Origin of the sequence: Mycobacterium sp. NPDC050441, assembly GCF_040655355.1 — a bacterium.
Taxonomy (GTDB): Bacteria; Actinomycetota; Actinomycetes; order Mycobacteriales; family Mycobacteriaceae; genus Mycobacterium.
This window is the reverse complement of sequence record NZ_JBFAJS010000007.1, coordinates 227748-283636: the sequence shown is the minus strand read 5'-3', so window position 1 is coordinate 283636 and position 55889 is coordinate 227748. Positions and strand designations below refer to the sequence as shown.

The following is a 55889-nucleotide window of genomic DNA, read 5'->3' as shown; positions in this document are numbered from 1 at the left end:
ACCGCGAAAGCCGTTGCCGGCCATGGGGCCAACGCGATCGGCAGCACACACACCAGTGCCACCAGACCCGCGCGGCCGGTGAGAACCATCAGCGCGGCACCGGGACGGCGGCCAGGATGCCGTCCAGCACTCCGTCGGGGGTGGCACCTTCGAGTTCGGCCTCCGGCCGCAGCGCCACCCGGTGGCGCAGCGTGGACCGGGCCATCGCCTTGACGTCGTCGGGGGTGACGTAGTTACGGCCGGACAGCCAGGCCCAGGACCGTGCCGTGGCCAGCAGGGCAGTCGCACCGCGCGGTGACACACCGAGCTGCAGCGACGGGGAATGCCGGGTGGCCCCAACGATGTCGACGATGTAGCCCAGCACCTCGTCGCCGGCCAGCACCTGGCGCACCGCCTCGCGCCCGGCTGCCAGCTCGGCGGCCCCGGCCACCGGTCGCACGGCCGACAGGTCACGCGGATCGAAGCCCTGCGCGTGCCGGCTCAGGATCGCGATCTCCTGATCCCGCGGCGGCAACGGCACCGTGAGCTTGAGCAGGAAGCGGTCCAGCTGGGCCTCGGGAAGCTGATACGTGCCCTCGTATTCGATCGGGTTCTGGGTGGCGGCCACGATGAACGGGTCGGGCAGCGGCCGGGGCAAGCCGTCGACGCTGACCTGGCGCTCCTCCATGGCTTCCAGAAGTGCCGCCTGGGTTTTCGGCGGTGTCCGGTTGATCTCGTCGGCCAGCAGCAGGTTGGTGAACACCGGGCCGGCGCGGAACTCGAACTCGGCGGTGCGTGCGTCGTACACCAGGGAGCCGGTGACGTCGCCGGGCATCAGATCCGGCGTGAACTGCACGCGTTTGAACTCCAGCTGAAGGGCCGCCGCGAGGGTGCGCACCAGCAGGGTCTTGGCCACCCCGGGTACACCCTCCAGCAGCACGTGCCCGCGGCACAGCAGCGCGACCACCAGGCCGCTGATCACCGCATCCTGACCGACCACCACCTTGGCGATCTCATTACGCAGGGCCAGTAAGGCTTCACGGGCGGAATCGGAACCGGCATGGTCTGGGTGGGGCTGAGTCACGACTGCGCGACCTGCCTTTCGATGTCGTCGAGTTGGTGTGCGAGGTGGACGAGTTCGGCGTCGGTGGCAGGCGGTGGGCCGAACAGGATGTGGCCGGCCGTGTTCGAGGCGGTGCCGCAGCGGGCGGCGACGGCGGCGGCGACGGCCTGCGGTGGCGCCGCGGAGGTCAAGCCGAGCCTCGGCAGCAGGCGGCCCAGCGCCGCGGTGCGTAATGCGCCGGCGGCCCGGTCACGCGCACGACGGGAGCGGTACAACCGTCCACGCCCCTCGACGGTCTCCGAGGCGCGGACCACCACTGGTAGGGATTCGGCGACCAGCGGGCCGAGGCGGCGTGCCTGCGCCACCGCGAGCAGTGCCACCACCAGGCACAGCTGCAGAACGATCCACCGGACCTGGGGCGGCATCAGATCCGACAGCGTGCCGCCTCCGGTGGACTCGGCCTCGAAATGCTGTGGCGCATACCAGATCACCCGCGGTGCGGCCCCGGCAAGATTCATCGCCAGTGCCGCGTTGCCTTCCTTGAGCAGGCGGGCGTTGGTCATGAAGGAGCCGGTGCCGACGACCGTGACGGTGCGCGACCCGTCGTGATAGCGGACCAGCGCGCCGTCATAACACGACGTCAGCGGCGTGCTTTCGGTCACGGTGTAGGTATCGGTGGTGCCCAGCTGAATGATTCCGGCCCGGTTCGCCTCGGGCAGTTCACAATCCGGGTCGCCGCCGCCGAACTCTGTCGGCCTGTCGAGCCGGATCTGCGGGGCCAGCTTCTCGCGGACGAGTCCGGACGGCGCGATCAGCAGCAGGTCGCCGGGCGTATCGGTGAGCTGGTCGACCGTCTTGTCGCTGGACAGAAACATCGTCTGCGCCACCACCAGCAGGGTGCCGGGCCGGGCGGCCTGCCGCACCTCGTCGACATTGGCCGCGGTGATCACCTCGACACCGTGATCTCGCAACAGACTGACCAACGCGTGCGTGCCGTCCGGCGACGTCGACTCGGGATCCATCGCGCCTCCGGGGCGCGGTGCGGTCAGATACACCGTCACGACGGCCACCGCGACGATGACGGCGAACGCCAGCAGCACCCAGCGTGCCGTGCGGAAACGGTGTTTCATCGCACCCCAGCCTGGTCGAGGGCCGCGATCTCCCGGTAGGCCGATTCGGTACCCGGCTGCTCGCCGTAGGTGACGTCGTTGAATGTCGTTGCCGCGCTGAACAGTCCGGCCGACAGGCCCGGCAGCGCCGCCGCGGCGTCGCGGGCGAGTTCGGTGGCAGTACGGCCCGGTACCGCGTCGAGAACCCCGGCTTCCTCAAAGTGGCGGGCCAGTGCGCGGACCCGGTGGCGAATCGCGGACGACCAATCGCCTTGTGCAGCGTATTGTTCGGCGATCGAGCGGTGCTGCGCGGCGCTGAGCTCCTCGCAGCCGAACAGGGCACGGTCCGCACCGCGCGCAGTACGCATGGTGCGCCGCGCGATCCGCACCGCCACCACGACGGCCACCACGAGCAGGATGGCCAGCACCGAGATGGTGAACCAACCCCCGGGGACCGTGGATCCTGCGGCGGTGATCCGGTACAGCAGATCCTTGAGCCAGTCACCGATCTGATCGGTCGGTGAAGCCCGTGGGTAGATCGGTTTGGTCAGCTCGTTCTGCGCGGCGTCGTGCGCGGCGTCACGGTCGATGTCGATGCTGGTCACCTCAGACGTACCGCGGCAGCCATAGTTGGTCGGCAGTTTCCACCGGTGCACCCGCACCCGTCTGCAACATCAGGTCGAACGCCTCGGCCCGGAACCGCCGGTCGGCGTAGAGCAGAACGACCACGCCAGCGCTGAACGGTGCGGTGACGATCTGCCCGATCGCGGCGCCGACGGCGCTGAGGATCAGCGCCGGCACCGTGGGGCCCTCGGCGACCATCGACATGATCTCCCCGGCCACGTTGAACGGCGCACCCACACCCCAGGCGATCACCGAGGCCACGATCGTGGCCAGCACCCAGATGCCGAACACGCGCCAGAAGCCCTTGTTCACCAACGTGAATGACCGCTTGACCGCATCGACGATGCCGCGGTGTTCCAGCACGATCACCGCGGGGGCGAACAGTAGAACCGTCGACGCGTAGAGCACACCGACCAGCGCGAGCAGCACCAGCGGTGCCCCGACAGCGAACGCCGCCAGCCCGCCGCCGAGCGCGCCTGCGCCGACAACCACGGCCGCGACGCCCCCGGCGACCACGACCATGGCCAGGGCCTGCAACGCCGTCAACCCGATCAGCGCCGGTAACCGGCCGCGCACCCGCCGCCAGGCCTCACCGACGGTGATGCTCCCGCCGAACACCGAGCGCCCGATCACCACTGTGAGCATGCCGCTGAGCAGAAGCGAGGCAAGCGTCGTGACGACGATGCCGACGAACGCACCGGTGGCGAACACCGCGAGCGTCCCGGCCGACGGCGACTCACCCTGCAGCGTCGAGTCGAATTCGCCGAGTGCCGACAGCGGCCCGACTTGCAGTGCGAGCGTGATGATCTGCGACGCGAGAACGACCACGGTGGCCAGACCCAGCGTCGCTTTCGGGTTGATGCGGATGTAGGCGACCGCGCCGTTGAAGATGTCGGTCAGGCTCAGCGGGCGAAGCGGGATGACACTCCCCATATCTGGCCGACCGCTCGTCATCCTTTCACCGTAGTTCCCGTCAGCAACTACGGTGGACCGCATGCCGACCGAGATCATCGTGCGTGGGTCTTTTTCCGCTTTTCAGCCACCCGAACGCGCGACGGTCCACGCGACGCTCGGCTATGAGGGGCCGGCGATCGAACCGGCGTACGAGCGGGTGGTCCGTGATCTGGACACGGTGAAATCCACGATCACCCCGCTGCACCGGCCCGACGCGGGCCCGGTCACGTGGTGGTCCACCGGCCAGGTCCGCACCTGGGCCAACCGGCCCTGGAACAACGAGGGCAAGCAGTTGCCGCTCGTGCACCATGCCAGTGTCGACATCAAGGTCAAGTTCAGCGATTTCACCGCGCTGTCGCGATGGGTCGGCGGCCATGTCACCGATACCAGCGGCTTCTCGTTGTCGCGGATCGAATGGGCGCTGACCGCCGAGCATCGCGATGAGCTCGCCGCCCAGGTACACACCCGCGCCGTGCAGGACGCCGTCACCCGGGCCCAGCGCTACTCCGATGCACTGGCCCTCGGTCCGGTGCGGCCGGTGGCGATCGGCGACGCCGGCATGGTGTGCCGGCCACCCGAGGATTCGTCGTCCCCGCGGATGATGCGCGCCATGGCGACCCGCAGCGGCGGTGGAGCGCCCGAAATCGAGTTCGCACCCGCCGATATCGAGGTCTCGGTGTCGGTCGACGCGAAATTCGTGGCGGGCGAGAACTGATCGCAGCTAGGTTGGCGCTATGGCCGACCTCAAGGACAAGCTGCGCGCGGATCTGACCGGCGCGATGAAGTCGCAGGACAAACTGCGCACCGCCACCCTGCGCATGGTGCTGGCCGCGATCCAGAGCGAAGAGGTCTCGGGTAAACAGGCCCGGGAACTGTCCGACGCCGAGGTGATCGCGGTCCTGGCCCGTGAATCCAAGAAGCGGGGCGAGGCGGCCGAGATCTACACCCAGAACGGCCGGGGCGAATTGGCGGCAAACGAGCACGCCGAGGCCAGGGTCATCGACGAGTACCTGCCCACCCCGCTGACCGATGCCGAGTTGGCCGACGTCGCCGACACCGCCATCGCACAGGTCGCCGAGCAGATCGGGGAACGGCCCGGCATGCGTCAGATGGGTCAGGTGATGAAAGCCGCCACGGCCATCGCCGCGGGCAAGGCCGACGGTGCACGGTTGTCTGCGGCGGTCAAGGCGCGGCTGTAGTCGTGCTACTCAGCCGAGCGTCCGGCCCGGCTGCTGCGGTACGCGGCGCGACGCATGTCGGCCAGCCAACCGGGCACCAGGCGGACGCCGTCGGCCTGATGCAGGGTGGGATCGAAGGAGACATCGCGGCTGTGCGGCAGCTTCTCGCGCAGTGACAGCCGGGCTACCGGTTCGAACTCGCCGGAGACGGGGGATTGTTCGATGTCGAACTGGAATCCACCGCGTTCCAATTGACTGTTCACACTTCTCAGGGCGAGACCGGCGCCGTCGAACCCAGTGTCGAGGCGGGCCCGCAGCCACCACAGCGTCCCCTCGAACCGCATCGGCATCACGCTCGAGAACGTGATCCCTGCCCAGGAATTGGCCGGCCACAACACAAATCGATTGCCGGCCAGTGTGGAGGCCAGCAGCACATCCCACGGTGGGCCGGACAATCGCGGCGGCATCCGCCAGGCCATGCCGGCGATGTCCGGGACGGAATCCGGTGTCCCGATTCCTTTCGACAACCTCCCCACCACATCGCACGAGTAGAGCGGCAGACCCCTGCCGGTGGGCGCGGTCCGCTCGAGGCTGCCGCGTGCCAGCACGCCGTTGGGATGGAACAGACGCCGGTGCCGTACCGCGGCACCGAGCTCGACCGGCCAGGACGCGACATCGGAGATCTTCATGCCACCGACTGCCCGCTGGGCGGTGGTGACAAACGCGCCGGGCTAGATCGGGATTCGCCAGAGCGCTTCCTGGCTGACGCTGGCGATCAGCGTGCCTGCGGCGTCATAGAGCGAGCCGCGGGCGAGCCCGCGGGAATCGTTGTGATTCGCCGACTGCAACTCATAGCGGTGCCAGATGCGGGGCACAAACGGTCGATGGAACCAGATCGAGTGGTCCAGGCTGGCGGCGAAGCCCAGATCGGCGCGGAGCGGGACGGTCGGCGGAAGCGCCGATGGGACCGGCCCGAGGTCGGACATGAACGTCAGGGTGCAGGCCCGGATCAGCGGATCGTCCTCGATCTCGACCTGGCTGCGGATCCAGAACGGCGAGATCGCGAACTCCGAGTGGTCATCGGGCATGGTGCGCAGGTCGAACTTGTCGCCGAAATCCATGACGTCGTGTTTGGGCGCGGCCGCATCGAACTCCAGGGCGGGCGGGGCGTCGGGGGACCACTCCAGGCCGGGCTCCGGTTGATGGAACGAGGCCATCATCTCCAGGATCACCTTGCCGTCCTGGCTGGCGGTGACGTGCCGGGTGGCGAACGCCCGGCCGTCGCGGGTGCGGTCGACGTGGAACTCGACATCGGCGTCGTAGCGGCCACCGCGGACGAAGTAGGTGTGCAGCGACTGCGGGAGCTTGCCGTCATCCACGGTGGCCCCGGCCACCCCCAGCGATTGGGCGGCGATCAGGCCGCCGAACAGCCGCTCGGTCGCCCCTCTGCGCGGTTCCCTGATGCAGAAGTCATCACCGTGACGATCGAACTGCAGTAGTTCGGCGATCCAGCTCAGCGCGGCCATCGGCCGACGCTATCAACTGCTTGGTTGGGACCGCGCTCACACCTGCTTGGCGAAGTAGCGCTGGCCGTCCGACGCCAGTCGCCCGAACGCCGCCTTGACCACCGGCGCCAGCCCCTTGAACGGGATCGCGAACAACGGCTTCGGTTCGATCGCGACGATCCAGGTGAACTGCGTCTGCCCGTCGCCGACGGGTTCGACCAGGTAGTCCTCGGCGAACCGGCGCAGCGACGGAATGTTGGCGTGGTCGACCGTGAACGAATACCGGCGCCCCTCCTCCCAACGGAAGAACGTCTCGTGCACCCGGACCACGCCGGGTGCCAGAGTCACCTCACGGGACGAGCCGATCCCGAGCGGCCGCGGCGTCAACCAGTTCACGTTCGTGACCGACGGTCCCCAGGCGGCCAGGGACTCATCGGATACCAGCGACTCCCACACCTTTTCCGGCGGTGCCGCGAAGCGCTTGTTATAGGTGAAGATGTGCGGCGCCGTGGTGAAGAAATCGGCGTCGGCGGATTCCAGCGTGAACCGGGGCATGGTCCCAGCATGCCGCAGAACGGCACTCCGGGATACTTGGATCCAAGCGCACGGCGGAGGGGAGATTTATGACGGCGGCGCTCGCCGACCGCTACGAGCTACGCGGCGTGCTCGGCCGCGGCGGCATGGCCGAGGTACGCGACGGCTGGGATACCAGGCTGTCGCGTCCGGTCGCGATCAAACTGCTCTATCCGGCCCTGGCCGCCGACGAGTTCACGCGTCGGCGATTCGAGGACGAAGCGCGGGCCGCTGCCGCACTCAACCACCCCAACATCGTCGCGGTCCACGACAGCGGTGAAGACCACGGGACGCCGTACATCGTGATGGAACGGCTGCCCGGGCCCACCCTGGCCGAGGAGATTGCGGCCGGACCACTTTCGGCCGACCGGGTGCGCTGGGTACTGGCCGATCTCCTCGGCGCGCTGACGGCCGCCCACGGTGCAGGCATCCTGCACCGCGACATCAAGCCCGGCAACGTCCTCATCACCGCGTCCGGCACCGCCAAGCTCGCCGACTTCGGTATCGCCAAGACCGCCGGAACCGCCCACACCCATGCCGGAACGGTGTTCGGCACACCGGATTACCTGAGCCCGCAACGGATTACCGGGCAACCGGCATCGGCTTCGGACGATATCTATTCCGTCGGCGTGCTCGGCTACGAGGCGCTGACCGGGCGGCGGCCCTTCGCGCGGGACCACCCGATCGCCACCATGCGCGCGGTCGTCGACGAAGCCCCGATGCCGATCGCCATGCTGCGCCCCGATGTGGATCCTGCTCTGGTTCAGGTGCTGGAGCGCGCGATGGCACGGGACCCGGCCTACCGCTTCGCCGACGCCGCGGCGATGCGGGCCGCACTGCACGCCGCGCCGCCGGCCCCTCCCGCGACCCTGATGCTGCCGGCTCCGCTGCCGCCCCGTCGCTCGCGGGTCCGGTTGATGCTGGCGGCCGCGGGTGTCGCCGCCGCCGTCATCCTCGGGGCCATCCTGCTGATCGCCGACCCGCCGCCGCAGCGCGCGCCGGCCGTGACGCCGGTGACCACCACTGTCGAGCCGACCTTCCCTGCCACGACGAGCATCCCGACGTTCACACCCACGCTGCCCGCCGACCAAGGGGATTGGGGCGACTGGAACGGGAACGGCCAAGACCGTGGGAATGGGAAGGGTCACGGCAAGAAGGGCCATCAACATGAGTGACAGCGCCTGACCCGCACAAAAAGCAAGGCCCAGACCGGATTTCTCTGGTCTGGGCCTTGCTTGCACTGTCGGGGTGGCGGGATTCGAACCCACGACCTCTTCGTCCCGAACGAAGCACGCTACCAAGCTGCGCCACACCCCGCGTGAAGCTCCGACAGCCTATCGCACCGGGTACCTCGAAAGCCAAACGGCCACCTCTGCGCCGGCTTCCACCTGAGGGTCGTGCGCCGTCGCGGATTACAGCCCTGGCGTAGAAACCGGCGTCGGGAAGCAATGAGGGTGTCGGTGGTGTTCTACACACTGACGACATCCGAATCGACTGGAGAAATCATGACCGTCCTGGGCGCCACCATCTACCTGGGGTTCTTCGCCCTGGCAGCGTTTTGGCTGTTCCTGACGGCCGAGACGGATCAGGACCAGCTGCCCGAGCGCTCGAACTCCGAGAGCACCTCCGCGGACTCCGAGGTGTCCAGCCCCTGGGCGCTGAGCCAGTCCGCATCGAAGTAGGTATCCGCGTAGCGGTCACCGCTGTCGGCCAGCAGGGTCACCACCGACCCGCTGCGGCCGTGCGCGATCATCTCGGCCAGCAGGCCGAACGCACCCCACAGATTGGTACCGGTCGACGGCCCGACCCGACGGCCCAGGACCAGGCTGGCGTGATGCGCCGCGGCCACCGACCCGCAGTCGGGGACGGCAATCATCCGGTCGACCACGCCGGCCAGGAACGACGGCTCCACGCGCGGCCTGCCGATGCCCTCGATGCGTGAGGATGCGCCCGTGACGACGTCATCGCGGCCCTGCGCGTAGCCGGGGAAGAACGCCGAATTCTCCGGGTCGACGACACACAACTGCGTGGCATGCCTGCGGTAGCGGATGTAGCGACCGATCGTCGCACTGGTACCGCCGGTGCCCGCGCCCACCACGATCCACTCCGGAATCGGATGCGGTTCCAGGCCCATCTGCTGGTAGATCGACTCGGCGATGTTGTTGTTGCCGCGCCAGTCGGTGGCCCGTTCGGCGTTGGTGAACTGGTCCAGATAGTGCCCGCCGGTCTCCTCGGCCAACCGTTGGGCCTCTGCGTACACCTGCGAGGACTGGGCGACGAAATGGCAACTGCCGCCTTGGGCTTCGATCAACGCGATCTTGGAGCCGCTGGTCGAGGCCGGCACCACCGCGATGAACGGCAGCCCCAGCAGCGCCGCGAAGTAGGCCTCGGACACCGCCGTCGACCCCGAGGACGCCTCGATGATCGTGGTGTTCTCGCCGATCCAGCCGTTGCACAACCCGTACAGGAAAAGGGAACGGGCCAGCCGGTGCTTGAGGCTGCCGGTGATGTGGGTGGACTCGTCCTTGAGATACAACGCGACGTCGATCTCGTCGTGCCAGGCAGCCGGCAGCGGGTAGCGCAGCAGATGGGTGTCGGCGCTGCGCTTGGAATCGGCCTCGATCAGCCGCACCGCATTGTCGACCCACCGGCGTGGCCGTGGACGCGACGCGGTGCAGCCCGGTCGGCTCACCGGGCCGAGACGGCCGGGCTGGATTTCCCGGCCCTGATCCCGACGTTGCCGCCACCGGTCGGCGCTGCGACGAGCGTCAACAGGGTGGCCTCGGGACGGCAGCAGAACCGCACCGGCGCGAACGGCGATGTGCCGATGCCCGCCGACACGTGCAGCTGCATGTGCGATCCCCACTTCGAGGCGCCCTTGGCCCGCGACCGGTCCAGCTCGCAGTTGGTCACGATGGCCCCGTAGAACGGCAGGCACAGCTGCCCGCCGTGGGTGTGCCCGGCCAGCACCAGCTGATAGCCGTCGGCTGCGAAGCGGTCCAACACCCGAGGTTCGGGAGAGTGCGTGAGCCCCAACGTCAGGTTCGCCGCGCCGTTGGCCCGGCCGGCGATGGTGTCGTAGCGGTCGCGCTTGAGGTGCGGATCGTCGACGCCGGCCACCGCGATGTGCTGCCCGGCCACCTCGACGTCGCGCCGGATGTGGGTCATGTCGAGCCAGCCGCGCTCGGTGAACGCCGCGCGCAGGTCCTGCCACGGCAGCGGCTCACCATGCGTCCGGTGCTGCGGGTTGGTGACGTAGTTCAGCGGGTTCTTCAGGCGCGGCGCGAAATAGTCATTGCTGCCGAACACGAACAGGCCGGGCGCCGAAAGCAGATCGCTCAGTGACTGCACCACGGCGGGCACGGCCTTCGGATGGGCCAGGTTGTCGCCGGTGTTGACGACCAGATCGGGCTCAAGGCGCGCCAGATCACGCAGCCAGGCCTGCTTGCGGCGCTGATTGGGACGCATGTGCAGATCGGACAGATGCAGCACCCGCAGGGGCGATGAGCCAGGGGCCAGTACCGGCATGGTCGCTTCCCGCAGCACGAACGCATTGCGCTCGATCAGGGACGCGTAGCCGATCCCGGCAACCAGCGAACCGGCGGCGATGGCAGCTGCCTTCTTAACTGACATGCCGGCAAGCCTACTGCGAACCGGTCCTCACGGGGGCGGTGGAGGCCCGAGCACCGGAACGGTGATCGGAGGCAGCCCCGGGATCTCGACCACCGTCTGGCCGATCTCAGGCGGCGGACCGCCCGGCAGCGGGAACGGGAACTCGGGCGGCGGCGGGGCCGGTGGGATGCCGTTGCTGATCTGGATCGTGATGATCGAGCCCGGAATCGTCTGCCCGCTGGGCGCCGTGCCGACCACGGTCCCGTAGCGCGAGCTGCTGTTGACCGAGGCGGCGCCGTCGGCCACCTGGAATCCGGACTCCTTGAGCCGCTGACGCGCGGCCGTCTCATCCAGTCCGGTCACCGTCGGCACCACCGAGCCGGGGCCGCCGTCGACGTAGCGCGGATCCGTCGGTGGCATGACCACCGGGCCGAAGCTGTTCGCGATCGGTTTCAGCGCGGTGAACCAGGTGCGGGCCGGCTCGTTACCGCCGAACAGATTGCCGTCCCCGCACTGGCGCAGCGGGAACGAGCACAGCTCGCCGGGAGTGGTGGAATCGTCGTAAATGTAATTGGCCGCCGCGTACTGGTTGGTGAAGCCCAGGAAGCCCGACGAGCGGTGTGCCTCGGTGGTGCCGGTCTTGCCCGACATCGGTAGATCCCAGCCCACCGAACCGGCCGAACCGGAGGCCGTACCGCCGGCCTGGTCGTCCTTGCTCATCGCATTGGCCAGCGTGTTGGCCAGACCCTCGGGAACCGCCTGATCGCAGGTCTCGGTGGTCACCGACACCTCCTGACCGCGGCGATCGAGCACCTGGGCGATCGGATTGGGCGGGCACCAAGTCCCGCCTGAGGCCAAGGTGGCGGCCACATTCGACAACTCGAGTGCGTTGACCTCGATGGGGCCCAGCGTGAACGAGCCGATGTTCTGGCGCTTGACGAAGTCGGCCAGGCTCTCGTTGCTCTCCGGGTCGTAATCGCGGGCGGTGCCGGGCAACGCGTAGGACCGCAGCCCCAGCTTCACCGCCATGTCGACCGACCGTTGCACGCCGATCTGCGAGATCAGCTTGGCGAACGCGGTATTCGGCGAGGTGGCCAGGGCATCGGTGACACTCATCGAACCCCGGTAGCCGCCGGCGTTCTTCACACACCAGGTTTCCTTCGGGCAACCCGGGGTGTCGCTGCTGCCCAGCCCCTTGGCCTGGAAGAACCCGGGCACCGCCAGTTGGGTGTTGATGCCCATCCCCATATCCATGGCCGCGGCCGTCGTGAAGATCTTGAAGATCGACCCGGCGCCGTCGCCGACGAGCGAGAAGGGCTGCGGCTGCATGGTCTCGCCGGCGTCGGTGTTCAGACCGTAGGTGCGGTTGCTGCCCATCGCCAGGACCGGATGGGATTCTTTGCCCGGCTTGATCACGCTCATCACGCTGGCGATGCCCGGCGCGTCCGGGCGGGCGATGCTGTCGATCGACGACTTCACCGAGCCCTGCACATCGGGATCCAGCGTGGTCTTGATCAGGTAACCGCCCTTGGCCACCTGCTCCTTGGACAGCCCGGCACGGGCCAGGTACTCCAGCGCGTAATCGCAGAAGAACGCCCGGTCACCGGCCGCGATGCAGCCACGGGGCAACTCGTTGGGCTGCGGCAGGATGCCCAGCGGCTGCTGCTTGGCGGCCCGCAGTGCCTCGGCCTCCTGCGGGATGTTGTCGATCATGGTGTCCAGCACCAGGTTCCGGCGGGCCAGGGCGCCGTCGGGATTGCTGTAGGGGTTGAGCGCGCTGGTGGACTGCACCATGCCGGCCAGCAGGGCGGACTGCTGCCAGTTCAGCTCCGAGGCGTTGACCCCGAAATAGGTCTGTGCGGCGTCCTGGACGCCGAACGCGCCGTTGCCGAACGAGACCAGGTTGAGATAGCGGGTCAGGATCTCGGGCTTGGTGAAGGTCTTGTCCAACGTGAGGGCCATCCGGATCTCACGTAGTTTGCGCGCCGGTGTGGTCTCGATGGCGGCGCGGCGCTCGGCCTCGGTCTGCGCGATCACCAGCAGCTGGTAGTTCTTCACATACTGCTGCTCGATCGTCGAACCACCGCGGGTGTCGCTGTCGCCCCGCATGTATCCGGTCAGGCCGGTCAGCGTGCCCTGCCAGTCCACGCCGTTGTGTTCGGCGAAGCGCTTGTCCTCGATGGAGACCAGGGCGAGCTTCATCGTGTTGGCGATCTGGTCGCTCGGCACCTCGAAGCGGCGCTGCGAATACAGCCACGCAATGGTGTTGCCCTTGGCGTCGACCATGGTCGAGACCTGCGGAACTTCACCGTCGACCAGAGCGGCCGAGCCATTGGCGACCACGTCGGACGCCCGGTTGGACATCAGGCCGAATCCACCCACCAAAGGGAACATGAACGTGGCCACCAGGACGCTCGCCAGCAGGCAGCACCAGGCAAGCTTGATGATGGTGACCGCTTGGGGTGGCTGCGCGGGCGGTCGTGTCGGCTGCTCCGGCATGGGTACAGAGTAGCTATCTTGCTGAGGCGGGTTTCCTGCGAGCGGGGCCTACCGCCATATCGCACTTGCCTGCAGAAATACCGCAAAGCGCCCAAATGCCGGTCAGACGGCACGGCCGTCCCAAAAAAGTGGTTCGCAAACTGTTGCGTTAATACCCTCTGACCACCTAGCTTGGACACACAGTGCGATCCAGGTAACACAGGCTGGCGCAATGTGGCGTAGATCGCAACGGCGTTCTACACCGGAAGGTTCAACGCCCGCCATCTGGGGAGATGGCTGGAACGAAGGGATCGCTGGTGTCAGGTACACGAACTGTCGCAGACAATATGAACGCTTCCTCCCCCGCCGCCAACCTGATCCACCGAGGCGAGGGCGAAGCCCGGATCGCCTGGGTTTCGCAGGCGAGGTGCCGCCAGGCCGATCCGGACGAGCTGTTCGTCCGCGGTGCAGCGCAACGCAAAGCCGCAGTGATCTGCAGGCACTGCCCGGTGATCCTCGAATGCGGAGCCGACGCGCTGGACAACCGCGTGGAGTTCGGAGTCTGGGGCGGAATGACCGAACGTCAGCGTCGCGCCCTGCTCAAGCAGCATCCCGAAGTCAATTCCTGGGCCGAGTTCTTCGCCGCCCAGCGCAAGCACCACCGCAGCGCGGTCTAACCGCCGAGCCGGCAACCCCGCAGCTGAGCCCGCCTGATTATCAGGCGGGCTCGCTACATGTCAGATGTCAGGCGGGCTCGGCGACGCCGGTGATCTGATCGGCGATCGCGCGCAGCGCATCGAGATCGGACACGTCGAACGGCAGTGACGGCACCCCGACGATCGCCACATGCGGATTGGCCCCGGTGAACCGGGACAGCAGTCGCACCTCACGCTTGGCGGTGTGTGCCCGATCGGCGTGAATACGCAGCACTGCCGCGGTCAGCGATTCCGGATCCTCGGCCACCAACTCGTCGGCGGCTTCCTCGGCCTTGTCGGCGTGAAGTTCGCACAGCGTGGGATGGGTGCGGTTGAGGATCAGACCGGCCAGCGGCATGTGCTCGTTCGAGAGCCGGTCGACGAAGAACGACGCCTCGCGCAGCGCGTCGGGCTCGGCCGCCGACACCACGACGAACTGGGTGCCGCGCCGCTTGAGCAATTCGTAGGTACGGTCCGCCTTCTCGCGGAACCCACCGAAGGTGGCATCCAGTGATTGCACGAAACCTGCTGCATCGGAAAGCATTTGCGAGCCCAGCACGGTTGACAGGGCCTTCATTGCCAGCCCGACGGCGCCGGTGACCAAGCGGCCGATCCCGCGTCCGGGCGCCAGCAGCATCCGCCACAGCCGGCTGTCCATGAAGCTGCCCAACCGCTTTGGCGCATCGAGGAAGTCCAGGGCGTTGCGTGACGGCGGCGTGTCCACCACCACCAGATCCCACTTGTCCTCGGCCAGCAGCTGGCCGAGCTTCTCCATTGCCATGTACTCCTGCGTGCCGGCCAGCGAGGTCGCCACCGTTTGGTAGAACTGGTTCTCCAGGATGGCGTCGGCCCGGTCTTCCCCGGAGTACTGCGTCACCATCTCGTCGAACGTGCGGCGCATGTCCAGCATCATCGCGTGCAGCTCGCCGGTGACCTCCGGGGCCAGCGGCACCCGCTGCGGGGTATTGCCCAGATCCTTGATGCCGAGCGCCTGGGCCAGTCGCTTGGCCGGGTCGATCGTCAGCACCACGACGGTGCGGCCGTATTCGGCCGCCCGCAGCGCCATCGCGGCAGCGGTGGTGGTCTTGCCGACTCCGCCTGCGCCGCAACAGACTACGACGCGGTTGGCGGTGTCGGACAGGATCGCGTGCATGTCAAGGGCGGGCGGTTTGGCGCTCACTATCGGACCCCCTGCTGTTCGAGTGCTTCGGCGAGTTCATACAGGCTGCCCAGGTCGACACCGTCGGCCAGCGCGGGCAACTCCAGGCGGGGTACGTCGATGGCATCGAGCAGCTCGGCGCTCTCGGCGCGCGCCGAGATCCGCGTGGCGTGCTGGATGGACTCGGTGAGCAGACCGGCGAAATCGTTGTCCGACAACGTGATTCCAGACTTCTTCAGGCCCGCGTGGACGGCGTCGGCATCAATGTCGCCCTCGGCCGCCTTGGCCAGATCCTCGGCGGGCAGGTAGGCCGGGATGTTGCGGTTGACGATGACGCTGCCGATCGGCAGCCCCATCTCGGTGAGCTCGTCGATCGCCTCCAGCGTCTCCTGGATCGGCAGCGCTTCCAGCAGCGTCACCAGGTGGATCGCGGTCTGCTCGGAATGCAGCAGCTTGACCACACCATCGGCCTGGGAGTGCACGGGCCCGCCCTTGGCCAGGTCGGAGACCGCCTTGGTGACGTCCAGGAACCGCGAGATACGGCCGGTGGGAGGGGAATCCACCACGACGGCGTCATAGACGCCACGCTTGCCCTTGGCGTCCTTCGCGGTGCGCGTCACGATTTCTTTGATCTTGCCGGTGAGCAGCACGTCACGCAGGCCGGGCGCGATCGTGGTCGCGAATTCGATCGCGCCGATGCGGCGCATCGCCCGGCCGGCCAGGCCCAAGTTGTAGAACATGTCGAGGTACTCCAGGAACGCGGCCTCGATGTCGATCGCGAGCGCGTTGACCTGTCCACCGCCATCGGCCGTGGCCACCTTGACTTCCTCGTACGGCAGCGGCGGCACGTCGAACAACTGCGCGATGCCCTGACGTTCCTCGACCTCGACCAGCAGCACCTTGCGGCCGCCGGCCGCCAGGGCCAGGGCCAATGCCGCCGCGACGGTGGATTTGCCGGTTCCGCCCTTGCCGGATACGAAATGCAGACGGGCCTTCGTCAGCCTTGACGGCCAGCCGACGTGTTTGGCGCCGCTCTCTGTGGTTGCCACCAGTGCATGCTAACCAAGCCTGAGTGTCCGACCGATAAGCTCGGGTCATGAGCGAACCAACCCGCTGGGAGTACGCCACGGTCCCGTTGTTGACCCACGCCACCAAACAGATTCTCGATCAGTGGGGGCACGACGGCTGGGAGCTGGTCTCAGTGCTGCCGGGCCCGACCGGCGAGCAGCACGTCGCCTACTTGAAGCGGCCGAAATGACGGTCACCGCGAGGCTGGCCGAACTGGGCATCGAACTGCCCGACGTGGTCGCGCCGCTGGCCGCCTATGTGCCCGCGGTGCGGACCGGCAACCTGGTCTACACCGCCGGCCAACTGCCGATCCAGGCCGGTGAGCTGCTGGCGACCGGCAAGGTCGGTGCGGAGATCAGCCCCGAGCAGGGCAACGAGCTGGCCCGGGTCTGTGGCCTCAACGCGTTGGCCGCCGTGCATGCACTGGTGGGCATCGACTCCGTCGTCCGAATCGTCAAGGTGACCGGGTTCGTCGCCTCCGCACCCGGATTCAGCGGACAGCCCGGCGTCGTCAACGGCGCCTCCGAGCTGTTCGGCGAGATCTTCGGCGAGGCGGGCGCGCACGCGCGTTCGGCCGTCGGCGTGTCGGAACTGCCGCGCAACGCGCCGGTCGAAGTCGAGATCATCGTCGAAACAGCGTGACGGCGGCCGCGCACCCGGCCTACGGGCTGCTGCGGCCGGTCACTGCATCGGCCTCCGTACTGCTCTGCGACAACCCGGGGCTGATGACCCTGGAGGGCACCAACACCTGGGTCCTCCGTGGCCCGGGAAGCGACGAGATCGTCATCGTCGACCCCGGTCCCGACGATGCGGCGCACATCGCCCGTATCGCCGAACTGGGCACCGTCGCGTTGGTATTGATCAGTCACAAGCACGAGGACCACACCGGCGGCATCGACAAGCTCGTGGACCTGACGGGCGCCACCGTCCGCTCGGTCGGCAGTGGCTTCCTGCGGGGCCTCGGCGGTCCGCTGACCGACGGCGAGGTGATCGACGCCGCCGGCCTGCGGATCAAGGTGATGGCCACGCCCGGCCACACCGTCGATTCACTCAGCTTCGTGCTCGACGACGACAACGGGCAAGGGGCGGTGCTGACCGCCGACACCGTGCTGGGCCGCGGCACCACCGTCATCGACACCGAGGACGGCAGCCTGCGTGACTATCTGGAATCCCTGCAGCGACTGCAGGGCCTGGGTGCCCGGACGGTGCTTCCCGGGCACGGGCCCGATCTGCCGAACCTCCACGAAGTGACCACGATGTACCTGGCGCACCGCCAGGAGCGGTTGGACCAGATCCGCGCAGCACTACGGGAACTGGGCGACGACGCCTCGGCCCGTCAGGTCGTCGAGCACGTCTACACCGATGTCGACCAGAAACTCTGGGACGCCGCCGAGAAGTCGGTGCAGGCCCAGTTGGACTACCTGAGGGACTGACCCCCGAAACGCCGAAACTGCATTCCAGCAGGAGAAGTCCGGGTACGGACCTGCCGGAATGCAGTTTCGCGGAAAACTAGCGGGCGCTACCGTGCGCGGCGCGCCAACCTTTCGCTGTCGCTGATCAGCACGCTCTTGCCCTCCAGCCGGATCCAGCCGCGGTGGGCGAAATCGGCCAGTGCCTTGTTGACGGTCTCGCGGGACGCGCCGACGAGCTGGGCGATCTCTTCCTGCGTGAGGTCGTGCGTGACGCGCAGCGCCCCGCCCTCCTGGGTCCCGAACCGCTGGGCCAGCTGCAGCAGCTGCTTGGCCACCCGGCCGGGGACGTCCGTGAAGATCAGGTCCGCCAGGTTGTTGTTGGTGCGGCGCAGACGACGCGCGAGCACCCGCAGCAGCTGCTCGGCGATCTCAGGACGGTCGGCGATCCACGCACGCAGCGCGTCGCGGTCCATCGACACCGCGCGCACCTCGGTGATGGTGGTGGCGCTCGACGTGCGAGGCCCCGGGTCGAAGATCGACAGTTCACCGAACATGTCCGACGGACCCATGATGGTCAGCAGGTTCTCGCGGCCGTCCGGTGAACGGCGGCCGATTTTCACCTTGCCGGAAATGATGATGTACAGGCGGTCGCCGGGCTCGCCTTCGGCGAAGACGGTATGCCCGCGCGGGAAGTCGACGGGCTGCAACTGCTTCGTCAGCGCCGAAACGGCGGTCGGTTCGACGCCCTGGAAGATTCCGGCCCTGGCCAGGATCTCGTCCACGTTGCCCCTTAAGCTATTGGGTGTGTTGTTCTCTTACTGATATTTCCTGCTCAGTCTAGAGGTGCGCGGTTTCGCGACTAGCCCACGCTACACACGATTGACAGGTCGAGACGCAGGAAACCCGGTATTTATGGCCTGCGGTTCGTAGTAGCGCGTCGGCAAACGCTCACTCTCGAGGTCGAGGAGCACCGGCTTGACCCGCGGCACGGCCGCCACCGGGCCGGGCTTTCGGTCCAAACCCGATTCCAGCCGCTCGAGCCCGAACGCCGCCAGCATGAGCAACCCCGGGATGAGCGCTACCAGCAACCACGACACAAGGCAGTAGTTAACACGGCGTAGGTCTCAGCGGGGTCACGAATCATCACCGGTCCGCGCAGGAGAATGTCCGGCGAGGTCAGTACGCTGTTTGACGTGACTGAGGCTGCTGCCCCAACAGGGAAAACGCGCCGGTCCAAGAAGTGGGACACCGAAACCCACCTGGGCCTGGTTCGACGGGCTCGACGGATGAATCGTGAACTCGCCCGGGCGTTTCCACATGTCTATTGCGAGCTGGACTTCACCAATCCACTGGAGCTGGCGGTGGCGACCATCTTGTCGGCGCAGAGCACCGACAAGCGGGTGAACCTGACGACGCCGGCGCTGTTCCTCAAATACCGCACGGCACTGGACTATGCGCAGGCCGATCGCACCGAGATGGAGGAGCTGATCCGGCCGACCGGGTTCTACCGGAACAAGACCAACTCGCTGATCCGGCTGGGCCAGGAGCTGGTGGCCCGGTTCGACGGCGAGGTGCCCGACAACATCGAGGACCTGGTGACCCTGCCCGGGGTGGGGCGCAAGACCGCCAACGTCATCCTGGGCAACGCCTTCGACATCCCCGGGATCACCGTCGACACCCACTTCGGGCGGCTGGTGCGACGCTGGCACTGGACCACTGAGGAAGACCCGGTCAAGGTCGAGTTCGCAATCGGTGAGCTCATCGAACGCAAGGAATGGACCCTGCTCAGCCACCGGGTGATCTTCCACGGCCGCCGCGTCTGCCACGCCAGGAAACCGGCGTGCGGGGTGTGCGTGCTGGCCAAGGACTGCCCGTCGTTCGGGCTGGGGCCCACCGATCCGCCGACGGCTGCCGCGCTCGTCAAAGGTCCCGAGACCGAGCATCTGCTGGCGCTGGCCGGGCTGTGAACGCGGCGATGAGCAGACTGTGAGCCGTTCGGCCCGCTGGACCGTGGTGGTGCTGGTGATCCTGGTGGCGCTGGGCGCCGCGTTCTGGATGGAATTGCGCGACGAGCCCGCACCGCAGGCCGGGCCGGGGCAGTCCACGTCCCGTGACCACCGAGATGCCGATACGCCCGAGGCCCTGGCCGGCCCGCGGGCCCGTGCGGACCTGCCGCCGTGCCCCGGACCGGGCAACGGCCAGGGGCCGGAAGCGCTGCGCGGCATCACCCTCGAGTGCGCCGGTGACGGGAAGCCGGTGGATGTGGCCCGCGTGCTGGCCGGCCGGACCGTGGTGCTCAACCTCTGGGCGTACTGGTGCGGGCCATGTGCCGACGAGCTTCCGGCGATGGCCGAATACCAGCGCCGCGTCGGCGACGACGTGCTGGTCGTGACCGTGCACCAGGACGAGAACGAGACCGCGGCGTTGGTCCGGCTGGCCGAACTCGGAGTGCGTCTGCCGACGCTGCAGGACGGCAGACGACTGATCGCGGCTGCGCTCAGGGTGCCCAACGTCATGCCTGCGACGGTGGTGCTGCGCTCGGACGGTAGCGTGGCCGGGACCCTGCCCCGCTCCTTCGTCAGCGCCGACGAGATCGCGGCGGCGGTCGACGAGAAGATCCGCTCTAGCCGATAGGAGCACCCGGGGTGAGATCGACGCGCGACGGGCTGTTCCCGGATGCCGCCCCGGACTGGCTCAAACCGCTGGTGGACAACCTCGACCAGGTGCCCGATGCCTATCGCCGACGGGTACCGGCGGAGGTGCTGGCCGGGATCCTCGAAGCCAACAATCAGGCTGCGCAGGTGGGCGCACGCCGAGACGCCGCCGTGCTGGTGTTGTTCTCCGGCCCGGCCGACGGCAAGCCCCCACTCCTTCCCGAAGACGCCGACCTGCTGGTGACGGTCCGTGCCTCGACGCTGCGTCACCACGCCGGTCAGGCCGCGTTCCCGGGCGGCGCCACCGATCCCGGTGACCAGGGACCGATCGGCACGGCTTTCCGCGAGGCGTGGGAGGAAACCGGCATCGACACGAGCCGGCTCCACCCGCTGGCCACGCTGGAGAAGATGTTCATCCCGCCGTCCGGGTTCCACGTCGTCCCCGTGCTGGCCTATTCGCCCGACCCGGGGCCCGTGGCCGTCGTCAACGAATCCGAGACCGCCATCGTGGCGCGGGTTCCGGTGCGCGCCTTCACCAATCCGGAAAACCGGCTCATGGTGTACCGGGATGCCAACGCGAGCCGGTTCGCCGGGCCCGCGTTCCTGCTCAACGAGATGCTGGTGTGGGGTTTCACCGGCCAGGTCATCTCGGCAATCCTCGACGTCGCCGGCTGGGCCAAGCCGTGGAACACCGATGACATCCGCGGACTCGACGAGGCAATGGCCCTCGTCAGGCATGACAACGGTTACGGTGAAGCCCAATGTTGAAGTGGATATAGATGACACCTTCGGTCTGGCTCGATTTCGCCATCCTCGGCATCGGGTTCGTCGCAGCCATCTCCGGCTGGCGTTCCGGCGCGCTCGGCTCCCTGCTGTCCTTCATCGGCGTGGTGCTCGGTGCGGTGGCAGGCGTGCTGTTGGCGCCGCACGTGATTCCGCACGTCAGCGGGGACCGCACCAAGCTGTTCGCCACGTTGTTCCTGATCCTCGCGCTCGTGGTGATCGGTGAGATCGCCGGTGTGGTGCTGGGCCGTGCCGTGCGCGGCACGATCCGAAACCCCATGTTCCGGGTGTTGGACTCGGCGGTCGGGGTGAGCCTGATGCTGGTCGCCGTCCTTGTTGCCTCCTGGCTGCTGGGTAGCCTGCTGACGTCCTCGGACCAGCCGAATCTGGCTGCGGCCGTGAAGAATTCGCGAGTGCTCACCGAGGTCGACAAGTTCGCGCCGGACTGGCTGCGCTCGGTGCCGAACCGGTTGTCGGCGCTGTTGGACACCTCCGGGCTGCCCGATGTGCTCGAACCGTTCGGCCGGACCCCGATCGTCAACGTCGACGCCCCGGACGCCTCGCTGGCCACCGACCCTGTGGTGACGACCTCGCGGGCCAGCGTGGTCAAGATCCGCGGTGTCGCGCCGAGTTGCCAGAAAGTGCTTGAGGGCAGCGGGTTCGTGGTCGCCCCCAACCGGGTGATGTCCAACGCCCACGTGGTCGCCGGCGCCGACAGCGTCACCATCGAGGCCGACGGCAAGACCTACGACGCGGGCGTGGTGTCGTACGACCCCAACGCCGACATCTCCATCCTCGACGTCCCGGACCTCCCGATCACTCCGCTGCAGTTCGCCGAACAACCGGCCCCCAAGGGCACGGACGCCGTGGTGATGGGCTACCCGGGCGGCGGCGACTTCCTGGCCACCCCGGCCCGCGTGCGCGAGATCATCGAGCTCAACGGGCCCGACATCTACCGCTCCACCACCGTCACCCGTGAGGTCTACACGGTCAGGGGCACGGTGCGGCAAGGCAATTCGGGCGGGCCGATGATCAACCGGGCAGGCAAGGTGCTGGGCGTGGTGTTCGGTGCGGCAGTCGACGACGCCGACACCGGGTTCGTGCTGACCGCCAAGGAAGTCGAGCGCCAGATGGCCAAGATCGGCAACACCCAGCGCGTCGCGACCGGAACCTGCATCAACTCCTGATCAGGTGGCGTGCAGCTGGGCCAGGAACCGGCTCAGCTGCTCGTTGACCGCCTCCGGCTGTTCTTCGTGGCCGAAATGCCCTGCACCCGTGATCGATACGTACCGTCCATGTGGCGCATAGTGCTGGGTCCGGTGCACGGGGTCGGCCAGCACATATGGGTCGGTGTCACCGCGCATGTGCAGCACCGGCACGTTGATCGGACGTTTCATCGAGCGCATGAACCGCCGACCCTCACCGCGCAGTTGGCTGCGCACCGCCCACCGTTGGTACTCCAGTGCGCAGTGCGCGGCGCCCGGGATCTGGATGGCCTGACGCATATGTTCCATGGTGAGGGAGAAGTCTTGGCTGGTCTGCCATTTGGTTCCGGCCCGGCTGCGGACCAGGCGCTCCAGCTCCGCGGCGCCGTGACGGGTCAGCGTGTGCTCGGGCCAGGCCGGCAGCTGATAGCTCAGCATCGACGGCAACAGGGCACGGCCCTGGTCGCGGCGCGTCAGTGTGGACGCCCGCAGCGCCACCGGGTGCGGTGAGCTGACGAGTGCGATCGCATTGACCGCACGCGGATGCAGCACCGCGGTCGCCCAGCACACCAGGCCACCGTCGGCGTGCCCGACCAGCGTCGCGGTCTTGTGTCCCAGCGCGCGCACCAACCCGGCGGTGTCCCCGGCCAGGGTCCAGCCGTCGTAGCCGCGGGGCGGTTTGTCGCTGTCGCCGTAGCCGCGCAGGTCGACTGCCACCACACGTGCGTCGGTCAGTCCGGTGAGTTGGTGACGCCACGACCACCAGAACGAGCCGAACCCGTGCAGGAGGATGACCAGCGGGCGATCCGCCGGAGGCTTCGAGCTCTCGCCCGCGTTCACATGGTCGGGCTGCGAGCTCTCGCCCTCCACCACATGGAACCGAATACCGTTGGCGTGCACCTGCAGATGCCGCCATGGCCCCTCGATCCTGGCGATCGACGGGGCGGGTGGAGGCATTACCAGCCTGACGGGTCGGTGGCCGACTTGGTCTGGATAGCGGGCAGCGCGGCCTTGTCGTGGCCGGGCGTCAGTGCCTCGCGCGTCTCCTTGACCGATTCGATGGTCTGCTGCGGACCCTTGATCCGTCGCACCTTCAGGAAGCCGAACACCGCGAGCGCACCGGTGGTCAGCACCATCAGGCCGAACACGATCAGGAAGGCCACCCAGCGCCAGAGCCAGGTGTCGAGCAGCTCGGCCAGGAAGAAGAAGAAAAAGAAGGTCGAGTAGAACAGGACCACCAGCGCGGCGATGAAGAACACGCTGCCGGTGAGGCCCTTCTTCACATCCCGGGTGATCTCGGCCTTGGCCAGCTCCACCTCGGCGCGCAGCAGGGTGGAGACCTGCGCGGTGGCGTCCTTGACCAGGTCGCCGATCGAGGGGTCCGGCTTGGGGGCATGCGGGTCGACGAGCGGAATCGAGGTCACCGTCGTCGGAACGCCGTCCCTGCGGTCGCCTGTGCTCATGGCGTTCATGTTGCCATGCGGCGAAGCCGTTAACGATCCCGGCCGACATCCGGGTCTTAGTAGACTGACCCCATTCTTGAGTTGCGCGGGTCGGGCGCGTCGATCGGAGGACACTTGACGAGCAGGCACCGCTGGCAGTTGCACATTGGTGCGCCGATCATCGCCATCGTTGCGATGTTGACGCCGGCCCCGGCACATGCAGATCCGCCGGTGGTGCTGGGTGGCGGCTCGGGGATCGTGGTGAACGGCGACGCGTTCTGCACGCTCACCACGATCGGGCACGACAACGCCGGCCGGCTCATCGGTTTCACGTCGGCACACTGCGGCGGGCCGGGTGCCACAGTGTCGGCTGAGGGCGCCAACAGTGCCGGAGTGGTGGGCACGATGGTGGCCGGCAACGATGGGCTGGACTACGCCGTCATCCAGTTCGATCCGGCCAAGGTGACTCCGACCAACAACGTCAACGGTTTCCAGATCGACGGCCTCGGGCCGGATCCGGCGTTCGGTGACGTGGCCTGCAAGCTCGGCCGCACCACGGGCTATTCGTGCGGCGTCACCTGGGGGCCGGGCAAGGATCCGGGCACCATCGTGAACCAGGTGTGCGGGCAGCCCGGCGACTCGGGCGCGCCGGTGACCGTCAACAACCGGCTGGTCGGCATGATCCACGGCGCCTACTCCGAAGACCTACCGACCTGCGTGGTGCAGTTCGTGCCCCTGCACACGCCGGCGGTGACGATGTCGTTCAACACGCAGCTGGCCGACATCACCGCCAAGAACCGACCGGGAACGGGTTTCGTCCCGATCGGTTAGGCGGCCTCCTACCTACTTGCTTGCCCGGATCGCCTCGAACACGCTCGGGTCGACCAGGGTTGAGGTGTCACCGAGTTCGCGGCCCTCGGCCACGTCGCGCAACAACCGGCGCATGATCTTGCCGCTGCGGGTCTTGGGCAGCTCGGGCACGACGTGGATCTCGCGAGGCTTGGCGATCGGGGAGATCTCGGTGGCCACCTGCGCGCGCAGTTCCTCGATCATGGTGTCGGCCCCACCGTGCGCAGACGCCTTGAGGATGACGAAGGCGCAGATCGCCTGACCGGTCGTGTCGTCGGATGCGCCGACCACGGCGGCCTCGGCCACCCCGGAGTGTCCGACCAGCGCCGACTCCACCTCGGCGGTCGAGATGCGGTGCCCGGAGATGTTCATGACGTCGTCGATGCGGCCCAAAACCCAGATGTTGCCGTCGGAGTCGTAGCGGGCGCCGTCACCGGCGAAGTACCAGCCCTGCTCGGCGAAGCGCGACCAGTAGGTCTCGGTGAACCGCTGCGGGTCGCCCCAGATGCCGCGCAGCATCGCCGGCCACGGCTGGTCGAGCACCAGGTAGCCGGTGACGTGCTCGGCTTCGTCGGCGCCGGGCACCAGCTCATTGCCGGAGTCGTCGACGATCTTGGCCGAGATGCCGGGCAGCGGGGTCATCGCCGAGCCGGGCTTGGCCGCGGTGACACCGGGCAGCGGGGAGATCATGATCGCCCCGGTCTCGGTCTGCCACCAGGTGTCGACGATCGGAGTTGCGTTGGCGCCGATGACTTCCCGGTACCAGCGCCAGGCCTCGGGGTTGATCGGCTCGCCCACCGAACCCAGCAGCCGCAGGCTGGACAGGTTGTGTGCGGCTGGGATCTGGCGGCCCAGCTTCATGAACGTGCGGATCAGGGTGGGTGCGGTGTAATAGATTGTGACGCCGTACTTTTCGATGATCTCGAAGTGGCGGTGCTCGGTCGGTGAGGTGGGCGTGCCCTCGTAGACCACCTGGGTGGCGCCGTTGGCCAGCGGACCGTAGGTGATGTAGGTGTGCCCGGTCACCCAGCCGATATCGGCGGTGCACCAGTACACGTCGGTCTCGGGCTTGAGGTCGAAGACGTTGTAATGCGTGTACGCCGCCTGGGTGAGGTAACCGCCCGAGGTGTGCACGATGCCCTTGGGCTTGCCGGTGGTGCCCGAGGTGTACAGCAGGAACAGTGGCTGTTCGGAGTCGAAGGCTTCCGGGGTGTGTTCCGGTGAGGCCACGTCGACGGTCTCGTGCCACCACAGATCGCGACCCTGCGTCCAGTTCACGTCGATGCCGGTGCGCCGCACCACCAGAACGTGCTCGACCGACGGCTGATCGGAGACAGCCTCGTCGACGGCGTCCTTGAGCGAGGCGGCCTTGCCGCGCCGGTACTGGCCATCGGTGGTGATGACGAGCTTGGCCTCGGCGTCCTCGACGCGCGCCCGCAGCGCCGACGCGGAGAAGCCCGCGAAGACAACACTGTGCATGGCGCCCAGACGCGCGCACGCCAGCATCGCCACGATCGCCTCGGGCACCATCGGCATGTAGATGGCGACGCGGTCGCCGGCGGTCAAGCCGAGTGCGGTCAGCGCGTTGGCGGCCTTGCTGACCTCGTCCTTGAGCTGGGCGTAGGTGATGTCGCGCGCATCCCCGACGGGCTCACCCTCCCAATGGATCGCGACCCGGTCGCTGTTGCCGGCCTCGACGTGACGGTCCACGCAGTTGTAGGCGACGTTGAGCTTGCCGCCGACGAACCACTTCGCGAACGGGGCGTCCGACCAGTCCAGTACCTCATTGAACGGGGTCTGCCAGCTCAGCCGGTCGGCCTGGGCGGCCCAGAACGCCAGCCGGTCCTTCTCGGCCTCGGCGTACAACTCGCCCGTCGCGTTGGCATTGGCCGCGAAATCGGCAGGCGGCGGATAGGCTGACGGAACTTCGGTAGACGTCGCTGGCGCGTTTGACATGGATGTGAGCCTAGTCACCAAACGTTGCACCGGCGTTGGGACGTCACAAGACGGTTGCCGGGCGGCGGTCCTGCTGCGCCCAACGGTCGGCGAGACGGAGTTCAGCGGTCGGCTAGCGTTTCGCGTATGACCGATCCACTCGCACCGCTGGTCGACCTGCCCGGTGTTTCTGCGGCCAGCGACGAGGCGCGTGAGGCCCTGGGCCGGGCGCATCGACACAAGTTCAATCTGCGCGGCTGGCCGCAGACGGCGGCCGAGGCCGCCCTGCGTGCGGCGCGGGCCTCCGCCGTGCTCGACGGCGGGGCCATCCAGTTGTCCGCCGAAGGTGAACCCGATCCGGTGACCGCGGGCGCCATCCGCGTCGCCGAGGCGCTGGAAGGCGGCGCCACGGCCCTCGTCGGGGTGTGGCAGCGGGCACCGATGCAGGCCCTGGCCCGGTTGCACGCGCTGGCCGCGGCCGACCTCACCGACGACGAACACCTGGGCCGGCCACGGACCGCCCCCGACGTCGGACGCCGCCTCGAGCTGCTGACCGAGATCGTGTCCGGCGGCTCCAAGGTTCCCGCTCCCGTGCTGGCAGCGGTGGCCCACGGCGAACTCCTCAGCCTGGCTCCATTCGGGACTGCCGACGGGGTGGTGGCACGCGCGGTGTCGCGCCTGGTGACGATCGCCAGCGGGCTGGATCCGCACGGGCTGGGCGTTCCCGAGGTGCACTGGATGCGGAAGTCGGGGGAGTACCGGGCTGCTGCACGGGGATTCGCCTCCGGCACCGCCGACGGGCTGACCGCATGGCTGCTGCTCAGTAGTGAGGCCCTGAAGGGCGGTGCGCGCGAAGCGCTGCAGATCGCCCAGTCGGCGGCAGGCTGAACCCGCCGCTCGGGGTACTCCCAGCAAACGAAAGCGGGCGACGGTCCGAAACGATGTTTCGGCTCGTCGCCCGCTAGCACGGATACCGGTTACCAAGCGTGCCAACGTGGGTTGCGTGGGTGGCCTCGGCGTCCTTGCAATGCGCTTCGGCTGCAACCCTACCCAAAGGGCCGTCGTCGCCGTCCGCTCTTCGCAATCACGCAGGCCCGCAACACTTTTGCCTATTCCGCGGCATGTGCTCCGCGTGGGTGCCGGAACCCGTGCTGGGGAGCCCGGTTCGGGAGATCTAGCCTTCTCTTCCGGCTACATCTTGGCCTCATCCAAGCTTCCGTGGTTCCTTTGTACTACGTGACCACGGTCACAGCAAGGGTGAAATGCGCCCGAGTTCCGATCGTTACGCCTGGGTTTCAGCTACTACGTCCGGTAGCTCAGGAAGTGAAGCGGCGCAACAGCGAGTACGTCAGCGCGCCGGCGGCCAGGGCGCTGATCCCGACAGCCGCGGTGGTGGCGACGGCGGCCCCCGACGGCGCCGGAATCCGGTCGCGCAGCGACACCGGTCGGGTGAAGGTCAACACCGGCCAGCCGCGCGAGGCGGCCTCCTTGCGCAGTCCCCGGTCGGGATTGACCGCGGTGGGGTGGCCCACCGATTCGAGCATCGGAACGTCGGTGATCGAATCCGAATAGGCGTAGCAGTGGTCCAGGGAGTAGCCCTCGCGTGCGGCCAGGGCGCGGATCGCTTCGACCTTGCCCTCACCGAAGCAGTAGAACGCGATCTCGCCGGTGTAGCGCCCCTCTTCGACCACCATGCGGGTGGCCATCGCATGGGTGGCGCCCAACGCCCTGGCGATCGGCGCGACGATCTCCTCGCCCGATGCCGACACCACCACGACGTCGCGGCCGCACAGCTTGTGGTCGGCGATCAGCTCGGCGGCTTCGGCGAACACCAGGGGGTCGACGATGTCGTGCAGGGTCTCGCCGACGATCGACTTGACCTGCTCCACATCCCAACCGGTGCACATGTTGGTGATGTAGCTGCGCATCCGGTCCATCTGTTCGTGGTCGGCACCCGACATCAGGAACAGAAACTGGGCGTACGTCGACTTGAGAACGGTGCGCCGGTTCAGCAGACCCTGATTGAAGAAAGGTTTGCTGAAAGCGAGCGTGCTGGACTTGGCGATGACGGTCTTGTCGAGGTCGAAGAAGGCTGCCGTACGTACCGGCCGACCATCGTGCGGCCCGGATTGCTGTGCGATCAATTCCCCGGCAGCCCGATCGGATGCGGTCACAAGCGCCAGCATAGAGGCACGTGCGACCCGTTATCCGGTCGGCAGTGCAAAATGGCAGTTCACGACACATTCTTTCGGACGGGGATTCCGGGATCGCCTCGGTAGCCCGCAGCGGTGTCTCTTGCATGTTTTGGCAGTTCCGTGTGTATAGTGAGCATTACTCGGCTTATGCCGAGGGTGTATCAGCCCGACCCCCCGGGGCTGATACACGACGACCTCCGCCTCCTCCCCCCCCTGGCGGGGGTCGTCCCTTTTCTGGGGTGAAAATTCTTGTCGGCCCAGCCTTGGTGGTTGCGGAACCGTATTTTCAGCGTGTCGCCCGGCGTGTTCTCCGCGCACGCTCTGCCCGGGATTGATCCACAGGGCGTAGTTCATCCACAATCCGCAAATTGGTGATGGTGCCGGCCCCGTCGTTGCCCGCAGGGTGGGCACATGGCCATTCCGAGCATGTCGATCACCCCGTCCGGCACCGTGCTGGCTCTGATCGGCGACCTGCAGCTGCGTGAGGACGTGTCCCGGGTGGCCGCGGCAGCCGGCGTCGGACTCGTCCTCGTCGACGACCCCTCCGGGCGCAAGGCCTGGACCGCTGCCGCCGCCGTGCTGCTCGATGCCGCGGCCGCACTTCGGTGCTCCGCCCGCGGGCTGCCCCGTCGCACCCGGGTGGTCCTCGTCGGTCGCGCCGACCCGCGACCGGAGGACTGGCAGGCCGCGATTTCGGTCGGCGCGCAACACGTGGTGACACTGCCCGCCCAGGACGCCGACCTGGTGGCGGCCCTGTCCGAGGCAGCTTGCTGCGACGACGGCGGTCGCGGCCCCGCGGTGGCGGTGGTGAGTGCCAGAGGGGGTGCCGGTGCCTCGGTGTTCGCGGTGGCGCTGGCTCAATCGGCGTCGGCGGCGCTGCTGATCGAGGCCGACCCGTGGAGCGGGGGGATCGACCTGGTGGCGGGAAGTGAGAACCTGGCCGGCCTGCGCTGGCCCGACCTGGCCCTGCAGGGTGGCCGGTTGGGCTATCCGGCGCTGCGCGATGCGCTGCCCTGCCGCGACGGGGTCAGCGTGCTCTCCAGCGGGCGCTCGGGTGCCGATATCGAGGCCGGGCCGGTGGCGGCGGTCATCGAGGCGGGTTGCCGGGGCGGTGTCACGGTGGTGTGCGACGTGCCCCGGCGCGCCACCGAGGCGGCCGAAACCGCTTTGAACGCAGCCGATCTGGTGGTTCTGGTGACCCCGGCCGACGTGCGGTCGTGTACCGCCGCTTCTGCCGCACGGCCGTGGGTGCTGGCCTGCAACCCGAATGCCGGTGTGGTGGTGCGGGGCCCATCACCGGGTGGGCTGCGGGCGGCCGAGGTGGCCCGCATCGTGGACCTGCCGCTGCTCGCGGCGATGCGACCACAGGCCGGCATCGCCGAGGTGTTGGAGCGCGGCGGCCTACGGGTGCGGCCACGATCGCCGCTGGGCTCGGCCGCGCGGCGGGTGCTGTCCGTCCTGGCCGGTCACCCCGTGCAGGAGCCGGCATGAGCGCCTCGCTGATCGACCGGGTACGCGAACGGCTGGTGGCCGAAGCCTCTCCGCTCAGCCCCGGGGTGGTGGCCGCGGCGATTCGGGCGGAGTCCGGCGGACTGCTCGGAGACACCGAGGTGCTGAGCAACCTGCGGCTGCTGGAGACCGAACTGACCGGCGCCGGCGTCCTGGAACCGCTGCTGTGCGCGCCGACCACCACCGATGTGCTCGTCACCGCCCCCGATGCGGTGTGGGTGGATGACGGCAACGGGTTGCACCGCAGCGCAGTGTGTTTCCCCGACGAGAGCGCGGTCCGGAGGCTGGCCCAGCGGTTGGCGCTGCTGGCCGGGCGCCGTCTCGACGAGGCGCAGCCGTGGGTGGACGGTCAACTCGGCGGCATCGGCCCGTTCACGGTGCGGCTGCACGCGGTGCTGCCGCCGGTCGCTGCCGCGGGCACCTGCCTGTCACTGCGGGTGTTGCGCCCGGCCACCCAGAATCTCGACACCCTCACCCGGTCCGGGGCGATCCCGCCGCAGGCCGCCGAGCTCGTGCGTGCCGTCATCCGGGCCCGGTTGGCATTCCTGATCTCGGGCGGCACCGGCTGCGGCAAGACCACGCTTCTGGCCGCCGCGCTCGGTGCCGTGCCGGCCCATGAACGCATCGTGTGTGTCGAGGATGCCGCCGAACTGGCCCCGCCGCATCCACATCTGGTCAAGCTGGTGGCCCGGGGTGCCAACGTCGAGGGCGTCGGTGAGGTCACGGTGCGGGACCTGGTCAGGCAGGCGTTGCGGATGCGTCCGGACCGCATCGTCGTCGGTGAGGTTCGTGGAGCCGAGGTGGTGGATCTGCTGGCTGCGCTCAACACCGGGCATGACGGCGGGGCAGGCACGGTGCATGCCAACAACCCGGCAGAAGTGCCGGCCCGGCTGGAGGCCCTCGGTGCGCTCGGTGGTCTGGACCGTGCCGCGCTGATCAGTCAGCTGGCCGCGGCCGTACAGGTGCTGCTTCACGTCGGGCGTGACGGCGCCGGGCGACGCAGGCTCGCCGAGATCGCGGTACTACGCCGACCGGCCCGGGGCGATCTGGAGGTGGTGACTGCCTGGCACGCCGACACCGGGTTGGGCTGTGGCGCAGAAACTCTCCATGCACTCGTCGAACAGCGGGTGTCGCCGTGACAGCGAGTGCACTGGCGTTGGCTGCCGCACTTATGCTGTGGCCCGCCACACCCCGGCGGGCGGCCGCGCTACGGCGGGCGGATGCACCGGGCCGGCGTCGAATGCGCGCAGCCCCCGTTGTCGTGGCGCTGGGAATCGTTCTGGCCTGGCTGGTTTCACTGCCGGTCGCCGTGGCCACGGCCCTCGTGTCCGGGACGGTCGTGGTACGCCGCAGGCGTCGCGCTGCGCGGCGGCACCGGCAACAGGAATCCGCGGCGCTGCAGGCCGCCTTGGACGTGTTGGTGGGGGAACTACGCACCGGTGTCCATCCGGTCAACGCCTTCGGCACCGCGGCCGGCGAGGTGGCCGGACCGATACGCCAGGGCATGGGAGCCGTTGCCGCGCGGGCCCGCCTGGGCGCCGATGTCGCGGCAGGCCTGGAAGATGTTGCGGCAGCTTCGCAATTGCCGATGCACTGGGAACGGCTCGCGGTCTGCTGGCGGCTGGCCCACGCATACGGACTTTCGATCGCCACCCTGATGCGCACCGCGCAGCGCGACATCGTTGAGCGCGAACGGTTTTCCTCCCATGTCGAAGCGGCGATGGCGGGCCCGCGGGCGACGGCCGCGGTGCTGGCCGGGCTGCCCGTGGCCGGGATTGCACTGGGTCAGTTGATCGGCGCACAGCCCCTGGCGTTCCTCTGCGGCCCGGGCGTGGGTGGTTGGCTGCTGGTGATCGGAGTCCTGCTGGCCTGCGCCGGACTGATGTGGTCGGACCGGATCACCGAGATGGCACTGAGATGAGTTGGGCAGCACTGTTTCTCGCTGCGGCACTGCTGATCGGTGCAGATCCGGTGCGAGTGCGGTCCCGCGCCGCACCCGCACCGGCGACGAGGGCCGGCCGCCGACGCGTGCACACCGATGATCCGCTCGCCGCGGCCTCGACGTTCGACTTGTTCTCCGCTTGTCTGGCCGCCGGGATGGCGGTATCGACCGCGGCTGCGGCCGCCACGTCATCGGCCCCACCGTCACTGGCGCCGATGCTGCGCCGCGCAGCGGAGCTCCTCGCGCTCGGGGCGGACCCGGCCCTGGCCTGGAATGCCGCTGATGAGGGGAATGCCGCTGTACCGCAGGACAAGAACGCCGAGGCCCTGTTGCGGCTGGCCCGTCGGTCGGCCGCCTCGGGCAGTGCCCTGGCGGACGGGGTGGCCGAGCTGGCCGCTCAGGCTCGACACGATGCCACCGCCGCGGCCGATGCGGTGGCAGAACGTGCCTCGGTACTGGTCGCCGGGCCGTTGGGGCTGTGCTATCTGCCGGCGTTCCTGTGCCTGGGCGTCATTCCCGTGGTCGCCGGTCTGGCCGGTGACGTACTGGGTTCAGGTCTGTTGTGAGAACACATCGCAGAGGAAGGAAATATCATGGCAGGAAACATGATTCAGCGGGTGAACGCCAGGGCGGCGCTGTTGATGCTCGACGAATCAGGGATGAGCACCGTCGAATACGCAATCGGCACGATTGCTGCCGCGGCGTTCGGGGCGATCCTGTACACCGTGGTCACGGGGGATTCGATCGTCAGCGCGCTGACCAACATCATCAGCCGGGCGCTGAACACCAACGTTTAGATGACCGGCTGGATGACCGGGGTGCGGTCACCGTCGAGGCGGCCTTTGCCATCGCATCTCTGGTGGCTGTCCTGGTGTTGTGTGTCGGCGGCCTCGGTGCGGTGGGCATGCAGATCCGCTGTATCGACGCGGCGCGCGAGGCCGCCCGCTTGGCCGCCCGTGGTGAGGGCGAGGCGGCTACGGTGGCCGCCCGCCGCGTCGCCCCGTCCGGTGCGGTGGTGCATGTCGGTCGTGATGGCGGTCTGGTGGTGGCCCGGGTCAGCGCCGCCACGGCGCTGCCGGGGTTCACTGTGTCCGCCGAGGCGGCAGCGGTCCCCGAACCCGGCACGGGGTGAGCGTGGCTCGGCCACACTGCTGGCCGCGGCGATGATCGCGATGGTGATCGCGTTTGCGGCCGGTGGCGCCTACCTCGGTGCCGCCGTCACGGCCCGGCACCGGGCCCAGGCCGCGGCGGATCTGGCCGCTCTGAGCGCGGCCGGTGCGGTGGTGTCCGGACCGGATGCGGCGTGCGCGCAGGCCACCCGGATCGCGCTGCGGATGCGTTCGGCCCTCGGCGCCTGCCGGATCGACGGTCTCGACGTGGTGGTCGAGGTGTCGGTTCCGGTCCGCCTCGGCCGGTGGGGCGCCGGTCCGGCCCGGGCAATCGCTCGCGCGGGACCGGTCGACGTCGTGGCCTAGTCGAGCTGGTCGAGGTCCGCGGCGGCGACCTCGGCGTCGGTCGGCAGCCGCAGCGCGATCAGGCCCGCGAAGGTGTCCTCGGCGAGTTCGATCCGGTTGATCGTCATGTGCACCGGCCGCCAGCCGCCGTCCTCGGCGCGCATCCGCAATACGGCGGTGGTGACGCCGTCGGAGAAATCCGTGGTCATTCGCGCCATGTGCCGGGCATCGGCCGGGTGGATGCGGGCCGCCCCGCCGTCGCGGTTACGCCAGTCGAAGAACGGTGCCGGCTCGTCCAGCCATTTCAACAACTTCCAGTCGTCGAGGCCGACCAGGGCCCGGTGCACGCCGCGACGGGCCAGCCCGTCGAGGATGCGTTGGGCCAGGTTGTCGACGGGCGTCACCGGGTTCTCCCGCTCGCTGCGCCAGTTCATCGCCCGGCAGATCAGCCGGTCGGAGCCGTCGTCGTGGGGTTCCAGGGTCACCCGGGCCACGAATCCCACCGTGATGGGCTCGCCGCGATGGTCGGTGACATCCCAGGTGGTGCACATGGTGTTGCCGACGACGGGCTTGACGGTCATGGCCAGTACCTTGGCCTCGCTGCCGTTGAGATCCCGGGCCGGCAGGTCGTCGGCGAACGTCCGGTCGTGGGTGACTTCGGTTTCGGGGTTCATCCCGCTGTTGTGCAGTGATTCGGCGGTGTCGGTGGCCACGCCTGCGGTCAGGTCCCAGACCAGCGGGCCGGGAATGGGCCGCTGGGGCGCGTCGACGTCGGTCGGCCCGATCCAGACGTGCACGCCGTGGATCCGTCCGTCGGACATCCGCACCACTTCGGTGCGGATTACGCGGTCGTTCTTGGGTGTGATGCTGCTGAGGCCCTGGCCGGCCTGGACGGTTTCCCTGATGGCGCTCTGAATTGCCATCAGGTGCGGATTTCGTCGCAGAAACACACTGATCGGGACGAGGTTCTTCGTTTGCAGACCTCGTGCGACCACAACGGGCTCGCTACCCAGTGTCTCCACGAGCAGCCAGTCGTGGGTCATGCGCGGCATTTTACCGGGGGTACGTGTAGCTGCATTCACTCGCAGCGGCGACGTAATCCGCAGCAGAAAACTGCGGATTACGGTCGCGGATATCTAAACTTGGGTCTGTCGGGTTGCAAACATGAGTGAGTTCACGTAATTTGCCACTGCGCCCGGCCTCCGGGATTGGGAACGGATCGCGTTGTCCGACCGTTCGTCGCACCGTCTGTGTGTTCGGCGTGGCCGAATGCAGCCACGCAGTTGTAGATCCGCGTAGTCGGCCGTCGAGGGGTCGGTCGTCAACGCGGTCGGGGGTCCGCTGAGGACGTACTCAGCGCGCCGAGCACCAGGCGGAGTACTTGTACTGCACCAGATTTGTCCAGTGGGTCGTTGCCGTTGCCGCATTTCGGTGACTGCACGCACGAGGGGCAACCGTGCGGGCACTCACAAGCCTCGATCGCGTCGGCCGTCGCGGCCCACCAGGTACTGAGATTGCGGAATCCGCGGTCGGCGAAACCCGCACCGCCGGGATAGCCGTCGTAGACGAAGATCGACGGCAGGCCGTCCACCGGTCCGACGGCCGTCGAGACCCCGCCGATGTCACCCCGGTCGCAACTGGCCACCAGGGGCAGCAGGCCGATGGCCGCGTGTTCGGCGGCATGCAGACTTCCTGGCATTGCTAGCGGGTCGATACCGTTGTCCTGCAATGCTTCCGGGGTAATCGTGCACATCACGGCCATGGTGTCCAGGGTGCTGGGTGGCATGTCCAGCTCTACGAAATCGATGACCTCACCGTCGATCCGGCGGCGCAGGTAGCCGACCACGGTGTTGGTCACCGACACCGGGACGAGGCCCACGGTGACCGCGCCGAAGGTGCTGCGCTCGCCGGGACCGGTGACCGCGATGTCGGTGAGTTCCCTGGCGAACGTGCTGTAGCCCGGATCGGCGGCATGCACGAACGCGACGCCATCCTCGAAGGACAATGAGTCGACCAGATAGGTCTCGCCCTGGTGCAGATAGACCGCGCCGGGATGCAGCGAGGCCGCTGCCTGCCCGGCGCCGGTGCTGCCCAGCATCCTGCCGGTGTCGACCTCCAGGATCGCGATCTGACCGCCGCTGGAGCCGCGGATGTCCACGGCCGGGTGCGGATCCACCCCGGGCGCGGGGAAATAGCCGCTGGGACGCTTCCGTAGCAGTCCGTCGTCAACCAGGGTCTCGGCCACCGCCTCTGCGTTCCACAACCGGACCTCGGCCGCGGTGAGCGGCAGTTCGGCCGCCGCGCAGAGTAATTGCGGGCCCAGCACGTACGGATTCGTCGGGTCGATGACCACTCGCTCGATCGGCTTGTCCAACAGCGCCGCGGGATGGTGCACCAGATAGGTGTCCAGGGGATCGTCGCGGGCGATCAACACGATCAGCGCGCCCTGCCCACGCCGGCCGGACCGGCCGGCCTGCTGCCAGAACGAGGTGACGGTGCCGGGAAACCCCGCCATCACCACCGCATCCAGCCCGGCGATGTCGATGCCGAGCTCCAGCGCGTTGGTGGTGGCCAGCCCGCGCAGGCGGCCGTCGGTCAGCGCGTGTTCCAGCTCGCGGCGGTCCTCGGCGAGAAAACCGGCCCGGTAGGACGCCACCTGATCGGCCAGCTCGGGTGCGATGTCCTCCAGCCGGGTCCGGGTTCCCAGGGCGGTGAGTTCCGCGCCGCGCCGGGACCGGACGAAGGTCAAGGTGCGTGCGCCCTCGGACATCAGGTCGGCCATCACCCGGGCGGCCTCGGCGCCGGCCGAACGCCGCACCGGCGCGCCGTTCTCGCCGGTGAGGTCGTCCAGCAGGGCCGGCTCCCACAACGCGATCGTGCGCGCGCCCTGCGGTGAGCCGTCCTCGGTCACCTCGGCGACGGTCTGCCCGATCAATTCGGCGGCGGTCTCGCCCGGTGACGCCGTCGTCGCGCTGGCGAAGATGACCGTCGGCATAGAAGGACCAGCGTCGTCGGCGGAATATCTCTCGCACAATCGCAACAGCCGGCGCAGCACCATGGCCACGTTGGAACCGAAAATGCCACGGTAGTAATGGCATTCGTCGACAACGACGTACTTGAGGTGGCGCAGGAACACCGCCCAGCGGGCATGGTTGCGCAGTAGCGACAGATGGATCATGTCCGGGTTGGAGAAAATCCACCGTGACCGTTCCCGGGCGAAGCGACGCACTTCGGTGGCACTGTCACCGTCATACGGTGCCGGTGCGACGTCACGCAGCGCGGCGACGGTCTCCGTGAGGTTCTGTGCCGTGCGCAGCTGGTCGTGTCCGAGCGCCTTCGTCGGCGACAGGTACAGCACCCGTGTCCGCCGGTCTTCGGCCAGCGCCGACAGGATCGGTAGTTGGTAGGCCAGGGACTTGCCGGACGCGGTTCCGGTGGACACCACGACATGCCGTCCGTCCCGGGCCAACTCGGCGGCGGCGAGCTGATGCGACCAGGGGGCGGCGATGCCGCGGTCCTGCAGGGCCGAAACGACCTCCGGATGGGCCCATTCCGGCCATCGATCTGGTTTGCCGTGTCGCGGCGGGATATCCGCAACATGGCGTAGCGGATCTTCCCCGGACGGGGTGCCTTCGACAGCGCAAGCCAGCAGCTCACGGCCGAAATCCGACCCCTGATCCAGCACTGCACTTCCTCCTGCGATCTACCCCGCCGACATCGGCCCGGATTTGTAAACGAATTGTTCACCACGCGCCGCATGCCGAGACTGTTGCAGCCGCCCCGAACATGATTGACTGATCACGGTCGCAGCTTCTGTGTTTGTACTCGCACTCGCAGGATCGTCGTTGCGATCGCGGTTCCTGCGAGGGTTGTAGGTCGGGTCAGTTCCGGGCGACTCGCGCGTTGGTATGGCGGTCGGAACGGGCCCGGTGCACCGGAAGTCGGTGGACCGCACCCGGTTGAAAGAGAAGGAAAGAACAAAAGATGCCACAGGGAACTGTGAAGTGGTTCAACGCGGAGAAGGGCTTCGGCTTCATTGCTCCGGAGGACGGCTCTGCCGACGTGTTTGTCCACTACACGGAAATCCAGGGCAGCGGATTCCGCACCCTGGAGGAGAACCAGAAGGTTGAGTTCGAGGTTGGCCAGAGCCCCAAGGGGCCGCAGGCCACGGGTGTTCGGGCCGTCTGAGACAAAAACCCAACACAGACACCCCCGCTGAGTCCGTGCCGGACACCGCGGGGGTGTTCTCGTTTTTACGGCCTGCGCTGGCCTAGTGTCGATTTGTGAGCCAGCTGTCGTTCTTCTCGGCTGAGTCGGTGCCGCCCGCGGTCGCCGACCTGACCGGGGTGCTTGCCGGGCCGGGACAGGTCGTTCTCGCGGGCAACGGTGGCCGGCAGGCGGCCCGGATCTCGGTGGTCGTCGACGAGCTGTGGCGTGCCCAGGGCCTCGCCGAGATGATCAGCGACGCCGGTCTGGTGTCGGAGATTTCCCGGACCGACGAGAACAACCCGCTGGTGCGCACCGCGCTGGATCCGCAGTTGATGCTGATCGCAGGGGAGTGGACCAGGGGCGCGGTCAAGACGGTGCCGCCTGGATGGCTGCCCGGTGCCCGTGAGTTGCGGGCCTGGACGCTGGCGGCGGGCACGCCCGAGGCCGATGATCGTTACCTGCTGGGGTTGGACCCGCATGCGCCCGATACCCACGCAGCGCTGGCCGCAGCCATGATGCGGGTGGGAATCGCTCCGACTCTGATCGGGACCAGAGGCTCCCGTCCGGCCCTGCGGATCAGTGGGCGTCGACGCCTGTCACGCCTGGTAGAGAATGTGGGGGAACCCCCCGGGGAGGCGGCGGCGTTGGCGCAGTGGCCACGTATTTAATGGTGGACACACGGAGAGCCGGTTTGCGTAGGCTCTCGCGTAATGCGAAATTGTCAGTTGCCGGGCGTGGCGCGGCAACTATAGGAGTGGAGCGTAAGCACAGTTGGCTGGCGATAGCGGCAGCGGTAGCAAGGGCACTGTCCGGCGACTCGTGATTGTCGAGTCGCCCACCAAGGCGCGCAAGATAGCCGGCTACCTGGGCTCCAATTACGTGGTCGAATCCTCCCGCGGGCACATTCGTGACCTGCCGCGCAATGCCGCTGACGTGCCGGCCAAGTACAAATCCGAGCCGTGGGCGCGCCTCGGGGTCAATGTCGACGACAACTTCGAACCGCTCTACATCGTCAGCCCCGAGAAGAAGAGCACCGTCACGGAGCTCAAAGACCTGCTCAAGGGTGTCGACGAGCTCTACCTCGCGACGGACGGTGACCGCGAGGGTGAAGCGATCGCCTGGCATCTCCTGGAGACGCTGAAGCCCAAGGTGCCGGTCCGGCGGATGGTGTTCCACGAGATCACCGAACCCGCCATCCGGGCCGCCGCGGAAAACCCCCGTGACCTGGACATCGCCCTGGTCGACGCGCAGGAAACCCGGCGCATCCTCGACCGCCTCTACGGCTACGAAGTCTCACCCGTGCTGTGGAAGAAGGTCGCGCCGAAGCTGTCCGCCGGTCGGGTGCAGTCGGTGGCCACGCGCATCATCGTGCAGCGTGAGCGGGAGCGCATGGCGTTCCGCAGCGCCGGGTACTGGGACGTCAGTGCTGAGTTGGACGCGTCGGTCTCCGACCCGCAGGCCACTCCGCCCAAGTTCACCGCCAAGCTCAACACCGTCGACGGCCGCCGGGTCGCCGCCGGTCGTGACTTCGACTCGCTGGGCCAGCTGAAGAAGCCCGACGAGGTGCTCGTGCTCGACGAGGCCAGCGCCGGGGCCCTGGCCGCCGGCCTGCGCGGCGCCCAGTTGGCTGTCAGCTCCGTCGAGCAGAAGCCGTACACCCGCAAGCCCTACGCGCCGTTCATGACCTCCACGCTGCAGCAGGAGGCCGCCCGCAAGCTGCGGTTCTCCTCGGAGCGCACGATGAGCATCGCGCAGCGGCTGTACGAGAACGGCTACATCACCTACATGCGTACCGACTCCACGACGCTGTCGGAGTCGGCCATCAACGCTGCGCGCAACCAGGCGCGGCAGCTCTACGGCGACGAGTACGTGCATCCGTCGCCGCGGCAGTACACCCGCAAGGTCAAGAACGCCCAGGAGGCGCACGAGGCGATCCGCCCCTCCGGTGACGTGTTCCAGACCCCGGGTCAGCTGCATGCGCAACTCGACACCGACGAGTTCCGGCTCTACGAGCTGATCTGGCAGCGCACCGTGGCCTCGCAGATGGCCGACGCGCGCGGCACGACGCTGTCGCTGCGGATCGCCGGAGCCGCTGCAGGCGGCGAGCAGGTCGTCTTCAACGCCTCCGGTCGCACCATCACGTTCTCGGGCTTCCTCAAGGCCTACGTCGAGAGCCTCGACGAGCAGCAGGGCGGCGAGGCCGACGATGCCGAGAGCCGTCTGCCGAACCTGACCCAGGGCCAGCGCGTCGATGCCGCTGATCTGACCGCCGACGGACACACCACCAGCCCGCCGGCCCGCTACACCGAGGCCTCGCTGATCAAGTCCCTCGAAGAACTCGGCATCGGCCGCCCGTCGACCTACAGCTCGATCATCAAGACCATCCAGGACCGCGGCTACGTGGTCAAAAAGGGCAGTGCGCTGGTCCCGTCGTGGGTCGCCTTCGCCGTCATCGGCCTGCTCGAGCAGCACTTCGGCCGGCTGGTGGATTACGACTTCACCGCGGCCATGGAGGACGAGCTCGACGAGATCGCCAACGGCCAGGAGCAGCGCACCAACTGGCTGTCGAACTTCTACTTCGGCGGCGATCACGGCGTCGAGGGCTCGATCGCCCGGGCCGGTGGGCTCAAGCACCTCGTCGGCGGGAACCTCGAAGGTATCGACGCACGAGAAGTCAACTCCATCAAGCTCTTCGACGATGCCGAGGGCCGCGCGATCGTGGTCCGCGTGGGTCGCAACGGGCCGTACCTGGAGCGCATGATCGCCGACCCGGACAATCCGGGCGAGCTCAAACCGCAGCGCGCCAACCTCAAGGATGAGCTGACCCCCGACGAGCTGACGCTCGAGTTGGCCGAAAAGCTTTTCGCCACACCGCAAGAGGGACGGGTGCTGGGTGTCGATCCGGTGTCCGGGCACGAAATCGTAGCCAAGGACGGACGATTCGGCCCCTACGTCACCGAGATCCTCCCGGAACCGCCGGAAGATCCGGATGCGGGGACGACGGCCAAGAAGGGCAAGAAGCCGACCGGACCCAAGCCGCGCACCGGATCTCTGTTGCGCTCAATGGATCTGGAGACGGTGACGCTGGACGACGCGCTCAAGCTGCTGTCGTTGCCGCGCGTCGTCGGCGTGGACCCGTCGAACAACGAGGAGATCACCGCGCAGAACGGCCGCTACGGTCCATATCTCAAGCGCGGCACCGACTCTCGTTCGCTGGCCACCGAGGAACAGATGTTCACCATCACCCTCGACGAGGCGCTCAAGATCTACGCCGAGCCGAAACGCCGTGGGCGCCAGGCCGCTGCGGCCCCGCCGCTGCGTGAGCTGGGCACCGACCAGGCCTCGGGCAAGCCGATGGTGATCAAGGACGGGCGATTCGGCCCGTACGTCACCGACGGTGAGACCAACGCCAGCCTGCGCAAGGGCGATGACGTCGCCTCGATCACCGACGAGCGCGCCTCGGAGCTGTTGGCCGATCGCCGGGCCCGCGGGCCGGTGAAGAAGGCCGCGAAGAAGGCTCCGGCCAAGAAGGCTGCCGCCAAAAAAACCGCTGCCAAGAAGGCCCCGGCGAAGAAGGCTGCGGCCAAGAAGGCCTGACGTGCTCTAGCCTGTCAGGTCGCGCTCGGCGGCATTGCGCTCCAGATCCCGTGGCAGGACCAGGTTCATGGGACGGGCCAGCTGGGTGGGCACGGTGCGCCCGCGCAGTTCGACGATCTCGCCGACGTCCCAGCTCAGTGCCTCGGCGTCGAGTGCGCTGCTGACCGCGATCGCCGAGGCCAGCACGTGGCCTTCCTCCAGCTTGGCGAGCTCGGTGAGGCGGGCGGCCTCGTTCACCGGGTCGCCGATCACGGTGTACTCGAACCGGGCCTGAGCACCGATATGGCCGGCGATCGCGCGGCCGGCCGAGACCCCGATACCGAACTCGGTATCGGTACCCAGCACGCTGAGCAGCTCGTCGTGTAGTTCACGGGATGCCGCCAGCGCGCCGCCGGAGGCGTCGGGATGCTCGATCGGGGCACCGAAGATGGCCAGGGCCGCGTCACCCTGGAACTTGTTGACGAACCCGCCGTGACGGTTGACGGTGTCGACGATGACGCGGAAGAACTCGTTGAGCAGGTTCACCACGTCGCCGGCCGGGATCGTCGACGCCAGATGCGTCGAACCCACCAGGTCCACGAACAGCACCGCCACGTCCCGCTCCTGGCCGCCCAACTCGGTGCCGCGTTCCAGGGCGCGACGGGCCACGTCCTCACCTACATAGCGGCCGAACAGGTCACGCAGTCGTTGCCGCTCGGCCAGCTCGCGCACCATGTCGTTGAACCCGGCCTGCAGCAGGCCCAGCTCGCTGGCGTCGTAGATCTGCATGTGCGCGTTGTAGTTACCGCGCTGCACCTCGCCCAGCGCCCAGCGCAGCTGGCGCAGCGGATCGGCGATCGACATCGCCACCAGTACGGTGCCGGACAGCCCGATCACCAGCGCGGCGATGGCCAGCAGCAACAGCGGGGTGATCAGCCGGTCGGCAGATGCGGTCAGGATCGAGAACTTGCTGGCCACCAGGGCCAGGACGATGGCCAGGACCGGCACGCCCGTCGAGAGCACCCAGGTGAGCACCTGGCGCAGGATCACCCCGGGGGCGCGGAAGTTCTCCGGAACCCCGCCGCGCAGCGCGGCCACCGCGACCGGTCGTAGCACCCGCTCGGACTGCAGGTAGCCGATGATCGCCGTGGCGGTCGCCCCCAGTGCGGTAGCGACGAGAACCACGGGAGCGGACTTACTGGCGACGGGCCAGCTGGCCACGATGAACACGATCGAGCCCAGCAGCCAGTTCGTGACGCTGATCAGGGTGCGGTAGAAGGGCATCTTCAGCGCCCGTACGCGGGCCAACTCGGTGATACCGGGGTCCGACTTGGACAGCAGGGTGTCGCGGCGCTGCCACCGGATCACCGGGATCAGCAGCCGCAGCGCGAGGTAGGCGCCGACGGTGAACGACACGAACAGATACCCCAGGAAGATCGCCAGGTTGAGCACCGGCAGATCCTGGAGTTGGATGCGGTCCTCGGGCGGCAGACCGAAGCGCAGGAATCCCAGCACGAAAAGCGCGCCGATGATGTCGGCCTGCAGCATGCCCAGGGTGAACACCGGCCACGGCGTGCGCGCCACCCATCGAGCGAATGCACCGATTCGCGCGATAGGTATCGGCTCCGTGGTCATCCGTTCACCGTATCGGGCCGCAGGGACGTTGACCGCCTGCTGTGACGCGGTTGTGTCGGCTTGACCACTACTGTTGGGGACGATGAGCGGGGTCTTTTCGCGGCTGGTGGGCCAGCACGCGGTGGAACAGGAGCTGGTGGCGGCCGCATCGGCGGCCCGGGGTGATACGCCACACAGTGGCACCACCGTGGGGACCATGACACATGCCTGGCTGATCACCGGCCCACCCGGATCGGGGCGTTCGGTGGCGGCGCTGTGCTTCGCGGCGGCGTTGCAATGCACGTCGGACGGTGTTCCAGGGTGCGGGCAGTGCCGAGCGTGCACGACGACGATGGCCGGCACGCACGCCGACGTGCGCCGCATCGTGCCCGAGGGGCTGTCGATCGCGGTCAAGGAGATGCGCGAGATCGTCCAGATCGCATCGCGGCGGCCCGGGACCGGGCGCTGGCAGGTCGTGGTGATCGAGGATGCCGACCGGCTCACCGAGGGCGCGGCCAATGCGCTGCTCAAAGTGGTGGAGGAGCCGCCGGCATCGACCGTGTTCCTGCTCTGCGCGCCGTCGGTGGACCCCGAGGACATCGCCATCACGCTGCGCTCCCGCTGCCGGCACGTGGCGTTGACCACGCCGTCGGTGGACGCCATCGCCGACGTGCTGATCTCCGGTGACGGGCTTCCGGAAGGGGACGCTCGCTGGGCTGCCTCGGTCAGCGGCGGCCATGTCGGCCGGGCCCGACGGTTGGCGACCGATCCCGAGGCCAGGGAGCGTCGCAAACGGGCGCTCGGGCTGGCCCGGGACGCCGCCACTCCGACGCGGGCGTTCGCGGCCGCCGAGGAGATGGTCGCCGTCGCCGAGGCCGAGGCGCTGGCGTTGACCGCCGGGCGCAACGAGACCGAGACCGAGGAGCTCAAGACCGCCCTGGGGGCCGGTGGGACGGGTAAAGGCACCGCGGCCACCACCCGCGGCACCGCTGGTGTGCTCAAGCAGCTGGAAAATCGGCAGAAGTCACGACGGACGCGGGCTAACCGCGATGCGCTGGACCGGGCCCTGATCGACCTGGCCACCTACTTCCGCGATGCGCTGCTGGTGTCGTCAGGAGCCACGGCGGTGACCGCCAACCACCCGGACATGGCCGAGAAAGTGGAGGCCATGGCCGCCCACGTGCCACCGGACCGGCTGCTGCGTTGCATCGAGGCGGTGCTGGAATGCCGCGAAGCATTGGCCGTCAACGTCAAGCCGAAGTTCGCCGTCGATGCCATGGTGGCGACGGTCGGGCAGGCGCTGCGCGGGTGAGTTGGGTCCTGGCTGGCCTCTGCCGTAGACTCGTGCCGCCCGTAACGGCAAGCCGCCTTAGCTCAGTCGGTAGAGCGTCTCACTCGTAATGAGAAGGTCAGGGGTTCGATTCCCCTAGGCGGCTCCATATTTTTCGCGTCGCTGACGCACTCGGGCAATCGCAGTGCGCAGGTGTCGGCGGCGATAGGCTCACCGCTATGGCACGGATCGTGGTGGGAGCGGTTCTCGTGGTAGCGGTTTCACTGGCATCTCCGGTGGCGCAGGCTGACCCGGGGCAAATCCCTGATCTGAGTGGTTACACCGCGGTGGATGTCCACGACTACAACACGTATTACAACTACCCGACGACGAATGGCGCGCAGTTCGTCACCCCGGGCGGGTACCGATGCCGGATCACCTACACCGGCCGTGCCAATCCACCCATGAAGCAAGCCACCTGCTGGGGTGCGCTGCCCGGTACATCGAGCAACTTCGTCAGCGTTTTCGCGGCCATGCAACTCGATCCGGCGAAATTTTCCACCGGGGATCTGGCCGACATGGAGAAGTACACGGACTACAAAGAGCCGCGCGACCGCACGGTTGACCCCGCCAACTACAAGCTGCTTCCCGCCGGCAGCAAGCTCGTCTATCCCGACACCGGGACGTGCGCCGTCACCGACGTGAGCACGGTGTGCGTGATCGGTGACCACGGCTTCGAGCTGTCGAAGCGGGGCAGCCGCGTCTTCTAGTCCTTGGCCAGCGCTTCCCGCGCCACGTTGCGGGCTGTATTCGCAGCAGGGAAACCCGCGTAACCGCTGGCGTGGTAGATGACTTCGGCGATCTCGTCCTCGGTGAGGCCGTTCCGGAGGCCGATCCTGACGTGCGACTCGAACTCATCGGTGGCCCGCAGGGCGATCAAGATGCCCATGGTGACCAGGCTGCGGTCACGGCGGCTCAGGCCCTCGCGGCTCCATAACCGGCCGAAGACATTGTCGACGCCGATCGCCAGCAGCTCATCGCCGAAGCTGCCGTCGGGTTCGACGACGTCGGCCGGCAGGTGCGGCACCATCTCTTGCAGGACTCGCAGACCCTGTTCACGTACGTCAGTCATGCCCGCCAGCTTGGCACGCGCGCGCTACGACTCGGGCCAGCCGGGGTCGGGCGGCAGCGCCGGCAGCGGATCGGGTTGGACGAAATACTCATCTGGGGCATCTGGTGGTGTGCCTGGAGCGAGCGTGTTGACGCAGTGGGGCAGATCAATGTTGGCGCCGAGAACCTTGTAATCCGTGAGTACCCATGTGCCAAACACATTGTTGACAGGTGTACGTCGTGAGCCTCGCTGGTTTGAGGGCGGTGAAATCTGCTCGATGCTGGGCAGCGCCTGATCGGGCCCGAATGTGAGCCATCTGGCGCTTCCTGCTGGGAGTTGACGTCCCGAATTTCGGTAGCCGCCGTATACCTTTCCGGCGGTCATTGAACCGTAGCCGCACACCCCTGCCGTAATCAGGTCGCCGTTGCGGCGCGTAGCGACTACTTCCCAGTACATTGTCCCAACCTCGTCCTGGTCTTTCCCTCCGGGGAGTCCGAATGTAACGGGATCTCTCACATTATTGAAGGCGCGGGCAAATCCGGGATAGCCGGCGTCTGCAATTGCTGCGATTCCGGTACCGCGACCGTATCCGACACGGTCGAGTGATTCCACCGCGGCCCGGACAAAGGTTCCTTCCGGTGACATGAGGTCCATGGCTGGATTTTGGATCCAGCGGTTGGAGTATTGCAAGATGTCGTCAGCAGTCGGATCGTTCGAGGTCGTTGGGCTGTTGTTCGATGTGGGCGGTTCTGGCTGCGTACAACCGGTGCTGATCACCGACAGGGCCAACAGGCCCGCAAATGCACGGCGTATCGCTGTCGCTCTGCGCATCAATAACTCCAATTGTCATTAATTGTGCCATCTTGGCGTTGAGCCGTCCAGGTGCCTTGGTTGTAGCCGTAATACGCGCTGTTCATCTCAAACCAATTACTGAGTATGTCATGCGCATTGAGATTCTTGTTGGCGACATTGTAGAGATCGATCCGGCCGTCTTTGATGAAATCTTTCAGAACTGTGTCGTTTGCAATCTCTGGATGCGAATTGATCAAACCCTGCAAGGCGACGGCATAATTCGACGTCGTATTACTAAATCTATTGTCGCTGAGCTGGTTGGTGAAGAAGTCGTCGCCATGCACCGTCGTCGGATCTGTTTCAGGCAGGAGCTGATCCTTGAACATAGGCCCCAGGACAGTTTGAACGGCGGCGGGTACTTGCCCACCTGGAACAAGTCCTTCTACGGCAGTGAGTCCTCCGTAGAAGGTGTCAAACATCACTCCTGCCTTCTGGTTGTCCTCGTGTAGTTGCCAAACGTGGTTTGCGATCCCTGCGTTCTTGGCATCGAGAGCACCGTTTGCCATTGCCTCGCTGAGGCGGGAAGCGACCTCGATGCTATTTCCTGGTACATCGCCGCGTTCGGCGGCGCTGACTTCGAGGAAGAACTTCTGTTGCAAGGCGGCGTTGTTGGCCACTGTGCCCGCAGTATGGTCCTGGTCGAACACGGAGAACAGAGCGTTCATGTCGCTTGCTCTGTTGAATCCGTCGATCCCGGGCGAGTTGAATCCTGATTGAGGACCGGCGCCAGCTAGTTGAGCCAAGTAGGGTGAGGTGCCGTCTGCCATGGCCTGAAGTAATCCGCCATTGACTTCGCCGAAGAAACCTCCCCCAGGCATATGCCGTAGGTGATCATCTGCGCTATCGGAGAGGTAATGCGCAACCGAATTGGCTGTTTCTCCGGCGATTGGATTGTGTGGCTCGGAACCGGTCCAGCGGAATGCATCTCCAACCTGGCTGGAGTGCTCGCCCCATTTCTCGGAGGTTATTCCTTGGAGAAAATTGTCCCTGGTTGAAGGATTGGTAGCTAAATCGTGCACTCCTACGTGATCACGACCTGATGTACCGATCACTTCGGCAAGGGCTTTCGGCAAATCTGAACCGTGGTGATCGGAAGTTAACGTGGGATGTGTTAGAGCATGTCCAAGAGTGTCTCCAGGGATGCCATTATGCTTGGCATCCGCGGCAGCATACTGTGATGATGCATCAAGCATCGTTTTTGTAGCTTCGCTGCCGTTGAAATATGTGCCATCACCGGCCTTCAAGACATCCGAGATATCTTGAATGGCTCCCACTCCGTTGAGCTTGGTGGTTTCTGGCACGTATGCGGGCGGAAGCGTTGTTCCGGTCGGCACGGTCTGTCCGGGTGTCACTACAACTCGGTCGTTGCGGGATAGTTCTTCATGCATCTTGTCGGGAAGGTTGACCAAGCTACCCGCTGCGGGAATAAAACTGTCGCGCGTCGCATCGGTGACTCCTTCGGTGTTGGGAATCCCTGATAAAGCGTGATGGTTGGAAATAATCGCGAGCCCTTGGGCTAACGCCTTCTGTTCTTCTCCTGGCAGAGTCGCGGAAAGTTCCTTTAGGTCCTCGGGGGACATTCCATTGAGGGATTGTGATAGCTGGTATAGATATGCCATCCGGTCAGCGCCAACAACGACATCTTTACCCGATGCTAGATCTGCCAACTGCTGTTCGGAAAGCGTTCCTGCTTCGAGTAGGCGGTCGCGATATTCCGGCGTCATCAGTCGGCCTGCGCCATTTTGAAGTGCTTCACCATCAGCGCGGCCGTTTTCCGAATTAAGTTCGGGGTCCTGCTTATCAGCGGGCTGGCCTCCGGCAGCCTTCAGCACGTCGACAGGTCCGAACTTCTGATTCGTACTCAGCTCGTCGTACTGGTTCTTTATATCGGTGATGCGGAAACCGATCTTGAGCATGTCCCCGTTGGCGGTGCTTACGGTGTTGTTGACCTGGGTGATGCCTTCTCTGGCGATCGGGAGCAGGCTGTTCTCGCGGGCTTGGGAGCTGAGCCCACTGGGCAATGAGTTGGCTGCGCTGTCGACCCAGGACTTCGTGGTGTCCAGTTGAGTGCGTCCGTTGGCGACGATGTTGGCTGCGTTGGTGACTTCGGCGGACATCTTCTTGTCGAGGTCGGCGAGCTTCTGGTACACGGCGGCATGCTCTTTGTTGGCCGCGGCGTAGGCCTCCGCGCCTCTCCCTTGCCAGCCGTCGTGCTTGGCCGCCGATTCGACCATGCCTTTCATCTTCATCAGCTGGGAGCTGCCGTCGTGCTGCGAGCCGTCGACGGGCGTGCCTACTCCGAAGGTTTCACGCGCTTTGTTCCAGGTCGAATAGAAGCCATCCAGCGCGCTCACAGAACGTCCCCCCACCAGGATCCCGACAGTCAACCGTCAGTATCTCAGCCCCCGAACTACTTCGGTGCCAGGAATCCCACAGGTCCGGGGGAGATGCAGACCGACAGCGCGGCGGTGTTGGCCTGCACAGAGATCGATTGTCCGGCCCCGGGCAGTCGGACGAACACCCGGTTGAGCCCGGGCCGCACCGGGACCTTCACCTCAGGCCCCTCGGCCAGGGCCATGGTCAGTGAACCGTCGCTGTTGGCCAGGTAGTTGATCTCCGCGGTCCAATCGGCCGGCAGCAGCGGCCCATCGAGTGGCATGACCACGGGCTCGTCGGGCTGGACCAGGAATCCGCATTTGGGCGCCGGGCCCTCGACAGTGGTGCGCACCCACGTCACTTTGGCGGGGAGCAGCGTCCCGGTCCGGTCGAACATCCGCAGATCGGTTGTGGCCGCGGCGAACTCGGGCCTTGGTGATGCCAGGGCGAACATGTGGCTGGCCAGGTTCTCCGGAGCGGCCACCCGCTGCAGGATGAGCGGATCGACCTCTTGGTCCAGCAGCGGTGCGGCCGATGAGGTGGACGCCAGTGACGCGCGGGCATTGTTCAGATAGGCGGGCACCGGGTTGTCCTGCCACACCTTCAGGAAGGTGAACGTCGAATACAGGCTGCTCGCCACGAACAGCACCGCAACGCCGACACATACGAGAGTGCGGGCACGGGACGCTGACAACAGGCCGGAGAACCGCGAATCCCGGTTCGGCGCACAGAATCCCACCGCCGCCAACAGCGCCAGCACCACCACGAGGTCCGGCAGATAGCGCAGCGTCTGCGCCAACTCCAATGCGGTGAACCGCGACGAGCGCATCAGATAGATCGGGATCTGGCAGGCGACGGCATAGCCCAGGGCCACGACCAAGACCGGCCAGATGCGGGTCTTGCGCACCAGCACCACCGCGACGGCGACAACAAGCACCACCCAGCCCAGCGCCATCGCCGAGACGGGCGGGGTGGCCCACGGCGAAGCGGGTGCCCAGCGTTGCCAGGACCACGGCCCGCCCACGATCCCGGGCACGATGCCGTGCGTGAACGAGCGGCTCAGCAGGTCCCAGGTCATCGCCAGGTCGAAGCTCCACCGCTTCTGATCGACGACGACGAGGTATACGCCGATCCAGGCGACGATCAGGGCCAGGCAACCGACCCACAACCGCAGTCCGCGCCGCCACACCTCGCGCACGCCAAAAGTCCCCGTGACGTACCCCAAAAGAGCCACCACTGCGAACGCGACGAACGGGATCACCGCGGCCTTCTCGAAGAACAGCAGCCCCCCGAAGAACACCAGCACGCCGAAGACCGCGTGCCGGTAAGACCCGGTCCGCACCAGCAGCACGGCCTCGCCGCACACCCACGCCAGGGCGGCCTGCATCGGCAACGTGTTCAGCCCGGCCGCCCACCACGCGAACCCCGGCAACGCCAACGGGGTGAACAAGGCAAAGGTCAGCGGGATCAGCAGCACCGGCCGCCAGCCGAGGATCACCCACAGCGCCCGCAGCAGCGCCAGCGAGGCCAGCAGTTGCATCACCACCAGGCTCACCGCGGCCAGGACCCAGGAGAACGGGGCCACCCGGGTCACCGCGCCGGACACCAGGAACGCCGCGGGCATGACGTGGCCGTCGTGATCGTCGAAAAGGAAGGACGGCGACAGCAGATTCTGGGTCCCGGCCCGGCCGATCAGAATGAGATCGTCCCAGTAGAAATAGCCGCCGAATGCGAGTATCGCCCGGACCACCAGGTGCAGCGCGATCAGCGCGGCGGCAATGCGGGCGACCTTGTTCACTCTTGCCGACTGTACGGACCCAGCGGGCGCCAACCTGCCGTCGGTATGGTGAGGCCGTGCGAACACTGGTGACAGGAGCGGCAGGTTTCATCGGATCGACGCTGGTTGACCGCCTGCTTGCAGACGGGCACAGCGTCGTCGGGCTCGACGACCTGAGTTCGGGGCGGGCAGAGAACCTCAGCAGCGCCGACAACAACGACAACTTCGAGTTCGTCAAGGCCGACATCGTCGACGCGGACCTGCTGGGGCTGTTCAAGGACACCCAGCCTGAGGTGATCTTCCACCTGGGCGCTCAGATCTCGGTGAAGCGCTCGGTGGACGACCCCCAGCTGGACTCCACGGTGAATGTGGTGGGCGTGGTCCGGTTGGCCGAGGCGGCCAGGCAGTCCGGGGTGCGCAAGGTGGTGCACACGTCGTCAGGTGGCTCGGTGTACGGCACCCCGCCGTCATATCCGACGAGCGAGGACACCCCGACGGACCCCGCCTCGCCCTACGCGGCGAGCAAGGTGGCCGGCGAGGTGTACTTCAACATGTTCCGCAATCTGTACAACCTGGATTGCTCGCACATCGCGCCGGCCAACGTCTACGGCCCGCGCCAGGATCCGCACGGTGAGGCCGGCGTGGTGGCGATCTTCGCCCAGGCTCTGCTGGCCGGGCGCCCCACCAAGATTTTCGGTGACGGCAGCGACACCCGCGACTATGTGTACGTCGACGACGTGGTGGACGCCTTTGTGAAGGCGTCGGGATCAGCGGGCGGTGGCCAGCGGTTCAACGTCGGCACCGGCGTGGAGACCTCGACCCGGGAAATGCACACCGCGATCGCCCTGGCCGTCGGTGCGGCTGACGACCCGGAGATGCACCCGCCGCGGCTCGGTGACCTGCGCCGTTCCCGTCTGGACATCACGCGGGCGCGTGAGGTGCTGGGGTGGCGGCCGCAGGTCGACCTGGCCGCGGGCATTCCCAAGACGGTGGACTTTTTTCGGACCGATCCTCGCTAAAAGATTGTGAGTACTCACTTTCTCGTTTAGCGTTGCGTCATGTCCTACGACGTCATCGTTCGCAACGGCTTGTGGTTCGACGGCACCGGCGCCCCGCCGCAGGTCCGTACGCTGGGGATTCGCGACGGGGTAGTGGTCACGGTGTCGGCCACCCCGCTCGACGAGACCGACTGTCCCGACGTCATCAACGCCGGCGGCAAGTGGGTGCTGCCCGGTTTCGTCGACGTGCACACCCACTACGACGCCGAAGTCCTGCTCGATCCGGGCCTGCGGGAATCGGTGCGCCACGGCGTGACCACCGTGCTGCTCGGCATGTGCTCGCTCTCGACGGTCTACGCCGACACCGAGGATGCCGCCGATCTGTTCAGCCGCGTCGAGGCGGTTCCGCGTCAGTTCGTGCTGGGCGCCTTGGAGCAGCACAAGACCTGGTCTGGTCCGGCCGAGTACGTGAAGGTCATCGACGAGCTGCCGCTGGGCCCGAATATCGCGTCGCTGCTGGGGCATTCGGATCTGCGGGCCTCGGTGCTGGGACTGGACCGGGCCACCACCCGAGGTGTCACCCCGACCGACGCCGAACTGGAAACCATGGCGGCCAAGCTCGACGAGGCCCTCGACGCGGGCATGCTCGGCTTGTCCGGGATGGACGCGGCGATCGACAAGCTCGACGGGGACCGGTTCAGGTCCCGCGCATTGCCGTCGACGTTCGCGACCTGGCGTGAGCGCCGGCGTCTGATCAAGGTGCTGCGCAAGCGCGGACGGATGCTGCAGAGCGCGCCGAATGTGGCGAAAATTCATGAGGCACTGAACTTCTTCCTGGAGAGCAGTGGCCAGTTCGGCAGGCGCCGGGATGTGCGGATGAGCCTGCTGGTGTCGGCCGACGCCAAGTCCTCGCCCGGTGCGGTGCGCGTGCTCGGGCCGGGCGTCCGCCTGCTCAACCGGATCCTGGGCTCCAAGGTCCGGTTCCAGCATCTGCCGGTACCGTTCGAATTGTATTCGGACGGAATCGATCTGCCCGTGTTCGAGGAGTTCGGCGCCGGAACGGCCGCGCTGCATCTCAAAGACCAGTTCGAGCGCAACAAGCTGCTCGCCGACCCCGAGTACCGCCGACGGTTCCGCAAGTCCTTCGACCGGCGCGTACTCGGACCGACCTTATGGCACCGCGACTTCCACGACGCCACGATCGTCGAATGCCCCGACAAGACGCTGATCGGCAAGAGCTTCGGGCAGATCGCCGACGAGCGCGGCATCCACCCGCTCGACGCCTTCCTCGATGTGCTGGTGGACAACGGTGAGCGCAACGTTCGCTGGACCACCATCGTGGCCAACAACCGGCCGAAGTTCCTGGACAAGCTGGCCAAGGAACCGTCGGTACACATGGGTTTCTCGGATGCCGGTGCGCACCTGCGCAACATGGCGTTCTACAACTACCCGGTGAAGCTGCTCAAGCGGGTACGCGACGCCCAGCTGACCGGACGGCCGTTCATGACCACCGAACATGCCGTGCACCGGCTGACCGCCGAGGTGGCCGACTGGTTCGGCGTCTCGGCCGGCACCCTGCGGCAAGGCGACCGCGCCGACTTCGTGGTGATCGACCCGGCCGGCCTCAATGACACGGTGGAGGCCTACCACGAGGAGTCGGTCCCGTTCTACGGCGGCCTGAGCCGCATGGTGAACCGCAGCGACGACGCCGTCATCGCCACCGCCGTCAACGGGGCCGTGGTGTTCCGCAACGGTCAGTTCCGGGACGGCTACGGCGAATCGGTGAAGTCGGGACGGTACCTGCGGGCCGGCGCCGAGCAACTGGACCGCACGCCCGTCTAGACATGGCGAGAACCCAGCAGCAGCGCCGCGAGGAAACCGTCGCACGACTACTCGACGCCGGTATCGACACCATCGTCGAGGTCGGGTACGCGCGGGCGTCGGCGGCGGTGATCGCCAAGCGGGCCAAGGTTTCCGACGGTGCGCTGTTCCGGCATTTCCCCACCATGAGCGACTTCATGGCGGCCACCGCGCAAGAGGTGGCGCGCCGTCAGTTGGAGTTGGGAAGCAAGCTGATTGCCGACATCGCCGCCGAGCAGCCGCCGTTACCGGCGGTGCTGACGATCCTGCGGGACATCGCGGGCAGCGATACCAACACCGTGTGGCATGAGCTGCTGATGGCGGCGCGCACCGATGAGAAGCTTCGGGGCCCACTGCAGGTGGTGCTCGCCGAGTACATCGACAACATCTATGAAGTCGCCAAGACCACGCCCGGGGTCGACCAATTCCCCGAGGATTCGTTCAGCGTGGTGCTGGCCGTCCTGCTCAACACATTTGACGGCGCGGCCATGGTGCGCCGCGTGCTGCCACTGCCGGAACTCGAGGACGCCCGGATCGCCATGTTGGCGGCGTTGCTCAGCCGCTAGGTATCTTCGGGAACCCGCACGTTCTGCAGGGCCACGGCCCGGGCCAGCCGGGCGTAGCGCAGCTCGAGATCCTTGATGCGCAGGTACGTCGACAGCGTGACGAATACGAACGCGATGATGAGCATGTACTCCATCAGGTCCGTACCTCGGTCCACCCCAAGCCAATTGGCCACCACGGTGGTGTCGTCGGGGCGCAGGATCGCGTAGATGCCCGCCGCCACGAACAACACGAAACCGACCTTCACCCACGCCTTGGATCGTGCGCTGCGCCGTGACCCGAGCAGGTACGCCAACAGCACCAGCACTGCGACGATCAGCAGTGCCTGAATCCAGTTCATCGGGACATCCTCCTGCGTAACAGCCCGTCGAAGATGATGTTCACCCCGTTGAGCAGTGGTTGCCCCTTGGACTTCGAATAGTCGGTGTAGAGGATCTCGACCGGTTCCTCGACCACGTGCCAACGGTTTTCGTACGCCAGCGAGATGAACTCACCGGCGTGGCTCATGCCGTTCATGGTGAGGTTGAGTTGGTCGGCCACCAACTTGTTGAACACTCGCAGGCCGTTGTGCGCATCCGTGAGCCCGAAGGCGCGGCTCTGCGGGCTCAGGAATGCCGCCGCGCGCAGGATCATCCGCTTCAGCGGCGGGGTATGCGTCACCGCGTGCGCGTCCGGGTTGGCGAACCGGGTACCCACCACCAGATCGGCACCGTCGGTGTCGAGCCGGTCGATCATTCGCACCACGTCCTTGACCTGGTGCTGACCGTCGGCGTCGAAGGTGGCGAAGACGCGGGCGCCGGGCCGGCTGCGTGCGAATTCGACACCGGTCTGGATTGCCGCTCCCTGGCCGAGGTTCACCGGGTGCGGGACGACGTGCGCGCCGGCCCGCAGGGCCAGGTCGGCGGTGCCGTCGCGGCTGCCGTCGTCGACACAGACCACGTTAGGGAAAACCGAGCGTACCTCGGAGATGACGTCGCCGATGATGCTCGCCTCATTGAAGGCGGGGATGATGATCCAAATGTCGTGAAAGCGCATGTCGATGGGCACCAAACTACACGGTCATTTCATTGCCAGTTTGGCGAGCGCGCCCAGGTGAACCGCGATTCCGACGAGCGGTCCGCAAAGCAGCGCGATGACGGTGCGCGTCTCCAGGCCCACCGGCAGCAGCAGCAGCGCCACCGCCGCGACGGTGGCGATGATCCAGCCCAGCGCGTAGGCCCGGTGCAGGGCGGCCGCGACAGTTGCGGCGCCGGTCAGGGTGAGCATGGCGATGGCGACCGCGGCTGCGGTCAGCCAGGCCAGCAGGGCGCCGCCGGCCCGGTATTCGTCGCCGAACCCCACCCGCAGCAGCCAGGGCCCGAGGAATCCGGCTGCGGCCACGCCCACGGCGCCCAGCGCGGCCACCGCAGCGGCGGGGGCCAGCAATGCGCGCAGCCGCTTGTCGCGTTGGTCGACGAAATGCGCGATCAGATTGCCCTGCATCGCGGTGAGCGGAACCAGCAGCGGCGCACGCGTCAGCGTCACGGCCAGGATCACCACACCGCCGGCCGCGCCGAGATCACCCGAGGTGGCCTTGAGCAGCACCGGGAACCCCATCACCAGGATCGCGCTGGCGCCGGCTGCAGCGATCGAGTGCGCGGCCCCGCGCAGGAACGTCGCGGGACTGCCCGCGGTGAGCAGTCCGGCGGCCAGGCGCGCTGCCGGCGCGGCGATCAGCATGATCAGCCAGGCCACTGCGCCGGCCACGGTGGCCCACAGGAACCCGGCCAGCCCCCAGCCGAGCACGAACGTCGCGGCGGCGACAGCCACCCGGATTCCGGCATCGGTGACCATCAGGGCCCCGTACTCGGTCCACCGGTTCACCCCGGCGAGCATGCCGAGCAGAGTGGCGTGCAGACAGAACCCTGCCAGCCCGACGCTGAGGAGCACGACGCTCAGCGCCCGCGACTCAGCGAACACGTGGGTGCTCCACAGCGGTGAGCTGAGCGCGATCACTATGGCGGCGACGATGCCGACCAGTCCCGCGATCCGCATCGGGTGAGTGGTCGGCGCGCCGCTCAGATTCCGATGCCGCGCTGAGCGGACCTCGCGGGTGGCCTCCTGCAAGAGGCCGTTGGCGGCGCCGGTCACCAGGCCGAACGCACCCCAGAACACGCTGAAGACCGAGAATCCGGCCGGCTCGAGGTCGCGGGCGGCCAGGTACAGCACGGCGTAGCCGCACAGCGCGCTGATCGCCGTCGCCAGTCCGACGCGGGCGACGCTACTGCGCGTGATGGGGCCTGTAGCGGGGGCGCCGCCGGCATCG

The 55889-nt window shown here is 67.3% G+C and carries 56 protein-coding genes and 2 tRNA genes (2 of these 58 cut by a window edge); 29 read left to right on the top strand and 29 right to left on the bottom strand.

Going from position 1 to position 55889, the window contains the following annotated elements; all coding sequences use genetic code 11:
• The 5 genes in view from AB0I14_RS22180 to AB0I14_RS22160 are tightly spaced (at most 1 nt apart) and all read right to left on the bottom strand, a layout consistent with a single transcriptional unit that may run on beyond the window.
• Positions 1–89 carry the beginning of a DUF58 domain-containing protein gene (locus AB0I14_RS22180; RefSeq protein ID WP_358025976.1) on the bottom strand. The gene continues 1234 nt to the left of window position 1, outside the view, so only the first 89 of its 1323 coding nucleotides appear in the window; it begins with the start codon at positions 87–89; its stop codon lies beyond the left edge, outside the window.
• A complete protein-coding gene (locus tag AB0I14_RS22175) occupies positions 89–1063 on the bottom strand; it encodes a MoxR family ATPase (protein WP_358025974.1) in 975 nt (324 codons plus the stop codon). The genes AB0I14_RS22180 and AB0I14_RS22175 overlap by 1 nt, the downstream gene beginning before the upstream one ends.
• Positions 1060–2172, bottom strand: a complete 1113-nt coding sequence (locus AB0I14_RS22170; protein ID WP_358025972.1) for a DUF4350 domain-containing protein — start codon at positions 2170–2172, stop codon at positions 1060–1062. Before AB0I14_RS22170 ends, AB0I14_RS22175 begins: the two co-directional genes overlap by 4 nt.
• A complete protein-coding gene (locus AB0I14_RS22165; RefSeq protein ID WP_358025970.1) occupies positions 2169–2756 on the bottom strand; it encodes a DUF4129 domain-containing protein in 588 nt (195 codons plus the stop codon). The genes AB0I14_RS22170 and AB0I14_RS22165 overlap by 4 nt, the downstream gene beginning before the upstream one ends.
• 1 nt (position 2757) lies before the next feature.
• Positions 2758–3729 carry a hypothetical protein gene (locus AB0I14_RS22160; protein WP_358025968.1) on the bottom strand — a complete coding sequence of 324 codons (972 nt, stop codon included), beginning with the start codon at positions 3727–3729 and terminating at the stop codon, positions 2758–2760.
• Between the two features lie 40 nt (positions 3730–3769).
• Here AB0I14_RS22160 and AB0I14_RS22155 point away from each other — a divergent pair, with 40 nt between their 5' ends.
• Positions 3770–4444, top strand: a complete 675-nt coding sequence (locus AB0I14_RS22155) for an SIMPL domain-containing protein (protein WP_358025966.1) — start codon at positions 3770–3772, stop codon at positions 4442–4444.
• A gap of 19 nt (positions 4445–4463) precedes the next feature.
• Complete coding sequence (locus tag AB0I14_RS22150; protein WP_211156325.1) at positions 4464–4928, top strand: GatB/YqeY domain-containing protein; 465 nt, start codon at positions 4464–4466, stop codon at positions 4926–4928.
• A 5-nt stretch (positions 4929–4933) separates the two neighbouring features.
• On the opposite strand, the gene AB0I14_RS22145 is transcribed toward AB0I14_RS22150, so the two are convergent.
• From AB0I14_RS22145 to AB0I14_RS22135, 3 genes are read right to left on the bottom strand one after another with little or no spacing between them, the layout of a single operon-like run.
• Positions 4934–5596: a phosphodiesterase gene (locus AB0I14_RS22145; protein ID WP_358025963.1), complete on the bottom strand. Its 663-nt coding sequence runs from the start codon at positions 5594–5596 to the stop codon at positions 4934–4936.
• A gap of 42 nt (positions 5597–5638) precedes the next feature.
• The gene (locus AB0I14_RS22140) at positions 5639–6433 is read right to left on the bottom strand and encodes an acyl-CoA thioesterase domain-containing protein (RefSeq protein WP_358025961.1); all 795 of its coding nucleotides are present in this window, start codon (positions 6431–6433) and stop codon (positions 5639–5641) included.
• A gap of 36 nt (positions 6434–6469) precedes the next feature.
• Positions 6470–6967 carry an SRPBCC family protein gene (locus AB0I14_RS22135; protein WP_358025959.1) on the bottom strand — a complete coding sequence of 166 codons (498 nt, stop codon included), beginning with the start codon at positions 6965–6967 and terminating at the stop codon, positions 6470–6472.
• A 68-nt stretch (positions 6968–7035) separates the two neighbouring features.
• Between AB0I14_RS22135 and AB0I14_RS22130 the strand changes: the two genes are divergently transcribed.
• The gene (locus AB0I14_RS22130) at positions 7036–8160 is read left to right on the top strand and encodes a serine/threonine-protein kinase (protein WP_358025957.1); all 1125 of its coding nucleotides are present in this window, start codon (positions 7036–7038) and stop codon (positions 8158–8160) included.
• A 68-nt stretch (positions 8161–8228) separates the two neighbouring features.
• Here AB0I14_RS22130 and AB0I14_RS22125 read toward each other — a convergent pair.
• The 4 genes from AB0I14_RS22125 to ponA2 form a co-directional block, all read right to left on the bottom strand.
• Positions 8229–8302, bottom strand: a tRNA-Pro gene (locus AB0I14_RS22125).
• Between the two features lie 268 nt (positions 8303–8570).
• Positions 8571–9677 (bottom strand): PLP-dependent cysteine synthase family protein, encoded by a 1107-nt coding sequence (locus AB0I14_RS22120; protein WP_358025955.1) that lies wholly within the window; start codon positions 9675–9677, stop codon positions 8571–8573.
• Entirely contained in the window at positions 9674–10618 is a 945-nt protein-coding gene (locus tag AB0I14_RS22115) for a metallophosphoesterase (protein WP_358025953.1), read from the bottom strand. Before AB0I14_RS22115 ends, AB0I14_RS22120 begins: the two co-directional genes overlap by 4 nt.
• A gap of 27 nt (positions 10619–10645) precedes the next feature.
• Positions 10646–13096, bottom strand: coding sequence for a transglycosylase/D,D-transpeptidase PonA2 (ponA2, locus tag AB0I14_RS22110; RefSeq protein ID WP_358025951.1), 2451 nt, complete (start codon positions 13094–13096; stop codon positions 10646–10648).
• A 326-nt stretch (positions 13097–13422) separates the two neighbouring features.
• On the opposite strand from ponA2, the gene AB0I14_RS22105 reads away from it, so the two are divergent.
• Positions 13423–13752, top strand: a complete 330-nt coding sequence (locus AB0I14_RS22105; RefSeq protein ID WP_358025949.1) for a WhiB family transcriptional regulator — start codon at positions 13423–13425, stop codon at positions 13750–13752.
• 67 nt (positions 13753–13819) lie between these two features.
• Here the strand turns inward: AB0I14_RS22105 and AB0I14_RS22100 are convergent, their stop codons facing one another.
• Positions 13820–14923 carry an ArsA family ATPase gene (locus AB0I14_RS22100; protein WP_358026405.1) on the bottom strand — a complete coding sequence of 368 codons (1104 nt, stop codon included), beginning with the start codon at positions 14921–14923 and terminating at the stop codon, positions 13820–13822.
• A 26-nt stretch (positions 14924–14949) separates the two neighbouring features.
• Positions 14950–15981: an ArsA family ATPase gene (locus AB0I14_RS22095; protein WP_358026402.1), complete on the bottom strand. Its 1032-nt coding sequence runs from the start codon at positions 15979–15981 to the stop codon at positions 14950–14952.
• 44 nt (positions 15982–16025) lie between these two features.
• Here AB0I14_RS22095 and AB0I14_RS22090 point away from each other — a divergent pair, with 44 nt between their 5' ends.
• From AB0I14_RS22090 to AB0I14_RS22080, 3 genes are read left to right on the top strand one after another with little or no spacing between them, the layout of a single operon-like run.
• Positions 16026–16187 (top strand): DUF4177 domain-containing protein, encoded by a 162-nt coding sequence (locus tag AB0I14_RS22090; RefSeq protein WP_018603531.1) that lies wholly within the window; start codon positions 16026–16028, stop codon positions 16185–16187.
• Complete coding sequence (locus tag AB0I14_RS22085) at positions 16184–16639, top strand: RidA family protein (RefSeq protein ID WP_358025947.1); 456 nt, start codon at positions 16184–16186, stop codon at positions 16637–16639. The genes AB0I14_RS22090 and AB0I14_RS22085 overlap by 4 nt, the downstream gene beginning before the upstream one ends.
• Positions 16636–17430 (top strand): MBL fold metallo-hydrolase, encoded by a 795-nt coding sequence (locus AB0I14_RS22080; protein ID WP_358025945.1) that lies wholly within the window; start codon positions 16636–16638, stop codon positions 17428–17430. The genes AB0I14_RS22085 and AB0I14_RS22080 overlap by 4 nt, the downstream gene beginning before the upstream one ends.
• Positions 17431–17516: 86 nt before the next feature.
• Here the strand turns inward: AB0I14_RS22080 and crp are convergent, their stop codons facing one another.
• Positions 17517–18191, bottom strand: coding sequence for a cAMP-activated global transcriptional regulator CRP (crp, locus tag AB0I14_RS22075; RefSeq protein ID WP_003883807.1), 675 nt, complete (start codon positions 18189–18191; stop codon positions 17517–17519).
• Positions 18192–18695: 504 nt separating this feature from the next.
• Here crp and nth point away from each other — a divergent pair.
• From nth to marP, 4 genes are read left to right on the top strand one after another with little or no spacing between them, the layout of a single operon-like run.
• Positions 18696–19376, top strand: a complete 681-nt coding sequence (gene nth / locus AB0I14_RS22070; protein ID WP_166910101.1) for an endonuclease III — start codon at positions 18696–18698, stop codon at positions 19374–19376.
• 19 nt (positions 19377–19395) lie between these two features.
• On the top strand, positions 19396–20043 hold the full coding sequence (locus tag AB0I14_RS22065) for a TlpA disulfide reductase family protein (RefSeq protein ID WP_358025941.1): 648 nt from the start codon (positions 19396–19398) through the stop codon (positions 20041–20043).
• An 11-nt stretch (positions 20044–20054) separates the two neighbouring features.
• On the top strand, positions 20055–20831 hold the full coding sequence (locus tag AB0I14_RS22060) for a CoA pyrophosphatase (RefSeq protein WP_358025939.1): 777 nt from the start codon (positions 20055–20057) through the stop codon (positions 20829–20831).
• A gap of 11 nt (positions 20832–20842) precedes the next feature.
• Positions 20843–22033: an acid resistance serine protease MarP gene (gene marP / locus AB0I14_RS22055; protein WP_358025937.1), complete on the top strand. Its 1191-nt coding sequence runs from the start codon at positions 20843–20845 to the stop codon at positions 22031–22033.
• Here the strand turns inward: marP and AB0I14_RS22050 are convergent, their stop codons facing one another.
• Together AB0I14_RS22050 and AB0I14_RS22045 are read right to left on the bottom strand one after the other, a co-directional pair.
• Positions 22034–23008, bottom strand: coding sequence for an alpha/beta hydrolase (locus AB0I14_RS22050; protein WP_358025935.1), 975 nt, complete (start codon positions 23006–23008; stop codon positions 22034–22036).
• Positions 23008–23514 (bottom strand): phage holin family protein, encoded by a 507-nt coding sequence (locus AB0I14_RS22045; protein ID WP_358025933.1) that lies wholly within the window; start codon positions 23512–23514, stop codon positions 23008–23010. The genes AB0I14_RS22050 and AB0I14_RS22045 overlap by 1 nt, the downstream gene beginning before the upstream one ends.
• Before the next feature lie 174 nt (positions 23515–23688).
• Here AB0I14_RS22045 and AB0I14_RS22040 point away from each other — a divergent pair, with 174 nt between their 5' ends.
• Complete coding sequence (locus AB0I14_RS22040) at positions 23689–24324, top strand: S1 family peptidase (RefSeq protein WP_358026399.1); 636 nt, start codon at positions 23689–23691, stop codon at positions 24322–24324.
• 12 nt (positions 24325–24336) lie between these two features.
• Here the strand turns inward: AB0I14_RS22040 and acs are convergent, their stop codons facing one another.
• Positions 24337–26298, bottom strand: coding sequence for an acetate--CoA ligase (gene acs, locus AB0I14_RS22035; protein ID WP_358025931.1), 1962 nt, complete (start codon positions 26296–26298; stop codon positions 24337–24339).
• A gap of 126 nt (positions 26299–26424) precedes the next feature.
• On the opposite strand from acs, the gene AB0I14_RS22030 reads away from it, so the two are divergent.
• Positions 26425–27165 carry an oxidoreductase gene (locus AB0I14_RS22030; RefSeq protein WP_358025929.1) on the top strand — a complete coding sequence of 247 codons (741 nt, stop codon included), beginning with the start codon at positions 26425–26427 and terminating at the stop codon, positions 27163–27165.
• A 428-nt stretch (positions 27166–27593) separates the two neighbouring features.
• Here AB0I14_RS22030 and AB0I14_RS22025 read toward each other — a convergent pair whose 3' ends face one another.
• Positions 27594–28463: an HAD-IB family hydrolase gene (locus tag AB0I14_RS22025; protein WP_358025927.1), complete on the bottom strand. Its 870-nt coding sequence runs from the start codon at positions 28461–28463 to the stop codon at positions 27594–27596.
• A 435-nt stretch (positions 28464–28898) separates the two neighbouring features.
• Between AB0I14_RS22025 and ssd the strand changes: the two genes are divergently transcribed.
• Genes ssd through AB0I14_RS21990 form a run of 7 tightly spaced genes read left to right on the top strand, consistent with a single transcriptional unit; the run spans position 28899 to position 33398 of the window.
• On the top strand, positions 28899–29963 hold the full coding sequence (ssd, locus tag AB0I14_RS22020; RefSeq protein WP_358026396.1) for a septum site-determining protein Ssd: 1065 nt from the start codon (positions 28899–28901) through the stop codon (positions 29961–29963).
• Positions 29960–31120, top strand: a complete 1161-nt coding sequence (locus AB0I14_RS22015) for a TadA family conjugal transfer-associated ATPase (protein WP_358025925.1) — start codon at positions 29960–29962, stop codon at positions 31118–31120. Before ssd ends, AB0I14_RS22015 begins: the two co-directional genes overlap by 4 nt.
• A complete protein-coding gene (locus tag AB0I14_RS22010) occupies positions 31117–31902 on the top strand; it encodes a type II secretion system F family protein (RefSeq protein WP_358025923.1) in 786 nt (261 codons plus the stop codon). Before AB0I14_RS22015 ends, AB0I14_RS22010 begins: the two co-directional genes overlap by 4 nt.
• Positions 31899–32489, top strand: a complete 591-nt coding sequence (locus AB0I14_RS22005) for a type II secretion system F family protein (RefSeq protein ID WP_358025921.1) — start codon at positions 31899–31901, stop codon at positions 32487–32489. Before AB0I14_RS22010 ends, AB0I14_RS22005 begins: the two co-directional genes overlap by 4 nt.
• Positions 32490–32516: 27 nt before the next feature.
• The gene (locus AB0I14_RS22000) at positions 32517–32720 is read left to right on the top strand and encodes a DUF4244 domain-containing protein (RefSeq protein WP_358025919.1); all 204 of its coding nucleotides are present in this window, start codon (positions 32517–32519) and stop codon (positions 32718–32720) included.
• 8 nt (positions 32721–32728) lie between these two features.
• Positions 32729–33055, top strand: coding sequence for a TadE family type IV pilus minor pilin (locus tag AB0I14_RS21995; RefSeq protein ID WP_358026394.1), 327 nt, complete (start codon positions 32729–32731; stop codon positions 33053–33055).
• 31 nt (positions 33056–33086) lie between these two features.
• Positions 33087–33398, top strand: coding sequence for an Rv3654c family TadE-like protein (locus AB0I14_RS21990; protein ID WP_358026391.1), 312 nt, complete (start codon positions 33087–33089; stop codon positions 33396–33398).
• On the opposite strand, the gene AB0I14_RS21985 is transcribed toward AB0I14_RS21990, so the two are convergent.
• Entirely contained in the window at positions 33395–34420 is a 1026-nt protein-coding gene (locus AB0I14_RS21985; RefSeq protein ID WP_358025917.1) for a PAS domain-containing protein, read from the bottom strand. The two genes, AB0I14_RS21990 and AB0I14_RS21985, sit on opposite strands and share 4 nt — an antisense overlap.
• 278 nt (positions 34421–34698) lie before the next feature.
• Positions 34699–37062: a DEAD/DEAH box helicase gene (locus AB0I14_RS21980; protein WP_358025915.1), complete on the bottom strand. Its 2364-nt coding sequence runs from the start codon at positions 37060–37062 to the stop codon at positions 34699–34701.
• A 299-nt stretch (positions 37063–37361) separates the two neighbouring features.
• Between AB0I14_RS21980 and AB0I14_RS21975 the strand changes: the two genes are divergently transcribed.
• The 3 genes from AB0I14_RS21975 (at position 37362) to topA (ending at position 41183) form a co-directional block, all read left to right on the top strand.
• A complete protein-coding gene (locus AB0I14_RS21975) occupies positions 37362–37565 on the top strand; it encodes a cold-shock protein (protein ID WP_006243848.1) in 204 nt (67 codons plus the stop codon).
• 95 nt (positions 37566–37660) lie between these two features.
• Positions 37661–38254 (top strand): hypothetical protein, encoded by a 594-nt coding sequence (locus AB0I14_RS21970; RefSeq protein ID WP_358025911.1) that lies wholly within the window; start codon positions 37661–37663, stop codon positions 38252–38254.
• A 103-nt stretch (positions 38255–38357) separates the two neighbouring features.
• A complete protein-coding gene (gene topA, locus AB0I14_RS21965) occupies positions 38358–41183 on the top strand; it encodes a type I DNA topoisomerase (protein ID WP_358025909.1) in 2826 nt (941 codons plus the stop codon).
• A 6-nt stretch (positions 41184–41189) separates the two neighbouring features.
• On the opposite strand, the gene AB0I14_RS21960 is transcribed toward topA, so the two are convergent.
• Positions 41190–42797 (bottom strand): adenylate/guanylate cyclase domain-containing protein, encoded by a 1608-nt coding sequence (locus tag AB0I14_RS21960; protein WP_358025907.1) that lies wholly within the window; start codon positions 42795–42797, stop codon positions 41190–41192.
• A gap of 82 nt (positions 42798–42879) precedes the next feature.
• On the opposite strand from AB0I14_RS21960, the gene AB0I14_RS21955 reads away from it, so the two are divergent.
• The 3 genes from AB0I14_RS21955 to AB0I14_RS21945 all read left to right on the top strand — a co-directional run bounded on the left by AB0I14_RS21955 (position 42880) and on the right by AB0I14_RS21945 (position 44816).
• Positions 42880–44088, top strand: a complete 1209-nt coding sequence (locus AB0I14_RS21955; protein WP_358025905.1) for a DNA polymerase III subunit delta' — start codon at positions 42880–42882, stop codon at positions 44086–44088.
• Positions 44089–44139: 51 nt separating this feature from the next.
• A tRNA-Thr gene (locus AB0I14_RS21950) sits at positions 44140–44215 on the top strand.
• A 70-nt stretch (positions 44216–44285) separates the two neighbouring features.
• Positions 44286–44816 (top strand): hypothetical protein, encoded by a 531-nt coding sequence (locus tag AB0I14_RS21945; RefSeq protein ID WP_358025903.1) that lies wholly within the window; start codon positions 44286–44288, stop codon positions 44814–44816.
• Here the strand turns inward: AB0I14_RS21945 and AB0I14_RS21940 are convergent.
• Genes AB0I14_RS21940 through AB0I14_RS21925 form a run of 4 tightly spaced genes read right to left on the bottom strand, consistent with a single transcriptional unit; the run spans position 44813 to position 50183 of the window.
• Positions 44813–45178 (bottom strand): carboxymuconolactone decarboxylase family protein, encoded by a 366-nt coding sequence (locus tag AB0I14_RS21940; RefSeq protein ID WP_358025901.1) that lies wholly within the window; start codon positions 45176–45178, stop codon positions 44813–44815. The two genes, AB0I14_RS21945 and AB0I14_RS21940, sit on opposite strands and share 4 nt — an antisense overlap.
• 24 nt (positions 45179–45202) lie before the next feature.
• Positions 45203–45988, bottom strand: a complete 786-nt coding sequence (locus AB0I14_RS21935; protein WP_358025899.1) for a hypothetical protein — start codon at positions 45986–45988, stop codon at positions 45203–45205.
• Positions 45988–48363: an EspA/EspE family type VII secretion system effector gene (locus AB0I14_RS21930; protein ID WP_358025897.1), complete on the bottom strand. Its 2376-nt coding sequence runs from the start codon at positions 48361–48363 to the stop codon at positions 45988–45990. The genes AB0I14_RS21935 and AB0I14_RS21930 overlap by 1 nt, the downstream gene beginning before the upstream one ends.
• 56 nt (positions 48364–48419) lie before the next feature.
• Positions 48420–50183 carry a hypothetical protein gene (locus AB0I14_RS21925; protein WP_358025895.1) on the bottom strand — a complete coding sequence of 588 codons (1764 nt, stop codon included), beginning with the start codon at positions 50181–50183 and terminating at the stop codon, positions 48420–48422.
• A 56-nt stretch (positions 50184–50239) separates the two neighbouring features.
• On the opposite strand from AB0I14_RS21925, the gene AB0I14_RS21920 reads away from it, so the two are divergent.
• Genes AB0I14_RS21920 through AB0I14_RS21910 form a run of 3 tightly spaced genes read left to right on the top strand, consistent with a single transcriptional unit; the run spans position 50240 to position 53586 of the window.
• On the top strand, positions 50240–51181 hold the full coding sequence (locus AB0I14_RS21920; RefSeq protein WP_358025893.1) for a GDP-mannose 4,6-dehydratase: 942 nt from the start codon (positions 50240–50242) through the stop codon (positions 51179–51181).
• Positions 51182–51220: 39 nt separating this feature from the next.
• Complete coding sequence (locus tag AB0I14_RS21915; RefSeq protein ID WP_358025891.1) at positions 51221–53002, top strand: amidohydrolase family protein; 1782 nt, start codon at positions 51221–51223, stop codon at positions 53000–53002.
• Between the two features lie 2 nt (positions 53003–53004).
• Positions 53005–53586 (top strand): TetR/AcrR family transcriptional regulator, encoded by a 582-nt coding sequence (locus AB0I14_RS21910; protein ID WP_358025889.1) that lies wholly within the window; start codon positions 53005–53007, stop codon positions 53584–53586.
• Here the strand turns inward: AB0I14_RS21910 and AB0I14_RS21905 are convergent.
• The 3 genes in view from AB0I14_RS21905 to AB0I14_RS21895 are tightly spaced (at most 24 nt apart) and all read right to left on the bottom strand, a layout consistent with a single transcriptional unit that may run on beyond the window.
• Positions 53583–53924, bottom strand: a complete 342-nt coding sequence (locus tag AB0I14_RS21905; RefSeq protein ID WP_163666925.1) for a DUF2304 domain-containing protein — start codon at positions 53922–53924, stop codon at positions 53583–53585. The two genes, AB0I14_RS21910 and AB0I14_RS21905, sit on opposite strands and share 4 nt — an antisense overlap.
• Positions 53921–54619 carry a glycosyltransferase family 2 protein gene (locus tag AB0I14_RS21900; RefSeq protein WP_358026388.1) on the bottom strand — a complete coding sequence of 233 codons (699 nt, stop codon included), beginning with the start codon at positions 54617–54619 and terminating at the stop codon, positions 53921–53923. Before AB0I14_RS21900 ends, AB0I14_RS21905 begins: the two co-directional genes overlap by 4 nt.
• A gap of 24 nt (positions 54620–54643) precedes the next feature.
• Positions 54644–55889, bottom strand: partial view of a hypothetical protein gene (locus AB0I14_RS21895; protein ID WP_358025887.1) — the 3' portion only. The gene runs 5 nt beyond the window's last position; 1246 of the gene's 1251 nt are visible here — the last part of the coding sequence; the start codon falls outside the window, past its right edge — the gene reads right to left on this strand; it ends in the stop codon at positions 54644–54646.

What these genes read in the sequence shown, in the direction of transcription:
- AB0I14_RS22170 (WP_358025972.1), bottom strand. Translation starts at nt 2,172, where the DNA reads ATGAAACACCGTTTCCGCACGGCACGCTGGGTGCTGCTGGCGTTCGCC.
- AB0I14_RS22160 (WP_358025968.1), bottom strand. Translation starts at nt 3,729, where the DNA reads ATGACGAGCGGTCGGCCAGATATGGGGAGTGTCATCCCGCTTCGCCCG.
- AB0I14_RS22155 (WP_358025966.1), top strand. Translation starts at nt 3,770, where the DNA reads ATGCCGACCGAGATCATCGTGCGTGGGTCTTTTTCCGCTTTTCAGCCA.
- AB0I14_RS22150 (WP_211156325.1), top strand. Translation starts at nt 4,464, where the DNA reads ATGGCCGACCTCAAGGACAAGCTGCGCGCGGATCTGACCGGCGCGATG.
- AB0I14_RS22145 (WP_358025963.1), bottom strand. Translation starts at nt 5,596, where the DNA reads ATGAAGATCTCCGATGTCGCGTCCTGGCCGGTCGAGCTCGGTGCCGCG.
- AB0I14_RS22140 (WP_358025961.1), bottom strand. Translation starts at nt 6,433, where the DNA reads ATGGCCGCGCTGAGCTGGATCGCCGAACTACTGCAGTTCGATCGTCAC.
- AB0I14_RS22135 (WP_358025959.1), bottom strand. Translation starts at nt 6,967, where the DNA reads ATGCCCCGGTTCACGCTGGAATCCGCCGACGCCGATTTCTTCACCACG.
- AB0I14_RS22130 (WP_358025957.1), top strand. Translation starts at nt 7,036, where the DNA reads ATGACGGCGGCGCTCGCCGACCGCTACGAGCTACGCGGCGTGCTCGGC.
- AB0I14_RS22115 (WP_358025953.1), bottom strand. Translation starts at nt 10,618, where the DNA reads ATGTCAGTTAAGAAGGCAGCTGCCATCGCCGCCGGTTCGCTGGTTGCC.
- ponA2 (WP_358025951.1), bottom strand. Translation starts at nt 13,096, where the DNA reads ATGCCGGAGCAGCCGACACGACCGCCCGCGCAGCCACCCCAAGCGGTC.
- AB0I14_RS22105 (WP_358025949.1), top strand. Translation starts at nt 13,423, where the DNA reads ATGAACGCTTCCTCCCCCGCCGCCAACCTGATCCACCGAGGCGAGGGC.
- AB0I14_RS22100 (WP_358026405.1), bottom strand. Translation starts at nt 14,923, where the DNA reads ATGCACGCGATCCTGTCCGACACCGCCAACCGCGTCGTAGTCTGTTGC.
- AB0I14_RS22090 (WP_018603531.1), top strand. Translation starts at nt 16,026, where the DNA reads ATGAGCGAACCAACCCGCTGGGAGTACGCCACGGTCCCGTTGTTGACC.
- AB0I14_RS22085 (WP_358025947.1), top strand. Translation starts at nt 16,184, where the DNA reads ATGACGGTCACCGCGAGGCTGGCCGAACTGGGCATCGAACTGCCCGAC.
- nth (WP_166910101.1), top strand. Translation starts at nt 18,696, where the DNA reads ATGAATCGTGAACTCGCCCGGGCGTTTCCACATGTCTATTGCGAGCTG.
- marP (WP_358025937.1), top strand. Translation starts at nt 20,843, where the DNA reads ATGACACCTTCGGTCTGGCTCGATTTCGCCATCCTCGGCATCGGGTTC.
- AB0I14_RS22050 (WP_358025935.1), bottom strand. Translation starts at nt 23,008, where the DNA reads ATGCCTCCACCCGCCCCGTCGATCGCCAGGATCGAGGGGCCATGGCGG.
- AB0I14_RS22045 (WP_358025933.1), bottom strand. Translation starts at nt 23,514, where the DNA reads ATGAGCACAGGCGACCGCAGGGACGGCGTTCCGACGACGGTGACCTCG.
- AB0I14_RS22040 (WP_358026399.1), top strand. Translation starts at nt 23,689, where the DNA reads ATGTTGACGCCGGCCCCGGCACATGCAGATCCGCCGGTGGTGCTGGGT.
- acs (WP_358025931.1), bottom strand. Translation starts at nt 26,298, where the DNA reads ATGTCAAACGCGCCAGCGACGTCTACCGAAGTTCCGTCAGCCTATCCG.
- AB0I14_RS22030 (WP_358025929.1), top strand. Translation starts at nt 26,425, where the DNA reads ATGACCGATCCACTCGCACCGCTGGTCGACCTGCCCGGTGTTTCTGCG.
- AB0I14_RS22025 (WP_358025927.1), bottom strand. Translation starts at nt 28,463, where the DNA reads ATGCTGGCGCTTGTGACCGCATCCGATCGGGCTGCCGGGGAATTGATC.
- ssd (WP_358026396.1), top strand. Translation starts at nt 28,899, where the DNA reads ATGTCGATCACCCCGTCCGGCACCGTGCTGGCTCTGATCGGCGACCTG.
- AB0I14_RS22015 (WP_358025925.1), top strand. Translation starts at nt 29,960, where the DNA reads ATGAGCGCCTCGCTGATCGACCGGGTACGCGAACGGCTGGTGGCCGAA.
- AB0I14_RS22005 (WP_358025921.1), top strand. Translation starts at nt 31,899, where the DNA reads ATGAGTTGGGCAGCACTGTTTCTCGCTGCGGCACTGCTGATCGGTGCA.
- AB0I14_RS22000 (WP_358025919.1), top strand. Translation starts at nt 32,517, where the DNA reads ATGGCAGGAAACATGATTCAGCGGGTGAACGCCAGGGCGGCGCTGTTG.
- AB0I14_RS21990 (WP_358026391.1), top strand. Translation starts at nt 33,087, where the DNA reads ATGATCGCGATGGTGATCGCGTTTGCGGCCGGTGGCGCCTACCTCGGT.
- AB0I14_RS21985 (WP_358025917.1), bottom strand. Translation starts at nt 34,420, where the DNA reads ATGACCCACGACTGGCTGCTCGTGGAGACACTGGGTAGCGAGCCCGTT.
- AB0I14_RS21975 (WP_006243848.1), top strand. Translation starts at nt 37,362, where the DNA reads ATGCCACAGGGAACTGTGAAGTGGTTCAACGCGGAGAAGGGCTTCGGC.
- AB0I14_RS21960 (WP_358025907.1), bottom strand. Translation starts at nt 42,797, where the DNA reads ATGACCACGGAGCCGATACCTATCGCGCGAATCGGTGCATTCGCTCGA.
- AB0I14_RS21955 (WP_358025905.1), top strand. Translation starts at nt 42,880, where the DNA reads ATGAGCGGGGTCTTTTCGCGGCTGGTGGGCCAGCACGCGGTGGAACAG.
- AB0I14_RS21945 (WP_358025903.1), top strand. Translation starts at nt 44,286, where the DNA reads ATGGCACGGATCGTGGTGGGAGCGGTTCTCGTGGTAGCGGTTTCACTG.
- AB0I14_RS21940 (WP_358025901.1), bottom strand. Translation starts at nt 45,178, where the DNA reads ATGACTGACGTACGTGAACAGGGTCTGCGAGTCCTGCAAGAGATGGTG.
- AB0I14_RS21935 (WP_358025899.1), bottom strand. Translation starts at nt 45,988, where the DNA reads ATGCGCAGAGCGACAGCGATACGCCGTGCATTTGCGGGCCTGTTGGCC.
- AB0I14_RS21915 (WP_358025891.1), top strand. Translation starts at nt 51,221, where the DNA reads ATGTCCTACGACGTCATCGTTCGCAACGGCTTGTGGTTCGACGGCACC.
- AB0I14_RS21910 (WP_358025889.1), top strand. Translation starts at nt 53,005, where the DNA reads ATGGCGAGAACCCAGCAGCAGCGCCGCGAGGAAACCGTCGCACGACTA.
- AB0I14_RS21905 (WP_163666925.1), bottom strand. Translation starts at nt 53,924, where the DNA reads ATGAACTGGATTCAGGCACTGCTGATCGTCGCAGTGCTGGTGCTGTTG.
- AB0I14_RS21900 (WP_358026388.1), bottom strand. Translation starts at nt 54,619, where the DNA reads ATGCGCTTTCACGACATTTGGATCATCATCCCCGCCTTCAATGAGGCG.